This window comes from Veillonella parvula (genome assembly GCF_018366295.1).
Taxonomy (GTDB): domain Bacteria; phylum Bacillota; class Negativicutes; order Veillonellales; family Veillonellaceae; genus Veillonella; species Veillonella parvula_P.
The window spans coordinates 519,043-576,713 of record NZ_JAGZIJ010000001.1; the positions used below are offsets into that span (position 1 = coordinate 519,043).

Consider the following 57,671-nt stretch of genomic DNA (forward strand, 5'->3'; position numbering starts at 1 on the left):
GACATGCGTAGGCTTTGTTCCTCACTATGTGTAATTGCTATGATGGTCATTCCATTTTTATGGAGCTCACCGATTACCTGTTCTACAATAGCCGTATTGACAGCGTCTAATGCAGAGGTTACCTCATCTAAAAGCAATACTTTAGGTTCAAAGATAAGACTGCGAATAAGACAAATCCGTTGCATTTCTCCACCAGATAATTCATCATTACGGCGCTCAAGATATTCGATAGGCATATGAAGTAAATCGAAAAGATATTTGATACGAATCATATCAGGTTCCATACCTCGAATATCATAAGGGAACAAAATATTACGACGCACCGTTTTTGCAAACAAGTAAGGTCTTTGAAAGCAATAACCAACCTCTTTACGATAACTTTCTGGATCTATAGTGGCTAAATCACGCCCATTATAAGTAATAATCCCTGAGGTAGGGCTAATTAAATCACTGCATAATTTTAAAAGTGTACTTTTACCACTACCAGAAGGACCTACAATAGTGAGATACTCTCCTTCATGTACAGATAGAGATACATCACGGATAATAGACTTTTCTTTTACAACATAGGATATATTAGATAACTCTAATAGTGCCATAATGCCTCCGATCATATTTCAAGACTCTATGATATATTTAATAATCACTTTAAACTATATTATATTATACCAATACAACTTACACCATAATAAACAAAAATAAGCAACAAAAAACCCCTAGTGGAAACCACTAGGGATTAATAGTCTTATAAAATTAAGCTTCTACAGGGTATACGCTAACTTTACGGTTATAACGACCAGCACGTTCAAATGCTACTTTACCAGGCACAAGTGCAAATAAAGTGTCATCTTTACCGATACCTACGTTAGTACCAGGGTGGAAGTGAGTACCACGTTGACGAACGATGATGTTACCGCTCTTTACGATGGAACCATCATGGCATTTAACACCAAGACGTTTAGATTCACTGTCACGACCGTTACGAGTACTGGACACACCTTTTTTATGTGCGAACAATTGCAAATCAAAAGTAAACATTAAGTTCACCTCCTATATTTCGTGAATTTGGACAAACTCTGGATATTGACGGCTAATTTCCTCCAAACCGAGAAGCATAGTCCCCAGAATATCCTGTCCACTCTGATTAATCGTACCAGAGAGAACTATATCACATTGACCTTCGCTATTCGTATACTCCCCTTCTTGTCGAGCAATTTGGGTGAGTCCTAACATTGCCGTTGCCGACAAGGCGGACACTGCGGCACATACGATATCGAAGCCATGTTCATCATATCCTGCATGACCGGACATATGACAACCAACTACTTGGCCATCACTATTCCGCTGGATTCCAATGGAAACCATAATTAAGCTTGGATAGATTCAATACGAACTTTTGTGAACGGTTGACGATGGCCTTGACGACGACGGTAGTTGGATTTAGCTTTGTATTTGAATACTAAGATTTTTTTACCTTTACCATGCTCAAGAACTGTACCTGTAACTTTTGCACCGTTTACAAGAGGAGCGCCAACTTTAACGTCGCCGTCATTCACTACAGTCAAAACTTCTTCGAATGTAACGGACTCGTCAGCAGCTGCTTCCAATTTTTCGATAGTAATTACATCGCCTTCAGCAACGCGATATTGTTTACCACCAGTTTTAATAATTGCGTACATGAGAACACCTCCTTGTTATCGAACTCGCTGAATTCGGTATCCCGACCCGAACTTCGGTCGGGCGTTTAAACCTGCTTCACGCGGATTGCAAAGTTCAGTAAACCGAACTAATACTGATATAGTATATCCTATTTACACAGTCATGTCAAACAAAAATCAACAGAATCCGCTCAGTTTCTAACACTTTCACATATATATACCTTAAAATTCTCCAATAATCCCAAGATGTTGTAAAAGTATCTTTGTACCGATGAGGATCAATACACCGCCACCTACTATATCTGCATATTTTCCAACAAATCGGCCCATAAATTTACCTAAGTAAACACCCACTAAAGATATACCAAAGGTAATAACACCAATCATCGTAGATGCTTTCCATACATTAATAGGTAAGAATGCAAAGGTCAGTCCTACAGCCATTGCATCAAAGCTAGTCGCTACGGAGAGCATCATCATTTCCCAGACACCCAAGAATTGCTTATCATCGTCCTCTTCATCATCATCGCTAAGTCCCTCTCTGATCATAGCGATACCTAAATAACCAAGAAGGCCAAAGATAATCCAGTGGTCCCAATCAGCAATCACATCGATAAATTGACGACCGATGAGCCAACCAATAAGAGGCATAAGAAACTGGAACAAACCAAAAAGAAATGCCAAGGTTACCTTGCGACCATTCTCACCTACAGGCATTGTCAGCCCCTTACCGATAGATACACCAAAGGCATCCATCGCTAGGCCTATACTAATTAATATAATTTCAAATACAGACACGGTACTCCTCTATAAACAAACTACATATTATTCAGTGACAGCCATCAGGGAATACCCTTCACGGCTAATTTGTGGATTTACCACAATAGAAATCTTGCGCCCTATAGACTCACCCAAATCCACGAGAACAGCCTTTGTTAAATACTGAGCTACCTCCGGATGAACTTCGAGTTCTAAATCTGTTTTAATACGTCCCGATTTAAATAACTCGCGGATACGACGCACAATCTGCATATATACAGTACGCCCTGACAACATATAGCCCGTACCACCACATTGAGGGCATGTATCAAACATCAAGGTTTGCAAGCCTTGGCGAGCTCGCTTTCGGGTCATCTCTACGAGGCCAAGCGAACTAATGCCGCATACAACAGTTTTCATTTTATCTAACTTAGCTTGTACCCCCAACAATTTTAACAATTCTTGTTGATGCTCTTTATCTTTCATATCGATGAAATCAACCACAATGATACCGCCAATATCGCGCAAGCGCAATTGACGACAGATTTCTTTTGCCGCTTCTTTATTGACTGTGAAAGCTAAATCTTCCAGCTTATTAGATTTACCAGTGTAATGAGCAGAGTTTACATCAAATACTGTGAGGGCCTCCGTATGGTCAATACGGATTGAACCACCAGAAGGAAGATTAATATCGCGAGAGATAAGATCTTCCAATTGAGGTTCAATGTGATTTGCTTTAAAAATCGGTGTGCTATCACGATGACGTGTTACTTTAATTTGTTGTGACGTAGGTCCATGCCCTAAGAGGTCCAGCAATCGGGATTCTCCCATATCGGAATCGACGATGATTTCCTCTACATTGCGATGCGCATAGTCCCGTACAAGGCGGAACCAGAAATCCGCGTCACTATATAAATCAGTACCGCTCTTAGCCACCTTAAAGCGCTTCAACACATGTTGCCAGGTCCGCCACAGATACTCCATATCGCGACCGATTTCATCGGCACTGGCCTTAGCTGCTGCAGTGCGAATGATAAAACCGCAACCTTCTTGTACATAAGGGGCTGCCAATTCTTGTAGTTTACTGCGCATGGTTTCGTCTGTAATTTTCTTGGAAATATGCATGCCTTCAGAATATGGTAATAGTACCATAAAACGACCGGCCAAACTGACGTCTGCAGTCACGCGGGCACCTTTACCAAGCATTTCTTCTTTCACTACTTGAACGAGGATTTGTTGCCCCACAGATAAGCGTGGCAAGATTTTCTGTTCCTTCCCTTGTTGCAGGTTCAAGTACGCATTTTGAGAGCCCCCAATATCAACAAAGGCCGCTTGCATACCATTTAATACGTTCTTTACTGTGCCTTTGTACATATGATTTGCCATATGAGACTCATCGGTACGCTCCAAGACAAAGTCCACTAGCTGTCCTTCTTCGTCTATAACAGCCATACGAATTTCTTCGCGCATAACATTGACCAAAATTTTATGCATCCTATCCCTCCCTTCTTTGTCATCTAAATTATAATTAGTAATTAATCTCTAAAGGCGTATAACGGCCTTCTTCGTTTTCTACTATAATTGCTTTACGATGAATTTCGTAATCTGAAGTAATAGGCCAATTATACTGATTTTTACCAAGATTCCACACTTCGCTAGGTTTAATAGTCCCTTGCGGATAAATGCCGATGCCCATTGTAAGTATCACCATACCGTCTTTAACAGATGCTACGATTGGTTCTTTTACAAACTCTTTTACATCAATGGTACGAGTTTTCTTAGGTGTTACCTTTTCATAAGAAATTTCCGTTGCTTCATTAAAAGGTTTGAGTAACGCATCCCAATCAGCATTTTCATCTGTCACAGGGCCTGTTACCTCATAGATAGCAAAGTTACAGATGGCCATCATCTTTTTCACCTTTTCAGGCATTTCTTTACCATCTAGAACCTCAAGACCAGGAGGCGCTACACGGTTTAAACGGTCTATAATGGACTCTAAACTATCCTCTTCAAGCACATCCATATCAATATATTCAGCCGCTGCGGTTACGCCTAAGGCGAGTGCAGAGGAGAAGCTAATTTTCATGTGAGGGTTAAACCCTTCAGAGTACGCCATTTTAATTTCTGCTCGACGTATCATCCGCTCTACAGCTTGAGCATAATCAAGGTGTGACAGGAATCGTAATTCTTCGCCTTTATTTAAGGCCAAACGTAACTTTTTCAACTCTACCACCCTCCTTATAGTCAATAATAGCTGTATTGAGCTCTGGACATACATTACAGCCCTTACATGGAGCTCGACGACAATCGCCTGTAAGATTAGCTGCTACCGCTTGCTCCCACTCGCGTTTTAAGAAAGCTTTACTTACGGTGCAATCTAAATGATCCCAAGGCAATGGCTCATCGAAATCTCGTGTACGACGTGCAAAATACGCAGGATCCAATCCGCAGTCAGCGAATGCTTTCAACCAAGTTTCATAGTTAAAGAACTCGGTCCAACCATCGAATTTACAACCTGCCTTCCAAGCCTCTACGAGAACTTTGGACAATCTGCGGTCCCCACGAGCAAAAGCGGCTTCCATGTAGCCAGTATAGCCATCATGGTAGTGGTAGGAAATGTTACGATTATTGATGAGGGACTTCAAGTAACGTTGTTTGCGATGAATTTCCTCTACATCTTGTTGACCATACCATTGGTATGGAGAATGTGTTTTTGGCACGAAGAAGGATACGCTGACCGTTACAGAACCATTTCGCTTCCCTGTAATTTCACGGTGTAAATCGAGCACCTTGTACGCAAGATCCGCAATACCAGCCAAATCTTCGTCTGTTTCTGTAGGAAGGCCCATCATAAAATATAATTTAACTGTATTCCAACCAGATTTGAAAGCATTAGAACAGGCCGCCAATAAGTCTTCTTCACTAACGCCTTTATTGATAACGTCACGCATTCGTTGCGTACCTGCTTCAGGAGCAAAGGTAAGACCACTCTTGCGCACTTGCTGTACCTTTTTCGCAATATCGATAGAGAAACTGTCGATACGCAAGGACGGTAAGCTAACGCTAACTTGTTTATCTTTAAACTCTTCCATGAGCATATCTACAAGCTCAGGTAATTTGGAGTAGTCTGCAGAGCTTAAACTCATCAAGGATATTTCATTATACCCCGTATTGGCAATCGTATCTTTAGCAATTTGCAACAAACGTTCTGGTGTCTTTTCACGAACTGGACGATAGAGCATACCTGCCTGACAGAAACGACAGCCACGCGTACAGCCACGGAATAGCTCCAATACAGCGCGGTCATGCACTATATCAAGGAACGGTACAACAGGCTTTGTTGGATAGAATACATTCTCTACATCCTCTATAATACGTTTCTCAACGGTTGCAGGTACGTCTTCGAAACGCGGCGTAATCGATTTAAAATCGCCTTGTTCAGTGTATTCTACATCGTATAAAGCCGGGCAATATGTGCCAGGAATTTGGGCTACTTTACGCAAAAAGCCTTCTTTGCCACCTGGGAAGCCTTTGGCTTTTTCTGCTTTAAATAAGTCGATGAATTCATCGCCCCACTCTTCGGATTCACCGAGGGATACGATATCAAAGAAATCAGCAATAGGCTCTACATTATACGCACAAGGGCCACCGCATACAAGCAGTGGAAAATCTAAATCACGCTCCTTAGCATACATAGGAATGCCTGCTAAATCGAGCATATTTAAAATGTTAGTAAAACTCATTTCATATTGAAGCGTAAATGCTAACACATCAAAGTCTTTAATAGGCGTACGTGTTTCTAAGGAAAATAATGGAATATTACGCTTGCGCATTTCCTCTTCCATATCGTGCCACGGTGCAAATACGCGCTCGGCTACCGCATCTTCACGACGGTTTACGAGACCATACAAAATCTTGATGCCCAAATGACTCATGGCCACTTCGTACACATCGGGAAAACCTAAAGCCATAGTTACATCAACAGTACTGTGATCTTTCACGATACTATTGTATTCGCCGCCCATGTAGCGAGCGGGCTTTTGGACATGTTGTAACCATGACGTATCTAATTGAATCATACATCCTCCGTCTTTAATGAAAGACTTCTTTCACAATCAATCCTATGAAAGGATATTAAAATATATATTTTGTCCGCTGTCTAGCAATATTTAATAAAATGCCAATGCTCAGCATATTAGTTGTTAGCGCACTAACACCATAGCTAAGGAATGGCAACGGAATCCCCGTTACAGGCATGATACCAATCGTCATGCCTACGTTTACGAGCACTTCAAAGGCAAACATCGTACCAATACCCGTTGCTAATAACATACCGAAATTATCATTGCAGGTATATGCTACTTGAATGCTGCGATAAATAAGCATAAACAATAATAGCAATACTACAATGCATCCTACAAAGCCAAATTCTTCGCCGATTACAGAAAAGATAAAGTCCGTATGATTTTCTGGTAAAAAGTTCAACTGACTTTGAGTACCATTAAAGATACCTTTACCAAAAATCATACCCGACCCGATGGCAATCTTAGATTGAATAATATGATAGCCAGAACCGAAGGGATCAATATCTGGATTTAAAAATACTAGAATACGTTGCTTTTGGTATTCTTTCAGTACAAACCAGCCCAAAGGCATCAAGAGTAAAGCCACGCTCGCAATGATTTTTATAAGCTTAGTTTTGATACCAGATATAAAGAGCATCCCTACAAATATAGCAATATATACGAGGGATGTCCCCAAGTCAGGTTGTAAAAATACGAGAAGGATAGGAATCCCTACATATAACACTGGCATCAATAGGGATTTAAAAGTATCTAACTTGCCAATGCGCGGTTCTAACATTTTAGCCATACAGATAATCATCAATAGTTTAGAAAACTCTGAAGGCTGGATAGTAATTGGCCCCAGTTGAATCCAACGCTGTGCACCTAGTGCGGAGGTACCAACTACCATAACTGCAATTAACATAAGCATGGTAATCACATAAATCATATTCCCCCACCCTTTAAGGCGATGGTAATCTAGAAATTGCATGCCTATAACGACAGCTATATTTGCTAAAAAGAATACGAGTTGTTTTACCACTAAACTACCAAAACCGATAGCTTCATGATTCACATGGGTAGCACTACCAATAGCTGTAAGACCAATTCCGACAAGTAATATAGTACATATGATGATAGTCCAATCGCTATCTGTCCATATTTTACGCCACATCATATCACCTATTTCAACTTGCTACGGCGCCACAAGCTTTGTTTCCCTTGCACCAATAAGCGTTGCGTGGTCCAACCGCCACGATTAATGTAATGAACATTGTTAGAATCCTCAAAAATAGACTCACCTACTGTTGCAAGACTTGGTGTACTATCTTGCTCCTTCGATGTTTTTTTCTTAGTTACATAAGCATCGAAGTGCTTTTGTACATCGTAGTCTTCCCAACACTCACCGGTAGTTACATAATCAACAAGAGGTGCTAACATAGCTTTTAGTTCACTAGAAACAAATTCTAACAAACGACCATCTTGTGTATAGGTCAAAATATCCTCATCATAAGGAATTATAGCCCCTACATATTCAGCACGAAGGACTTCTAACATATCATATAAATGGATATCCTCTCCATCGATAGGTACTGCATTAAAAGCAATAGCATAATCACGAATATTATGTTCTTGACATACTTGAATCATGCGTGCCCCATTACGCAAGGACACCCATAAAGGATGCGTCACCACGATGCAACGATTTACTAATTCTAAAATAGACTCTATGCCCTTACCGATACCAGCAGGAGCATCAATTAAAATATAGTCATATGTCTCAGAGAGGCGACGGACTAATTTTTTATATTTTTTACGACCTATATCTTCCCAACGAGCACTTTGGCTAGCTGGTAGGAAATCTAAGTTTTCAGCAATTGATACAATGGCATCATCCATATAGTCTTTATCTTCGCTCGCATCTAATGCGTCGTAAATAATTTCATTTGCCACTCCTAACACAAGGTCTAAATCGCGCAATCCAAAATCTCCATCACAGAGCAATACGCGATGCCCTGCATTGCTTAAGGCTGAACCCAAGCAAGCGGTAATCGTAGTCTTACCTACGCCTCCCTTACCGGATACAACGCCGATTATCTCGCCCATACTAATCCTTTCTTGGTTGTCCACTAGTTACCGCATTCTGAGGTTTTTGCCCTTTATTAATACTTGTCCCCGTAGCAGTTTCCTTATTGCCCTTACTATTTGTATCATTAGATTTCTTATTCACTGGTACATTGAAGTACGCAGCCAATATATCTCTTACGATAGGCCCTGCAGAGCCCGCACCAAAGCTACCTTGCTCAACAAGTGCAACCACTACAATTTGTGGCTTATCATATGGTGCATAGGCTACAAACCAGCCGTGATCTCTGCCATGTGCATTCTCTGAAGTACCTGTTTTACCAGCTACATCAATAGGGAATCCTTTAAACAACTCCCCTGCTGTACCACCTTCATTAGTAACATCACGCAAGCCTTCGCGAACAAGATCCATAATATTTTTTGGTACAGGTAAGATACCGAGCTTGTCTGGGCCAAAGATTTCTTTTGGCGTGCCATCCTTATTATCAATACGGCTCACTACATATGGGCGGTATTTAATGCCACCATTTGCTACTTCACTAAGCATAACAGCCATTTGTAATGGTGTCACCAAAGTAAAAGACTGACCTATGGCCGCATCAAAGGTTTCACCTAAATACCAATCTTCATCATACACTTTGCGTTTATAAGCAGGACTTGCCATATTACCAGAGGCCTCACCAACAAGATTGATGCCTGTCTTTTCGCCAATACCAAAGTAGCCAGCATATTTTACAAGTCCTTCTATGCCAACGCGATTGCCCATTTCATAGAAGTAAACATTATCTGATTTTGCAAGAGCTTTATTAAAGTTAAGCCACCCTAATGCTTCACCTTCTGCATTTCGTTTATCGATAAGCCAATGTTTACCACTATCAAAAATCATTTCTTCAGGGGTAACCTTTTTAAGATCTAAAGCCGCCGTACCTGTAATAATCTTGAACGGAGAACCTGGTGGATATTCACCAGAAATAACCTTATTATCAAATGGATGATTCTTATCGTTATTCAATTGATTCCACCGTGCCGTTGTAATCCCCTTCGCAAACCAATTAGGGTTAAACTCAGGGGCGCTGACCATGGCCAAAATGGCACCCGTATTTGGATCCATTGCTACTACAGCAGCTCCTTGAGCTGGAATGCCTTGGGCACGCAACTGTTCTAATTGGTTCTTAACAGCTTCTTCAGCAGCCTTTTGTAGATTTGCATCTATTGTCAAATGGATATTAGATCCAGGCACTGTATGCTTTCTATCTACCTCCGCAACCGGTCGGCCTGTAGCATCAACCTCTACCTGTTTACCACCATCAGTGCCACGCAAGATGGAATCATATAGTTTTTCAAGACCAGAACGGCCTAAAATAGTACCACCACTAATAAGGGTATTTGGATCTTGCTGTTTTAGCTCTTCTAATTCTTCTTCGCTCACTTCACCCACATACCCAAAGAGCTGAGAAGCCATCGTTTCATATGGATAATAGCGAAGTGGTTCTACATCTATGGTAACACCTGGTAATTCATGACGATGCTCTTCGATGCTTGTAACTACATCCATAGAAATATCATTAGCAATACGAATTGGCTCATAACCATATTTATGATCATTTACCTTTTTTGTAATATCTTCTGGTTTAATTTTCAGCAAAGTTGCCAACTTAGCAACTTCACCTTCGTCTAGAGCCTTCCCCGTAGGCAAAATGGAGATAGTGTATGCCGGTCTAGAACCTACTAAGATCTGACCATTTCGATCGTACATAATACCACGAGCAGCTGTCATGGATACCATGCGCAAACGGTTGCCTTCTGCCTTAGCTTGGTAATAACCACCAGACAAGATTTGCAACGTCATCAGGCGTAATGCCAAGACTATAAATATGCCGGCTACAATGTAAAAGAGTACATCAAAGCGATTCGTTTTTCTTCGTTTATAGAGGCCTTCAAGCACTCTTTCACCCCCTTAATCCTTACCAAATATAACCTTGTTGTTCATCATCTTTACGCCATAACAAACCATGCACAATAGCGCCTAACAAGCCATTCCAGAACATCACGGGTAATACCATATGCCACAAGTATAGTCCAAAGTGCAAATCGCCACCACTAGCTAATATCATAAAGCTACGAATAACGCCATCTAGCAGCGTACAAATAGCTACTATACCACTAGACCAATACCAGCGTTCTTCATAGATACGATGCTTTACGGCAGATAGTAGGTATACCACAATTACGTAAGGGAATAGATGGAGCCCAAAAAAGTTAGATATCAATACATCATGTACGATACCCCCAATAACAGCGGATATCAGCCCCATACGACGACCTTTAAATAAAGTAATCATAACAATTATCGTCAAAATTAAGTTTGGTAACCAATTTGTATGGAAAATAGTAGGCAATAATTGCGCTTGTATAAAATATATTAAAAATCCAGAGAGAGCTAAAGCTAGACGCATCATTGTTTAACGGCCCCCTTTGCACCCTCTACTTGATCTCGTTGTGTTTGAGGCACAAGTTTAGGCTCAAGTTCTGGTTTTTGTGGTGCGCTTAGAGAAGACGAGGTAAGCACAAAAACTTCTTCTAAACGATGAAAATCTACACTCGGTGTGACTACCGCATTTTTAACAAATCCTTCCGAATCATTTTCGATAGATTGCACGTTGCCAACAGGTAGACCTTTCGGATAAATGCCTCCATATCCAGAGGTAATCAACTTATCACCTACCAATACATCACCATCGCGAGCAATATTTACCATAGATGGTGTACGAGGTGTATTGCCATTACCTTTTACAACGCCAGACAAACGAGATTCAGGTCGTTGTACAAGGATACCTATTGCGCTACGCGGATCAAGAATGGTTTGAACGCGAGCAGAATGCGGATATACATCTGTAATAAAACCAACGACACCACTAGGTACAACAACAGCCATATTAACTGCCATACCTTCTTCACTCCCTTTATCAATGGTGAAAGTATTTGTCCAAGTACCGTAATCCTTTGTAATGATACCTGCTAAGGTCATGGAGAATTCTGGATGGCTACTCTTATAGTTTAAAAGCTGACGAAGGCGAATATTCTCTGCCACTACTTCATCGTAGTTAACTACCTTTTGTTCCAATGTAGCTTTACGAGATGCTTCCTCTTCGCGTTCGATAGTAGAGAAAATAGCATTATTAAGTACTGTAAAGCTAGTTTGGACGCCCTCTAATAAACGAGCTGACCCATAAGAGAAAGGCGTTGTAATTCCTTCAAGGGTAACCGTAACAAAGGGAATACTAGTCCGTTGCTTCCACGCAAAGCCGAGCAATGACATTAGGATACAACCAATGACAACGATGATAATTAACTTTTTATCTGACTGTATCATGCTAGTCTCGGCCCTTTCTATTCTTAGAATTTACAATAAAACGCGATAAGCTCACCAAATCAGATGAGGCCCCATTAAGGCCTACCACAACTTTTGTTTCAGGTGCTTCAGGAACGTGAACAGGTACACCTACTTCAGTACCAATCCGATCCGCTAATCCAGATAGTCTTGCTGTACCGCCAGTAAGCCATATGCCATGTTGCATAATATCAGCCACGATTTCTGGTGCCGTAGCACGAATCATTTGCTTAACCTCATCCAAGAGTCCTATCAAACATTCATTTACAACTTGGTACACTTCAGATTGATGAATCACACAACGTCTACCTAAGCCGTTCATCATATCGCGCCCTTGAAAGGCATACTCTGCATCCTCTAAAGGAGCGACAGCTGTTCCTAATGTATGCTTAATATCTATTATAGTTTCATCAGATACGATAATGCCAAAACACTCACGCACATAGCGTAATAAGGCATTATTAATATCAGAACCACCAAAACGAATTGTTTTGCTATCTACGATACCACCTAAAGAAACAATCCCCATATCAATAGTGCCACCGCCGATATCAATAATCATAGATCCTTGTGCTTCAAAGATAGGCACACCACAACCAATAGCAGCCGCCACAGGTCGTTCGATAAGAAATACCTCTCGAGCACCAGCTTGAATAACAGCATCCATCATGGCTCGTTGCTCAACATCGGTCATCCCACAAGGAACCCCTACGACAACGCGGGCTCGACGCAATGCATTAGACACCTTATTAAGAAAGTAGCTAAGCATAGTATGCATAACGCGATAGTCAACTATAAATCCATCCTTTAAAGGCGTTAACGGACGCCATATATCGGGCATGCGCAATACGAGGCGCGCCGCTTCATCACCAACGGCTACTACTTTTTCTTGTTTTGTATCAGTTGCTATAATCGATGGTTCGCTTATAACAGTCCCTCGCGTCCCCCCCATGAGGCGCGTTTGTATGGAACCAATATCTATACTTACATCTTTTCCTAGAGTAGGTAAAATGGAACTCATAGTAATTTCTCCTTCATTACATCATCATTCCATTTTACCATATATAACGCGACTTTTTCCATTGATATCAGTACCTTTCCTTTTGTTAAAAGCACAGATAACGCATAATCCCTGTACTCATAAGTCATACATAAAAATTACATAACTTCATACATACAATCTCATACACAATAAGGAAAAGCACTCATTTATAGGAACTTACCCATGCGTCAAAATTAGGTATAGTTCAAAATGAATGCTTTTAATAATCTTACTTGGCTTTGTTCAGTTTATTTAGGCTCAGCTCAATTTACCAATTTCGCTGAGGCTCGTAAATTCATTATCCCCTATAACAATATGATCGAGTACAGGAATCCCCATAAATTGACCAGCACTAACAAACATTTTCGTTAGCCGTATATCTTCATCACTTGGTCTACTATCACCTGACGGGTGGTTATGGATTAGGATAATAGCCGCTGCATTGCATGCTATAGCTTTTTTAAATACTGCTCTTTGCTCTACAAGACTTGATACCAATCCACCATTAGAGATATGTTCCAACTGAATAAGCTTATTTCGAGATGTTAACATGGCAGCCCACACATGTTCCACATCTTCGTGACGCAGTCGCTCCATCACATATTGAGCTATTACAAAAGGTTGCGAAAAATCTTCATAAGTCTCTTTAATCTTAAGCTCCCCTAGACGCCTACCCATTTCAAGTGCTGCGCATAGCGTCACTGCTTTATCTCTACCAATACCCTTGATTTTGATTAGATTATCTACGGTCATTCGGTTAAGACCATATACGCCATCATCAAAGGATTGTAGGATATCACTTGCCAAAGAAATCGCAGATTGCCCCTTTACCCCTGTGCGCAATAAAATAGCCAACAACTCCTCCATTGCCATATGTGAAGGGCCTAAGGCGAGAAATTTTTCTCGAGGGCGCTGGAATGGTAGCATATCTTTTACACTTACTGTTGGTACTTCCATAGAATCTCTCCATTCAAATAGATAACACCATTTGTAAATCAAACAATAAACACATCTACTCTCTTAAAAATTATTTAGCACAGCACAGCACAGCACAGCACAGCACAGCACAGCACAGCACAGCACAGCACAGCACAGCACAGCCAATTATATCACTATCTGTCTAATACGCTAGTACTATTTTGCCCCTAACGCCTTGCACAGTTCCTCGTATACATGTTCAACTGGTAACCCTACCACATTAGTATAAGAGCCCTCTATTTTATCTACCCATAATGCACCTTTTCCTTGGATGCCATAAGCTCCAGCCTTATCCATCGGTTCCCCACTAGCAATATAAGACTCGATTTCAAAGGGTGCTAATTGTTTAAAATATACTTTTGTTTCATTGTGAAAAACTATCTCCTCCCCTTTGATGAGTAACGCGACTCCAGTGATTACAGAATGTGCTCTACCCGATAAATGCTCCAACATATGGCGTGCATCGGATTCATCATGTGGCTTTCCTAATACTTTATTATCAAGGACAACAATAGTATCTGCGCCTAACACAATACTTCCGTCTGGAACACCTACAGCACAACGAGCCTTACCTAATGCTTGGGCTTTCACCATTTCAATAGGGTTGTCGTAACCCTCATTAGATTCCTCATAAGTACTGGATACAACAGTATGATCAATCCCAACCTGTGTTAATAATTCAGTTCTACGTGGTGATTGACTCGCCAAATATAATCCAGCCATATACGCTCCTTCGTATTAAAAAACTTGTACATAAAATTCTTGGTATAACTAAACTATCCTGCCTATCCCCCAGAACTTACCATCCCTTACATAGTTGTTCCTTTATCTTCTTCTGAAGAAATTAATCTTTCATAATATTCTTGTACATCTTCCCCATGTTTTACCGCATCAGCTCGCACCGCTGCATAAAATACAATATCCGCTTGAGGCACACGAATACGGCCAGGCACATGCTCTTCTAATATTTCAAAGAATCTATCGTCGGCTTTCAACAACAAACGGCCATTTTTAACTTTATTTCCATCTACAATAGAATACACAAGAGACCAAATCGGGCGCGGGTCAGAGGTAGAACATTTTCTATATTTATAGCGGTATTTAATATTTGTCAACAACTCACGTTCAAACTTGAACACCCCATCAATCATGTTATAATCTACTTCAAAATGACGATTTCTAAAGATAGAGTTCTCTTCAATCACAAGCTTTGTATCTGTCAAAATATATGTATATCGACTAACAGCCTGTTTAACCATAACAATGATGGCCATGATTTCAATAAAATACTCAGCTAATAAAACCGTATGTAATTGAATACTGCGATACGTTGTATAAGCTGCTGCACACAACAATAAAATCACAAAAAATACTACCAATAACTCTGCACTTCTGGTGCGCTGAGATTTTTCTTCATATAATACTGTCATGCTTTACCCCTTTTAAAGAAATCACTAATTAATAACTATACATCCTATTATAAGATATTCTATGCATAAAAACTACAAAAACCCCGTCTATATCCAAGATATAGACGGGGTTTTATGACTCTATTAGTCACTCAGTTCAGATGCGAACTATATTATTTTTTCAACGCTGCTGTAATACGTTGAGTATCACGAGCAATCATGATTTCTTCGTTTGTAGGAATTACGAAGATTTTAACCTTAGAGCCTTCAACACTGATTTCTTGTTCTTTACCACGAACATTATTGCGTTCAGAATCAATACGAGTACCTAAGTATTCCAAACCATTACAAATTGCATCGCGGTTACCGATACCGTTTTCACCGATACCTGCAGTAAAGATAATAGCATCTACACCGCCCATAACAGCCGCAAAGGCACCGATTACACGGCGAACTTTGTAATGGAACATATTCAATGCCAATTGTGCGCGTTTATTGCCGTTAGCAGCAGCTTCTTCAATCACACGGAAGTCATTGGATACACCAGAAATCCCTAATACACCGGATTCTTTATTCATAACTCTATCGATTTCTTCATAGGTCATACCTGTTTTTTCCATCAAGAATGGAACGATAGCAGGGTCAATATCACCTGTACGCGTACCCATGATCAAACCGGACAATGGAGTAAAGCCCATTGTAGTATCGATGGAGCGACCACCTTTAATAGCAGCCACAGAGGAACCATTACCCAAGTGGCATGTGATGATACGAAGATCAGTCATATGTTTACCCATTAATTCTGCACAACGTTGCGCTACATATTTATGGGATGTACCATGGAAGCCGTAACGACGAATACCATAATCTTCATAATAAGAGTAAGGAAGCGCATACATATATGCTTCTTTTGGCATAGTTTGATGGAATGCAGTATCAAATACAGCAACTTGAGGTACATTTGGCATAATAGCTTCACAAGCTTCAATACCTTGAATGTTTGGTGGGTTATGCAATGGTGCAAGAGAAGCACATTCTTCCAATGCTTCCATAACTGCTGGAGTAATCAATACGGAATCAGCAAATTTTTCACCGCCGTGTACTACACGGTGACCTACAGCATCGATTTCATCCATGGAAGAAATAACACCAAATTCAGCATCAACTAAAATATCTAGCAAAATGCGAAGCGCTTCTTTATGGTTCAAAATTGGTTCAATGCGTTCTAATTTATCTGCATTAGGACGTTTGTGAGTGAAGATAGCATCTTGATCACCAATCTTTTCAAAAAGACCTTTTGCCAATTCTGTTTCAGTTGTCATATCAAGTAATTGATATTTCAAAGAAGAACTACCGCAGTTAACTACTAATACGTTCATCGATTAACCCTCTTTCTGTTGTGTAACTTGAATCTTGTTTTGAATTTCTTTGCTGATATCAGCACCTACCTGATCCTTTTCAGGATATTGGTAGACTATATTCCACAATACGCCATGATCTAAGAATACGTATTGAGAAATTCTAAATATTTGTCCTTGCGATGTAACAGTAACATCAAGCTTTTTAGCAGATGCACCTTCTAATGCTACGGACTCTTCTTTGATGGTCGCGCCTACTTTAGCAAATTCAGACTTACTGTGATTAATATACTCATCTACCGTAGGTAACGGTTTATTTTCACCAGGCCGTAAAGCCTCAACCTCAATTACCATATGTTCTGTAACAGATCCATAAATATCGATTGGATACCCCTTATCAGACATATTTTTTGTACTTTTACCCATTTCATAAGGCAAAGCAATGGTAATTTCAGATTGACCAGCACGGATAACTTGATGGCCAAAACTATATGTATCCATTACATTTGTAGAGCCACATCCCGCCATTGCTAGCAGCACAGCACCGAGCAGAGTCCCTTGTAATGTACGTTTCCAATTTTGTTTCATCATATACCTCACATCAATTCAGCATTTACAGTTAATTATAGCCTATAGTGTCAAGAAAATCTATACTAAACTTAATATTTACACATAACATCATTTCTATAAACAAGCCTTTTTTATAGATATCATGAAATGTAGTTTACAGCATTTCTTCGCTTTGTTACACTAACAATAATGAAAGGAGTCACTATGAAAACAATCGGTATTATCTGTGAATACAATCCATTTCACAATGGACATGCTCATCAATTACATACCTTAGCACAAGAGCATCCTGAAGCGCTGCGCATTTGTATCATGAGTGGTTCCTTTGTACAACGAGGAGAACCTGCTATTTTTTCTAAATATGACCGTGCTCGTTGGGCTATTCTCGGTGGTGCAGACATCGTTATCGAGCTACCTACACTCTATTCTTTGGGTAGTGCACAACTGTTTGGAACAGGTGCTATTCGCATGGTAAAAGCTTTACATATCGATGCACTCTCCTTTGGTTCTGAAACGGCTGATTTAGATACATTCGTAGATATAGCTAAACGTATGGATTGTGAAAGTACTCAAATAGTATTACGGACCTATATTAACGAAGGCATGTCCTATGGCTCTGCCTTCCGTAAAGCCCTTAATACAGAGATGCTCAACACCCCTAATGCACTGTTAGGACTTGAATATATTCGGGCAGGACTTACCTATTATCCTTCCTTAAAATATATACCAATCTTACGCACATCAGATCATCACGACGCGAATATTACAAAAGATTTTCCTTCTGGTACAGCATTGCGTAAACTCATAACAGAAATGGCTACAAGTAGTAACAATTGTAATAAAAATAGTATCTACACTTCTACAGATATAGATACAACGACAAGTACAAATTCAAATTCAACTGCAACTGCAACTGCAACTACATTAACAAAATTAAATGCACTAAATAGTAAAATAAAATTACAACTTCAGTCAATCGTTCCTAAAACTATTGCAGACGATATGACTAATATAATTTCTAATGGTGCTTATGTAAACTATAACCGCTACTATGATATGGTCCATACCTTAAGTCGTCGTACTTCAACTAAGGAGCTAGAAAGCTTTGGAGAGTTCAACGAAGGCATTGAACACTTATGGTCCAAAGCGGCCCAACAACCTACGTGGAACTTGGCTATGAAGCAAATAAAATCAAAGCGCTATACCTATGCCCGTTTACAACGAATGGGAGCCTATCTCACCTTAGGAATACAAAAAGATTTACTACAAAGTGCTATACAGGAAGCGCCACAATATGCTCGCTTGCTAGCCTTCAACGATAGAGGTCGTCAATGGCTTCGAAATGATTTTGAAATACCACTTATTCAAAAATGGGCCAAAGCACCTAATGAATTAAATACGTTGGGACAAACGATGCATCAAATCGATACATTAGCTACAGATATACAGGCCTTATGCTTACATAATGAAGTTAAACGAATAGGTCATATGGACTACACCTATACGCCACAATACATAAAATAAGCAAAACTACGATCTGGTAGAAACATTCTGCACATAAATATAAGAGTCAAATAATTTAATTTTATTAAGATAATCATCTTATTATATGGTAATACTCAAAAAAAAGAAGGGGTTACAATACAGATTATTCCTGTATTGTAACCCCTTCTTCACCATCCAGATCAGCGACGGCAACGCGTACACTTTCAAGATGTGAAGTAGGAATATTTTTACCTACATAGTCCGCTCGTATAGGCAATTCACGATGACCACGATCGACGAGGACGGCCAATTGAATAGATCTTGGTCTGCCAGCCGTCATTAATGCATTTAAAGCAGCACGGATGGTACGGCCAGTATACAAAACATCATCTACAAGAATAATTGTCTTTTCCGTTGTATCAATCGTACACGGTTCCCCCTCTTTAGGACGAGCATCACGATCATCACGATACACTGCAACATTCAAAGACTCACAATCAATATGAATACCTTCTATACGCTCAATTTCCGCTTGTAAACGTTTTGCCAAAATGACACCACGCCGTTCAATACCTACAATTAACGCATTAGATAAACCTTTATTGCGTTCTAAAATTTCATGACTAATACGACGAATCGCACGCATTATAGCGTCTTGATCCATTAGTAAGCGTTTCTTTTCCATATATACGCCCTTATAGCATAGGATTGTTCTATGCCCCTATATCCAAATAAGTAGTAAAAATAAGTACTTAAACAATCAATGTAAACATTTAGACTATTTTCGTTTATCTTCACGGTAGGTCTTAGCAAATTCTAAGCACGCCTCAAAGTCAGCTGGTACCGGTGCTTCAAAGTGCATTTCTTCACCTGTAATAGGGTGTTTAACATCTAACGATTTAGAATGTAATGCTTGCCCTTCAATCGGAAAATCCATGCGGCGGTACCCATAAAATGGATCATTAACGACAGGATGCCCTATATGAGCAAAGTGAACCCGAATTTGATGGGTTCTACCAGTCTCCAAATTACATTCTACCAATGTTTGGTGACCATATCGTTCAAGAACCTTAAAATGAGTTACTGCATCTTTACTGTTTTCAAAGACTACAGCCATTTTCATACGGTCTTTAGGATGGCGTCCAATAGGCGCCTTAATAGTCCCCTTTTCTTCTACAATATTACCTTGTACTAGCGCCCAGTACGTACGTCTTGCAGAATGTGCTTTTACTTGCTCTGCTAGACCAATGTGTGCTGCATCATTTTTTGCCACCATCATAACACCAGACGTATCTTTATCTAAGCGATGCACAATACCTGGCCTAATTTCACCATTAATACCTGATAGGTCCTTACAATGGAATAATAGAGCATTTACAAGGGTTCCAGAATAATTCCCTACTGCAGGATGTACCACCATGCCACGAGGTTTATTAACAATAACAATATCGTGATCTTCGTATAAATAATCTATAGGGATATCCTCAGGTTTAACCTCAATCGATTCGGGCTCTGGGATTTCTACATGAATGATAGTATCAGGTGTAAGCCGAAGATTAGCCTTTCCTACTTTATCACCTACTGTAACATGACCACCTTTAATTAAACTTTGAATATAGCTACGAGATCCTTCCATCTGTTCAGTTAAAAATACATCTAGTCTCATGCCTTCTTGCTCAGCACTTACAATATATTCATTCATCCTCTATTCCTCTTTGAGTCAAGTATAAGATATATATTTATTGACGAATCAAGTCAATGATCTATAAAGGACCCTAATAATGAAAGCTATTCATGGTCCTCTTTCAATGAAAACAAATAAAATACAACAAAAGCTACACCTATGCAAATACCAATATCTGCCACATTAAAAATAGGCCATACACGAAAATCAAAAAAGTCCACTACCCCATGAATCATGTATCGGTCAATGCCATTACCAATTGCACCTGCGACTAATAAGGCGGATCCGATTTGCAAAGTCCAATGGCCCTTAGCTAATCGCTTCCAATAAAAAGCACAAACAGCTAATAGAACAAAAGCCACTAGTAAGAAAAACCATCGTTGATTCGCTAACATGCCAAAGGCTGCACCGCGATTAATAATATAGGTAAGATGAAATACATTAGGAATAACAGGTAAAGATTCACCTAACAAAAAATGATTCATTACATAATATTTAGTTAATTGGTCCAATAATAACCAAATGATAAGTACTGTATAAAACAAGATTAACTCCCTTACTATAATATAATTCTTAATAGTCCTATTATACTAAGTTACGCAAATTTAGGCAAAATAAAAAGCCCCTCAATGAGGGGCGTGTTTTATTTGTGATTACTCAGCGGAAATTATTCAAAAGTGCCATCTATACACGTCATTACTGGATTTTATGTATTTTAGGTTGAGCAACGGTTAAGCAACCGTTCTAGATTTAAACGACTTAATTCAATCCGAATAGCTCAGTTTTAACAGATTCTTTATATTTCTCAGATGGATTCCAAATTTCCATAAATTTATCGAATTCAAGTTCACTCCTAAATGTTGCTACCTGGTCATCCCAACCACTTATATGGCCCTCTGGAGGTAATACAGGAATGTTATTCCAGTCTAACGCACGTCTTAATCGCTTATATCCATCCTCTTGTAAATCTGATATATCTACAACGTCCGAGATATTATTATGCTCACAAATATGTTTATATAAATCTTTTACTGTCATTCTAACTTTAGCCATTCCGTACACCCTTTCCATTCCTTGTCTAGTTACTAACCATGATTTACCGGATTTCCGGCATTCGGTATCCTTAAACTGTTTATTTGCGTATCGCTTTAAGCAGCATTGCTTAATCGAGTCGGCGGGTACACCCCATATCTCGCCCGCTTCTTGAGTTGTCATTACATCGTCTAACTTCACAATACCCCCGTCGCTTTCAGTAAATTATAGATTGATAGGATTAGCGCTATCACGCTGATTATTAATGTTAACCTTGCCATCATTATACCTCAGTTGATATAATGAAAGAGAGATGGTAGGAGCCCTTTCGGGCTCCTGTGGTTACTCCTTGTTAATCGCTGTTATCACCGCCGTGATTAGCTGGATGATTGCGATTACTAAAGGCGGTAACCACTTTAACCACTTCTTTTTCATTTTCAACTTTTCACCTCCTTTCTATGGTTTTATTATAACACGATACCGTGTTATTTGCAAGTGTTTTTTTTTAATTTTTACACAAAAAAAAGACCTTACCAGGACATATTCCCGGTAAGGTCTTTTACATTATTATAGTCAATCCATGAGTCCGCCTGCTCATGCTCAGGAGATGTGTGGATCACCTCGCTATCCGCGTATCGCAATTCCGATTGTCGCACCCGCTCCCAGTATTTGGGATAGGTTGCGTTGCATCTTGAGTCGATGGATTGTTTTCTTGTCGTTCTCTACTTTGTTCTTCAATTCGTCTATAGAGTTCGACATTTCTGACAAGGTAACTTCTTGCTTCACTAAGTCCGCTTTGGCTTTGTCCAATTCGGTCGTTAATTTGTCGATTGTATTCCTTGCTTCTATCAATTCTTGTTGCTGCTTCATGACTAAGCTCTGTGCTTCGGTCAATGGAATACTGGATGCTTCGATTAAGCTCAAGGCTTTCTCGTTGTTGCTTTTCAATTCGTTCCACTGACTCACGGGCACGCTGATAGTCGGTTCCGCTTGGTTGGTAGAAGATGTATCCGAGGCAAAGACAGATGACGAGCCCAATACCACCGATAACAATATAGCGGTAAGTAGGGTTATTAAATAAAATTTTGATTTTGTCATACATCATACCCCTCCTGTTGCATAATCCGTAATGCCCCTTGCGATAGCACGCACAATAGTATCAAGGTCATTATTAAGTAGTTCTAAATCATCATCATTGTCTATGAATGCCATTTCAACTAACACGGCTGTTGCATCCGTGCCGTTTAGCACCCATAAATCTTGCCGTTCTTTTACACCACGATCAACCGTATTAATACTACGGATGATTTGCGATTGGATGGCCTTCGCTAGCCGTTGCCCATTAAAGGACTTATAAAGTGTTTCTGTACCCCTAGCTTGAGTGTTAAAAGCATTGCAGTGCAGAGACACAAATATATCCGCTCCCCATTCATTAGAAGTTTCACATACAAGACCTAGGTCATCATTCTGTAAAGTTCTAACTTCGCATCCTGCTGTTTGTAAATAACAAGCCAATAACTTACCCGCATCACGAGCAACGTCGCATTCACGACGTCCTGTGTTAGGATTTACTGCTCCAGAGTCCAGGTCAATATCATGACCTGGATTTATAAATATTTTCGTCATTACTACTACCTCCTTCTAATTTATCAGGGACACCATTATTGTTTCTATCCAACCAAAGGCCTAGGAAGCCTACTACGGCCGTCAATACGCTAGGAATGAATATGTGGTCAATAATATTGAGCCCAACATCAATCAACTTATTAGTTTCACTTGATACATAACCCCTAGCAAATGCCATAACATACTCTGTTATGACTAACCAAATAGGAATTAGCATAACAAGCACTAGAATCCGTGTCGCTAGTACTCCAGTAGGTCTAATGTTAGCAACACGAATAGAACTATATACAGATTTCAGTCGGTTCATGATTTGATATTTCATTATCAGTCACCTCCTATATCGTCCGTGTTAAGTGTGATACTTCTTCCTATCGGCATATTATTTAGAACTTGGACATGCATCAGTTCAGTACTCAGGCTCTGAACTGTGGTTTCAAGGTTATTGAGCCGGTGAAATTTCGCTGCATCTCGTTCTTCCAACTTGACCAATTGCTTTAGTATTTCCTGATTACTTTTTGTCAAATCCGCGATACTGTTGATAGCATCAGATAACTTATCATCATAGTCCTTACGCTGCTTATCCATGCGTCGAGCCAAATGGTCATCTAACTCTTGCTTAACTGCGACTAGCGAGGTATGTTCTAAGAACCACACCATAGCACGAAACGAACCCCTAAGGGCGGCCCAGATGACCCCCAAGAGGGTCACCCAAAATCCAATATCTGCAAAGTAGGCCGGAATTCCGAAGTCCATTAGCAATAATCTAATTTCGTCCATTTAGGCCTCCGCTTTCTCCCATTTCTCGTTATAAAGATTCCATTTTTTAGTATGGTCCGGATTGTAGACCTCTAATGAAATTTTTTGCATCATAACATTTCGTGGCGGATGAGATTCCTCACTAACAGTCATTTTATTAACCCTAATGAGGTCATAAGATTTTAAATCAAGGTTATCATCTGCCCATACAAATGCGGGGGTATTGATTACGGCAAGAGAACTGTTAGCGAAAGCATCCCTATCAATATCAGTGGCCTTAGGTAAATTGATAATATTGTGCTTGGTTCCAACGAATGCTAATGCACCAACTTTAACAACATTCGGACAAGTGAGTTCACCTTCCAAATCGCTACGGCCATAGAACTGCTTAGGCAAGATCTCTGTGGCCGTTTCCGGATTGAATTCAAAAAGACCTTTGATTTTAACAGTATCAACGACGTGCTCAATTAAGTTAAGATATTCAACATAAATATCATCTGCGCCATAAGGCTGAATTTTAATAGTTGCACTCCCAGATTGGATTTCAACAGCTTCTTCCTCACCGCGCACTCGAACTTTAAAGCCATCTTGTCCAGATACTCGAACTTCCGTATCCCCTTTTCTTGGCTCGTTAAAAGTAAGTGGTGCATAAGGTTGCTCAGCCAATGCATGGACAATAGCAGATAATATCGCTTCAAGGGTACCACTATTAATAAGGATATTCTTACCTTGAAGTGCTGAAACAACGCCTGATAAGTTAGGCATCTTCACTTTTAAGGATTCCAACCACTCCGCCTCGGTTCCTACGAATCCATGTGCTAAAGCAATTTCATAAGCACTTTTCCCGTTATTGCCTACCATGGTTGCTTTTACTTCCGCCTCTACTTTAATCGGACCTTCAAATCTTACTGGTAACGCTTCGTTTTGCATAATACATTCCTCCTCTAATCATGCATGGCCACATCCTGAATTATGTTGACTACCCCCATGCCCAGCTTGTAATATCGGCTAGGCTCCGATTCCTTATATGCAAAAGCATCATACACATGCTCACCAAAGGACTTGATTTCTAGGGTATCCTTTCCGGAAATATTGAATGTCGCAATCTTCCCAGATGCTACCCCTTGCACTTTAATAACAAGCGGACCACTTGCTCGCTTTCGTATGGCGAATACCGACTTGAATCCAGTCAAATCCACATTGTCATCTTGGACTGCGTAAACTATCCCGAAATCCTCGCCAATATTGAGGTCTATATCCTTTACATTCATTACTTATCATCTCCCTTAATTGAATGGAATCATACCTTGTTTGTCGTACCCGGTCACATCGACTACCAAATACTGAGATGTAGTCTTACCCGAGCAACCTACAGGATACGTGGTGACTGTATTCCAATCAATGAACTGATACGATTTCAGCGATACGGTACTCTCATCGTGAAATCTGAACGTTTGCCACACTCGCCCCGTGTGTGACTTTTTATCTCCGTTATTGATATTGGGCCCCCAAACGGATACATCGATTACAGACATGGGTATAATCGCAACCTTGACGCCATAAGTCTTTGGATCACGGGCCATGTTTGTAAAAGTATCCGGAACGTAGTTTGATAACTGGTTATACCAATCATGCGCATAGTGATCGATTATGCGTAGGTACCTGATGCGGCTATCATATATCACATCGTTCTGCAGATTGTAATCTGTTGCCCAAGACGCTTTATAATATTTGTGACGACCAAGAACTTGCAATGCTGTATTAGGCTTACTACTTCCTACCTTATCAACAAATCGAATACGAGGCGTGTCTGCATTAGCCGTAACATCCTCGAAATAACCGAAGCAGTAGAACTTGATGCCAGCTTTTACTTCATCAACCATTGCTTGCGTTACCTTTTCGCCTGGCTTAATTACATCCACTATCAGTACCATTAATTGCTCACGACGTTTATGGACCCACTGAGCTGCGAATTCATATCCTTGCGGAACCGATACTGCGATAAGAGGTGCATCGCCATGATATATGCGATTAGTAATATAAAAGACCTGGATTACATTAGCTTCCCCTGCAATATATCCGTATTGGAATTTACTCGTAGGCACCAACATAGGTGCGTAAGTTACAGGCTTGAGCGGGATTTGAACCGTTGGCGTTATCCCCCTCATTGTCCCGGTGTAGAGAACTGCCTCTTTTTGTTTAGGAAAACTAAGATATACTAGATTGTCATAGGTATCGTTTATAATCGTGACGCCTTCTTTATTTTGGATGTTAATAAATTCCATACGCCAGCCACCCTTCATACGTAAGATCCTTAAATTGACGATTAATATTATATTCATCCTGGGACACGGCAAAGTAATATGTTATGATATTGCCCCTAACCTCTGCCACCAAGTACTGTCCCATGGCTGCAGCCCAGACATGTTGCCCAGGCTGCAATCCATTCACAGTAATTTGTTGACGTCGATTAGGGATGTCAGATACATACATCCGTCCCTCGATACGTGTAAGCCTTTCCTTGAGATTTAGTATGATATTGCCGTTAGCATCATAAGCTAATACATGCGGTTCCATAATACCTCCTACCAGCACCCAAGTTTAATCCGAGGGTTATTGTCATCATCAAAACCTGTAATAATATTATCTTGAATCTCAACACGAGCACCGGTCTCTCTCGAACGAAGTAACCCAATTGTACTGGACACCGCCGCTAAATTTTCAACATGTAATTTATCGGCGGTGACTGCGTTAGCCTGAATCATCTTATTAACAATGACGTTATCATCGAACTTAGTCGCTCCAGTGATGTGAATCAATTTCCCCGCAATGTATACTCCGGACTGACTGAGGTTAATGCGAGATACCAACTCGCCACCATCAATCTCGCCAATACTTTTTTTAACTTGTAAATCGATGCTACCAGCTAACTCAGTAATGCGAGATTCCGTATGTGACGCCAAATTCGTAATTCTTCTAGTGGTCTCTTCAGAATTCTTATTGAATTTCTTATCAAGTTCCTTAATTCGTTCATCAACTTTATTCAGCCCGAGAGACTCAAGGTCTAGCAAGCTAGCATCAATTTGTGTCTTAATCACGACTTGCTTCTCGTTAACGAGTCCATCTCCGAACACATCCACAAACGAGCAACGTATCCGATATATTCCGGCTGAGTTCGAATACGTCAGCATGGTGCTAGTAGTTTCAAAATCATCAGTACGTTCATCTCCGATCACGTGGCATCTGATTGCGTATGCTTGTGCTGGCTTAGTTGAGAAATAAAGATTAAATCCCCCTAACTGGCTTTTTACTACAAGCTCAGGCGCGGCCAACTGCGGAACGTTATACTCGTATGTTGCTGCAGTCGAGTATTTGCCCAACGTGCTGCGAGCATATAAATAAACAGTATCCGCTCGTTTAGATAAGGTAAGTACAGCAGATGTACCTTTAACTCTTGCCAATAAAGTATTCGTATCTTTACCAGGATTATTATCGGTACGTAATTCGTAATAGTCGACGTCAGCATTCAGTACCTCATCCCATGATGCGGTGGCATTTCTGCTGAAAGTAATACCGAAATTACTAGGCATATCGGGTACCGCATCCATTGGTTTGACTATCACATCAACCATTTGAGCTGTTTCTGCCCTGTTGCCAAATCGATCAACCGAAATTGCTTTGATTCGATATTCCTCACCAGGGCCTAATGATTTGATAATAACCTGACTATTACTACTGCCAGCATACTGCCATTCTTGCCCCGCTACAGGCTTTCCGCTCTTCGACTTTAAGAGATACCAAATCTCCGCCACATCGAAATTGGCAGGATTACTAGGCGGGTCAAATAGCACTTGTAAGTCATAGTAAACACTTTTATCGGCAGTCTGATTATATCGACTGAGTACGTGCAAATTTTGCACATCCTCAGGTGCTTGCATCTTAGGTATGGCTATAGATTTTGTTACGCCAGTAGTTAACTGTCCTAACTCATTAATTGCCTGCACGCGTACTTCATAGTTCGCGCCTAGCAGCACATCGGATATTGTGGTAGTATTTGTGGACGCTGGGTCGTTTCCGATATATGTCCACGTATCGCTTTTTACGTTTCGGTAATTCACGACTACGTTTGAGACTTTTCCATCGCGAGGTAACTGCCACGTTACACCTATACGTGAATACATGATGCCATTAGTACCATAGACATCGCTCACTAACCCTACTGATTGAATATCAGATGCACCATGATTCGTATAATCAATACTTGGCACCGTGCCATCATCTGATACATAGAGTTCTGGATAATATTCCATGCATTGGATCTTACGGGTCATTTCTGATAGTGTCTTTGTAATAGCCAACACACGAAATGGCTTAGCCGATTTAGAGACCTCTCCGAATGCATATACCGCATCAGGCTGCACCGGTATAGCCTCTTTAACAATCACATTGAGACCTGATACATTTACTACGTTAAACGTAGAGACGATATCCGTAGAGTTGCTACGAATTAGTAACTGATAATTCTTCCCTGGTTGTACCGACACTTCCTTGTCAAGTGTAATCGTCTGGCCACTTACCGCAACCACACGACCGCCCTCGCCCCATTCAGGTATGTCATGCTGGATTAATATTATGTCCCCTACCGTGCATGCTATGGCATCCGTAAACGCCTCTATTGTCACAGTACGTATTTCATATTTATTGCATCGCAAGAAATGCTTACCGTGTTTATATGCCTGCTCAAGACTAGTACACCCCATGAGTTCAACTTGTGCCGGATTTGTTAGCGTATCCGACTCGTCGTAAGTATCCCCATATACTGGAATGACGTCTCGCTCATAATCCTTATCCTTATTAAGGAACGATATTTCAACAGAGTTAGCCCTAGCCTCCACACCTTGAAACTCTTCAGTAAAACTGCCGTGCTTTATATTGGCTACAGTAAACAACTGTACCGGTGTAGATTGATAATCACTAACACATGTGAACCTGGTTCCTACAGGAATTACTTTCCCTCGACCTACTGCCTCTGGATACTTTAACGCATCCCATAATCGCATAGCGGTGTCGTATATATAGTTGAATGTAAACCCATTTGTTTTGCACTTATCTGCCCATGCCTTAAATGCGTTATAGTCAAGGCGCATATGGGGCTGTCCAAATACAATATATTCACCGCCAATCTTACGACAGATGTGGATTAAATCATAAGCAGCCCAAGCCGGGTTATCAGCTGGTTGTGCTTCATACTTATTGATGTACGGATTGAATGCATATACCTCTGAGCGCTCTTGAATCCATGTCACTTTTGGATCGGTGCCGCTTAACTGGGATGTAGCCAAGGCCTTAATTCCAATGAGGGCTTTTCCCGGATGCACGAAATCGTCATAAATAATTTGGGTTAGCTGCACCCAGTAGACCTTATTGACATGGCGCAGGCTTTTCCCATCTTTCGCACTGCAGCGCATGCGGATTTCATAACGCGCCTTTTCGAGATTGTCAAAGCGAAATACACGATAAAACGCATTATTTGTCGCCTCTTCAATTCGTCCTGCATAATCGGATGTATTCGTCACGCTATTATCCGACTTGATAAAGTTCCACGCATCGCGGCGCTTAATATGACCAGCCATACCTTTTTGATTTGCTAAAGGTAATGCCTGCCAGGACTCATCGCCTACCTTACGAATTTCTGCTTTCAAAGTGACAGACGTACGGTCAGCGCCGCCGCTATCATTTGAATAATATAATCCGTTTGGGAATCCAACGGTTAACTCTATCGCGTCACACGCATCGCCTTGTACCTGTTGTGTATTCCATGATTCAGTCAATTCATAGTTTAGGGATTGATCCGCAAAGTTATCATTGAAATTTGGGATAACTGTTTGTTCATTTGTGCCTTTTCTGATATCCACCTGCACATCCTTATAATTACTGATTGGGTTAGCGTTTATACGAATATCTTCTATTTTTGATAATTCGCCCTCACCTGCACAATATAAAAGGTTAAGATATTGCTTTTCACCATCACTAATTACATGGCGGGATAATAATAACCCAGCGCTTTTCATCCGGCCATACGTCACGGCTAAAGGGTAGCCCTGTCCAGTAACAGTTTCGGTACCTCCCCAGCCATATGTATTTGACTGTTCGGAATTCGAACGGTCAACCTTAGGAGCAGTTAACTTTGAAATGATAGCATTACCTATCATCCCTACCGCCATAGCGATGACTGACCGCCAAATCAAGCTTTGGATACCAAAGATAGCACCCGAAGCAATACCACCGGTAAATACGGCCATCCCTATTGATAGAAGAACACCAAAGAATTTGCCCTCAACTCGAGGCATTACTACAATGTAGTCTTCATCGTTCACAACTGTATCCGGCGCCGCCTCATGCCCATTTACTGAATACGCCCATTCCCCAGGTGCGCTGAAGTAATAGCTGATAGGCTTGCCCTTTTTAAATGGCAAATATTTTGTATCCCGTTGCTCTGGCTTGAACGGATTATTTACAATAACTACGTTAACCATCTGCTACTCCTTCCTTTCATAAATGTGCTTCAATCGAGGCACGTATTTTGATATATGCTCTATACAGGTGCCACTGTGTTCAGTAGCGTGTATAAATTTACCTTCACCAAGATAAACCCCTACATGATCGAGATTTTTACCATATAGAGCAAATACCAAAACGCTCCCTGGCATTGGCTCACGAACCTCGCGCCATTCATCCATTTGGATTTGGGTATATTCGGGTAGTGATATTCCACTACGCCGATATACCTCAACAACTACATCCCAGCATTTCATTTCTGAGAATGGGATTCCTATCATATCAGTCAAGTCACTTATTGGATGCATATAGTCCTCCTTGCGGAATAGTAGGTTCTCCTCCAAATCGAGTACTGTTCCCCAATTCACGACATCGCGCTAGGGTTTTATTGCATTGATTTTCGTGACCCTTATATCCACATTGAACCCCTTTAAATTTGAACGGACAAAAATCCTTCATCACACGGATTAATGGGAATCGTCGAGTAAAGCTAAAGTCAGTACCCAGTGTAAACTCCATCCATTCAGCATTTGCATGAGTTCCTGTAATTACGAAATGCTCCTCTTGCTCGCACACATCAGCTATGTTCGTATTCACTACACGAATGATGACATTGGCTCCAGTGAATCCATTATTAGACTCTGCCATACGCTGGATTGTCCGAGTAACGTTAGATACAGATAACTTAATATTAGGCAAATCCGTTGCGTTCTCGGTGACATCTTGAATGGTAAATGGAAATGCGATATAGGTACTACCTTGAAATTGGATATTCTCCGTATTGTATACCAATCGAATCGTATCCCCTTTATAGGATATTTCTAACAGCATTAACCATACACCTGTGGCTGATATTTGGTTTTTCTCTAAAATCGATGCCGTTGAGAGCGGTAACATATTATACCTCCTGTAATTTCACGGTTCCCATCCACACTCCGTAGTCATTCGCCGCAAAGTCTAACTGATCAGCAAATCGCACTTTTAGTGTTTCCCGTGTTTCTGGATGTACCCAGTCGAATACACCCGAACAGTTGACTTCATCGAAGAATGCCCGAAGCTTATAGTACTCAGTTGTTGGCAACTTGTACCCTACAGAATATGTCCGTCGGGTCTTTGTCGTCTTTTTCCTAGTGATTAGCGTCATGTTTTCAACTTGACCTTTATACGAAATATCTGGAGTAGTCTCCTGAATTGGATATATTGGCCATCGAATATCTGGAAATACTGCCATATAGTTATACTGCGGATGCCTTGATGGCGTCACGCATACCTCCTTTGTTTGATTCCATAGCGCGAACTACTACATCAATAACATAATTTTCGCCATCGAACCGAGAGTTCTGTTGTTTGCTTTCGAGTTCTTGGCCAGACTGATTGATGATATTAACAACTACATTGTTGCTTGTAGCGCCACCTACCAATCTACGAGTTTCGCTTGCTGTGTAAATACGATGGGATCCAGAGGACTGTAATAGTTCTGGTCCGTTTTCACCAACCAACATAAGCCCTGGATTCGTTTTTCCTCCGGCGGCAAATCGATTTCCGGTGAATGCCGAACTAAACGAACCGCCACTTGCAAAGGACGATGTCCCTTTTGCAGCACCTAGGGAACCAATACCACTAACGGCGCCGCCAAATAATCCTTGTAACTTAGGCATAACATATTGTTGGAACGTTAACTGAATCATCATCTTAATAATGGCGTTTGTCATATCCTTGAATATGTCCTTAATGCCTTTACTAAATGATTTCGTTCCTGTTGCCATAGCCTCGAGATTATTTGTCCACGCCGAGTTGATAGAACTCATCGTACTATCAAAAGTCGATTTAGCTAAATCTGCATAATTGGTAGTCTCTTGCTTATACTGGCGAGCGGCTTCTTGTAGGCTCGTTTTCAGACTGCGACCGGCAAGTTCCCATAGCTTCTGCTGGGACTCTAACAGGTTCTTTTCAATCTGCAGCCTTTGAGTAGCCGTTAACTGGGCCTCATTCACTTCACTCCGTGCATAGTCAATATAGGTCTTTAACTCTTCAGCAAGTAGTGCGTCCGCATCACTACGAGACAATCGACCAAGCGCAACCATATTGGTTAAGTGGTCAACGGTTTCACTCGTTTGCGTGTACGCCAACTCTCTGATTTTCTGCTCAGTATCAGACGCCACTTTTAGTCGCTCTGCTTGAGCTTTCTTTTCAGCGAGTTCCTTATCGCCTACGGCTTTTGTATACTCACGAACGTTATCGTCAATCTGCGCCTTTTGTGCTTCAGCTTCCGCTTTGAGTAATTGCAATCGGTCGCCGGTGCGTTCAAGATCGAGTTTCTTAATATCCTCGTTCATCTTGCGAACGCGGATAGTCTGATTTCGTTGTGCTTCAGCTAATCGCTTTTGGTACAACTCTTCATTCTTAGCACGAACGGAAGCAGTTAGGTCAGACTCAGCTAGTTTCTTAGCATTTTCTGCACTGCCGACAGAATCAGCAGTGGCGCTTGATGCAGCACCTGCATACTTAGCTGTGTCAATATATCCAGTGATAGCACCGAAATCTGCGGTAACAGATGGCTTAGCGACCACTCCATTTGTATTAGCACCAGTATAGCCTCCGTTCCCGTCACTAATAACAATGTGTTCATCACCAAGTACAACCACACCATCGCCGGCTTTAGGAATGTATCCGTCACCTTCTGGGTGCCAAGCCCCTACAGCAGCAGCCGCTTGCCATAGCTTATCGACTCGACGAGGTACGTCCGCCCCGAGTGACTGCTTAACTGCATCAGAAAATAACTTGCCGCAATCCGTAGCCCAGGTACCATCTGCTCCTAACTTGTACGCCTTACCGAGTTGCTCATTAGCTGCTTCTAGTACACCCGCAGCTTGTCCTGTAGCACCGCTATTCAAGCTTGAAACGGAACGGATAATATCACGAATATTTTTTTCGTTTGACTCATACTGGTTCTTAGCAGTTAACTTATCGATTTCGTATTGACTGCCGTCAATTTGTAAGCTCTGCAAAGTAAGAGACCGATACAACTCAGACATACGCTCTACGGCGCTTGCTAACTTCTCGGCTGCTTGCTGTGCTTTCTTCGCAGCCTGTTCTTGGGCTTTGGCTGCTTTTGCTGCTTCCTCATTCGCCTTATTAATAGCCTCGGTATTGGTTAGGCCTCCACCGTTAGCAAGGTCCTCTTTTGCTTTTGCGAGTTCCTCATCGAGTTTCGCTTTTGCAGCATCAGCTTCTTCTTTTTGCTTTAAAGCCGCATCGATTCTAGCGCCCTCTTCTTTTGTAGCTAAGCGGTCATTCTTTACAAGTCCAAGCCACGCACTATCCTCAATCCAATATCGAGTATCATGTGATTCCCTAAACTTGTCAGACAGGCCTGTTGTTGAGTTCGTATTCTTGTGAATACGCTTCCCATCAATATCTACACCCATATAAGAGCCAGATGTTTTTTCATCGTAACGAAAATCGAGTAATGCTTTCCCAGCAAGCCCAATTACTGTAGCTAATGTTACCCAAGGACCTGCAGCGGCAAGTGTGGCCAATCGCATAAATCCGAGTGCGCTAGTCAGTGATCTCATAACTATAATTACTGCGCCGGCTTCTGCACCGAATTTAACAATTCCGCCGATAGCTTCTTTCTGCTCGGCAGTCATTGACTCAAATTCTTTAGCTACATCTAATACGCCTTTTGCGTAGTCATTAAACACAGGAACTAACTCATGGCCGATAGATACTGCAAGCCTTTTCCCTGTATTTTCTAAATCTTTTAATTCCCGATTTAGCTTTGCAGATTTAGCTGCAGTCTCGTCGTCAATGATAAGCCCCATTGCTTTGGCACGTTCAGCCACTTTGTCCATCTGCTCAGCGGACATGTTAAGCATGGCGTGCATTTGATACCCGGTACGTCCAAAGAGTTCCATTTCGACACGAGTCTTTTCAGCGCCATCTTTCATGCCCCTTAGACGTTCCTGTATCATCTTAAACACTTCAACGGTATTCTTACCTTGAATCTGTTCAAGCGTGTAGCCTAATTTACTAAATATATCAGTACCGAGTTTTCCCTCTGCCCGAGCGACTTCCATTTTCTCTTTGGCCGCCCCAACATTCTTTGAAAACTTAGCGAATGCCCCAGCACTATCCTCCATAGCAATACCCATGTAATTGGCTACTGCTAATAGCTCACTGGTTTCTTTTGCTGTTGCCCCTGTGATACCGGATAACTTCTTAACGGCTACATCCCACTGAATAGCTTCCTTTGCGAGTTTGGCACCGATGCCTACAACACCAACACCGGCACCTATCGCCATGAGGTCATTCTTCATTTTGCCAAGAGCGGATTTGGCGCCTTCGGCACTTGCAGTAATTTTCTTGAGTCCGGCTTCCGTATTTTTATCTGTCAGCTGAACGACAATATCAATTAAATTATTGGCCATTCTTGTGCGCCACCTCCAACTCTTTAGCTTCCAATATTACAAGCAAATCGATAAGGTGCGGTAGTGGCTCGATGCCGTAAGCCCTCGCCACTTCTAACACCGCCGGCATATCAAATCCAGCAATACCGCCTGAATGCCAACGTCGCTGCATCCGGCTAGCGTTGTATACTCGCATAGCTTGTCTAGTTCCATCTAATTGATGCGGGGAATTAAACTCACACTCCGTACAGTCAAAATGCTGCTTAGTCTCGCGTTGCATCTTGATACAATCAGAGCAGTATTTTGGTTTGTCGGAGTTGAGCCAACTCCACGCATCAATTAGTTTTTTTCAATTTCAGCCTTTTTTTCGTGAGTAAACCGCATGGTATCAAGCGCAATTTCCATAAGATCATTGTCAGGTGCTGCGTTGATTTCATCTTCGGTCAAGCCGTAGATGCGCTGCATAATCCATTGTGCAAGGTCACGAGAACGCAATAAGCGCTCTGTGTCCGGTGCTTCCTCCGGAACTGGAGTATACAATGGGTCTAACCCGGATTTAATTAATTCGCCACGTTCAGCGAATGTTAAGCCTCTTACTTTGATATCTTCAAATGCCATATTGGCACCTCCTAGTATTGTTCTTGATTATTAACTAAAGTAATGATGGATGCGGATTTGCCAGCATCTGCGCGATAGTACGCCTTAAATGGTAATTCAATATTGACGCCACGCGGACCATCGATGCCTGGAGATTGTCGTTCATATACAAGTTCAGGCAACTTGAATGTAAGCGACCAGTCGTCTTGTTCAAGTCGTAATTCCAAACTGGATTCCGTACCGTTAACCGCTTTGTTTAAAAGGTCTTTGTTTTGGAAGAACGCTTTAATCGTCCCAGAAATTGACACAATACCTGGGTCGATGTATGTTCTAAATCCTTTACCGCCGATAGCGTAAGAATCGCCATCCAAGCCAAAATCAAAATTGATATCGCAACTTAGAATATTGGCCACAGTAACGCCACCCTCTTTGATAGTTGCATTAAGATTTTGGAATGGTAAGAAATTTACAGCCTTAGCTGCAGCATCAAATGTAGTGGCCGCTAATGTTTCCTTACAGCCCATCACGTCAACGGATGCAGTTAATTCGGCATCACCGCCAAATTTAAAGCCTAATTTACTAACTCGCGCACCTGCGAATTGTTGGAATACGTTAACATCAGGATAGCCCTGTTCAATAGTTAACGACGGCATTGTGTTTCCGATTTTAAACACATGCTCAGACTTCTTATTTGGCGCTTGGCCCGTTGTATTAGAAGTCGGTTGACCAAATGCAGCTTTTAGCCAGTAGCCGATGTCGACTACACCAACAGGCACGACCAAACTACCGGACGTGTCAATGTTGCCACGGAATGGAGCTGCGGGATTACGATCACCACGGATTACTGTGGAGTCATTTAAATTTTGGCTAGCTTTTACGGAGCTAGAAATAATCGGAGTGATAACACCGCCAGTGGTTGGCGTTGTACCAAAGTCCGACTCAAACGCAATCGCCACATGGGACTGAGAGCCCTGCGCACGTTTTGCTGTTGCCATATGCATTTCCTCCTTTAATATTCAATATTCCCACCGATTACATGCGGGATTTCTATAGTAGCTGTTAAACGTCCAGTGAATACTGGGCGCCAATTCATTGAGTCTAATTCATAATCAATGCCGATTACCGGAAACGCTGGATTCACCTTACAAATGCATTCAATTATTAGCTGCCCTAGGTTATCCGACTCTAGTGCTCCGTCGTATCGAATAATATTCTTAACGCGAGTTGCACCTTTATGGACGATACCCCATACAATCATTAACGAGTATGTGTAGGTATCCGCAAGCCCTTCGTTCTTATTACTCGGTAGTAATATGATGCACGGGCAATCTTCTTCAAGCGGTGCATCGACATCGTCGTAGCCGACATACAGTTGCGCTGGCTTTCCGTATTTGTCATTGCAAAATTTAGTCAACGCCTCATCGTTCGCTAGAGCCTCAGCCCAGCGTTCAACGATGCGCGACAGTGGAATTGTTTGTTGCATCAAATCACCTTACCCTGTAATTACGTCGAGAAGCGGATTGTGCCGCTGGTCCATGTATAGCGTAGTCACCTATCTTATCCTCAATATAAGGTTTAAGCTTAGGCTGTAATGCAGCTTTCATAGGGCCATAAGTATGACGTGGCTGAATTTTGAACATCGATTTTCCTTTTGGTAATGGTACACCGGCAGCAAATAACTTCTTACGCATAGGCTCTGTAATTTGCTTAGTGTACCCTTCTTCGATTCGTTCACCCAATCGTTTTGCCGAATTGGATAACCACCCAACTCGGACGGATTGTTTGCCCTTGTCATATTGATATCCGACTGCATTCGACAACTTACCAAGTGGACTATATCCGATTGTCCTGGCGCTAATGCCCATATCAAGTAAGGCATTTCGCGATTTCGAGCCCCAGGCTTCTCGTTCTGCACGTCCTCCGCTTTGATAAGCTTTTCTAAGTTTCGCACCGAATGCTGACTCAAATGCGGCTCGACGAGCTGGCGCCATGAAGTTAGGATATTTACGTCCACCAGGTGCACCCGACCGAATGCCCTGCTTAATTTCCTTTTGCATCATCCAACCTGTCGACTTTAATGCTTTACGCATCCAGTCCGGTTTAGTTTCTGCAATGAAATTCAGATAAGGCGTGGCTGTGTCTGTAATTGTAATCGGTTCATTACTCATTACGGTCTCACCGCCCTCACGTTATGGACAACTTCCAAACAATACATCGTACCGTCAAAGTTGGAAATGTGATCAACGTACCATTTCTCGCCATTGATATACACCTCGTCTTTTGAACGCGGATTAGGAACATCCTTAGCACGCACCCAAATTTGAGCTTTATCGGCTAGTGCTTTGTCGACGAACCCAGACCCCTTGCCGTCATATTCGCCAATCTCCACGCTAGCTTTGATATCTTGGCCTTTATAGGTAATTCGTTCACCGAATACAGAAAGCAGTGCATTAGGCTTGTATCCTAATTTCATAGTGCATTACCTCCTATGGAGTAGGCGGGCATATGCCCGCCTTACATTACTTTACTTTTCTACATTAGGCACAAGAGCGACTTCCAACACTGTGGTACCTGGGCGTTTTTCTGTAAGAGCCACGCCTAATACTGGATTAGTGTCCGTCTTAGATGCTCGCTTTTGATCTTTGTCGAAATACACGGTATCACCTACTGCAAAAGAATCAGATGTTAATGCCGTTACTTCAAAACAGCCAGTTACCTTAACTGCACCGATTGTATTAGGGCCGATATTTGTAATTGCCACACCGTGCATTTTACCAATAGGCACAATGTCCCCTACTTCAATCATTTCGGATGTTGTATTCTTAAAATCGACGCGGTCTAGTTCTTGAATGAATTTAGCCATATCTATTTACCTCCTAATCAATTACTAATTATTTACCAGGGTTCTTGTACAAGCCGCGGAAGTCGATTGCTGTTGCGTTGCAATCGATTGCTACTTTGTACTCGATGCCGTCAACCTTGAAGCCTGTTTGCGTTTCTAAACGAGGTGTTTCAACACCGTTTAAATACGTCACTTCGATAGTTTGAACATCTGTAGGGCGGGATGCCAAATACCAAGCATGCGGATCCGTTAATGCTGCATCTACAACGATAGTGAATCGACCACTGAATGGGTTGACTGTATCATTGCTACGAGCAGGGTCTACCACAGATTTAACTACTTGATATGCTAATGCTTCGAGCTCAGGTGGAACAATCAAATATGTAGGTGAGATATTCAAATTGCGATTTTCACCAATGTGTTTCTGACGACGCATAGCCGCTACACCTGCAGCTAAAGATACAACACTTAACTCAGAGCCTGTAGTTGCCAAGTTCTTACGGTCTGCACTAAACAAGGCCTTTCCGTCTTCTAACACAGTATTGCCGCTTAAAAGGTCATATACCATGTTATTGATTTTATTTTTTGCTGCACGACCGAATTTAGAAGAAATATCGTTAAATACACCCAAATCGTCATTAATAATAGCTTGTCGTGTTAAGCTGAACGTACGTCCGAATGTCAATACGCTAACATTCGTACCTGCTTCGCTCATTTGGGAATCCTTGAATTGTCCGCCCTCAGGGACAAGTTTCAATTCAGCTGCTTCGGAAAGTAAAAAACGTTTTGCTGGTTTGAAGTCACGATTACTACCTTTCCCCGCCCAAGTTGCAAATGTAGATGGTGCTGTTTCATAACCTTGCATCAAGGCTTTATTTGCTACATTAGACAACGCGATTGGGAAAGAGGATGTGGAGTTGATAGCTTCACGAGCTAATTCCAATCGATCGGAGTAATTAACAGTTAGACCTTCACGAACTATAGACTCACGTGCTAATTCCATCAAGGACATAGAACGGAGTTCATCTGCACCTGGTGCAGGATTTGCGACTGGGATACCCACAGACATCATCAAAGCATCCTGCATAGCCATGCGGAACTTATCAGAATCTGCTTCACCAACTTTAACGGATACTGGTTTATTGCGTTCACGCAATGCATCCATTACTACCTCACGAACTTCAGATACAGATTTGCCGGATTTGATGAATTCATCTACACCATCAACTTCGAAATCACGACATAGACTTGTGATTGTGGATACACGTTCACGTTCTGCCGCAATCAACTTTTTAACATCATCTGCATTAAAACCTTTAACTCCGGACTCTGGTACTTCCGGTACTACTTGTGGCACGTTTTGCTCAGTGTCTTTTGCTTTTGCATCACCTTTCATAGGTTCCTCCTCATTATCATCTACACTTCTGCCTACCCCTACACTTGGATCCGCAGGGACGGACACAATACTAATTTCCAACGGCTCCCAGTCTGTGATTACATACGCTGGGCCAGTAAACCGACCATTGGAGCTTTTAGAATCGGAATCGATTAATTCCTCGTATCGACTTATGGAATATCCGACACTCACGCCCTGTAGCGTGCCTTTTAACACCTTTTGATAAATCTTTTCGGATTCATCGTCTTCATCAAATCGAACAATCGCTTTGCCACGATTGTCTTCAATCCACACATTCTCGATGTGTCCGACTACGGCATCACGATCATGATTAAATAACACTGTGCCTAAACCGTTATTAAATCGGTCTAGGTTAATGCATCCGTCGTCATGACACAATATCTCTGTTCCGAACCATCTTTCATATGGCTCTTCAGAGGAAAAGGACAATTCGACGGTACGATCATCGTTCGCTTCGATATTTGTAATTTGCGCCTCTCGGGCATATTTACCTAAGAGCTGCTTCTTTGCAAATTTTCCCACTAGCTATCATCTCCTTTCATATCAGTGGTGGTATCATCCGCTAGATTCGTTATGTCCCCATTCATATCAAGGGCGACACCCAATTCCTTAATGCGGTCTTGTTCCAGCTTCCGCTGTTCAAGTACTTCTTCCCAGTCTTTACCAGATGCACTGCATACGTCCTCGAGCGTTGTGAGTCCTGCCTTAATAGCTTCCTTGTTAGCATTAACTTCCTTAACAGGGTCAATCCAAGACCAGCCTGGAGCTAACCACGCTACTTTCTTATAAAGTTTTGGGTTTGCTGCATAGTCATTGGCCGGGATAATTCCCTTTAGGTAGCATGCTTCAATGAAAGCCCGCCATACAGGCATGCAAAAATGCTCAATTATAAAACGCTGCATCTGCTTGAATGATTGCTGGTCCTCCAGCATATTCTGTCGAGCTGCGGAGAAGTTACCACTAATATTGCGCGTCACTATGTCCGCGCTTAGACCCATGCCTGACGCTATGCGTCTTGTTTGGGTCGCCGAATATTCTGATGCGGTTCCTGCGTTTCGTTTAGGTTCCGCAAATGAAATTGATTCACCTGCACGTAGATGTTGGATAATCCCTGGCGCCATTGAACGAACTTTCTTGCCTTTACTATCAAGCTTATTCGCAACCATCGGGTTACCCCCAGTATTACTTGTTACGAACGCGCCGAAACATGCAGCTACACGAGCCGCTATAAGGTCAGCATCCATGTATTCATCTACGTCATGAATACGCTTTAATACGAGGGCTAGCATACTAACCCCGCGCAGTTCACTAGGTCTGCGAGGCTTATGTAATAGAAAAGCCCTATTACTTGGCAGCCTTGCCTCGTTAAACGACCGTATTCCTAATGGATCTGTTTGGAATACGTGATATGCTATTGGTCTTCCGTATTTATTAACTTCCACGCCATTAACAATACTGTTGCCATTCTCGCTTACCGATACGGCTCCGATATTCTCGCCCTCGATAAGCTGTAATGATAGTGGTATATCTGCGCCTTCGGAGGTCATATTAACTAGGATTTCCCCGTCATATACCATTCGGCGCAGAGCCATTTCTTGCAACTCGTAGAACGTAGATATTCCTCGGATATCCGCGTTTTCCTTATCCACCCAGTCCGCCCAAGCTTCCTCAATTTTCTTATTGAGTCTTTCATTCAGCTTTCCTGCGCGGGTCTTAATTTTGCACTGTGGCTTTATTCCGGTACCTACTACATTCCGTAATAACGCCAAAACGACACTCTCAGCAAGATCACTATTAAGTTCTGCTGCACGTGCACGACCTCGAATCAAATCACGTTGACCAGATGCCACCTGTTCAGCTGTGCCAAATACAGGCATCCAGTCGCCGCTTAATCGGTCTGTTGACGCCGCATCATATCCACGTTCAAGCGAACTACGGAAATATGCTCTACGGGCAGCTCGTTCTGGATTGAAATATGCTATTACCTTATCGAGTATGCTCATCGTCGCTCCCATGACACGTAGGATGTCGTGCTATTACATTCCTCATCATCAACGCGAGCCATTAACTCACGCTCACGGGCGTATAATGTCGGCAGGTCATGCGTCTTAAATCGCTTACCACCTACAGACATCTCGGCGTATCCATTCGTCTCGATTTCCTCGATTATCGTTCGAATACGCTCCAAGTCTTCTCTTGCGCTCATGGTCTCACCTCCTTCTTAACTAAACCAACCTCGGCTATCTGCATTAAAGTCTTCATCATCCGTATCTTCGTCCTCCTCATCGGTATCCAGATTATATTCGGGTAAGTATTTAACACCTACCGAGTCCGCCACCATGGCGTTGTATACACACGTATCCAACAAGTGATTTGTTGGATGACTGGTTAATGGTTTCCATTGCACTGTAACTGCTCCGGTCTTTACATTTCGGATTTCTTGCTTTTCCTCCGACCGGAGGTGCTCCGAATATTCCTCTGGGCAATCCTTAAATAAATGGATTGTGCCAGGCTCATTAGCCGGACGTACCATACGTGCAAATATAAAGTCCTTCCAGTAATCGGTATTCACTACGTACAGCTTCATGCCTCCGATGACGCCCTTCTCGATGCTACTCATCTTATATGGCGGAGCTAGAGGACTGTGTGATGAATCACCTTTAACTGGCACGCATACTTCTGGGTACTGCGCACAGTACTGATATACTTCATCTGTTCGGTAGCCACTATCGATACCGGCCCTCACAATCTTACGGGCCTCACCATACTCTGATGGATATTCTCTATCGATGAGTATCTCGGTTAAGTCTGCCCAACTACTTGCTTGACCATAATCGACTAAGTAACTTGATACACCATGAGCGTAGGCTCTAACCTCCCACCAGAAATGATCTTGCTGCACATCGACAGATGCGATAAGTAGTGGTGCATGCTGTGGCACAACACCGCGAGGAACTTCTGATTGTGTAAACACGAGATTTTGTGTGCTTTTAGTTTTCGCAGATTTCCAAGGCTCCGCTAGCCACGAGCAGATTTCCAAGGCTCCGCTAGCCACGAGTTGATAAAGTTCATCAACTCGCTTGGCTTATCCTTTGATTTAACAAACTCATACGCTACATCCCCGAATGTGACCCATGGAGAATAAAGGGATGACAGATGATAGGCTACCGACCGGACGACTCGGACTTGCGATTCATTCACAGTCCGCCATTCGCCTTGCCGGAGCATATCCATCTTGTGTTTATCATCAATACGGTGCTTACAATGTTCGCACTCATAATATGCGGTATCACGTATCATATCCGCATTGCCATGGTGTTCCTCCGGCCATTTTATCTGTTTGAATTTGAGGGTCTGCGACACCCCGCAATGCGGACATGGCACGTAATACTGCTTACGTTCATTTGCGTCCATATATGACTGCCAAATATTGCCACTTTCAATCGTAGGAGTTGACACCCTTACAATCTTCTTATCAACGAATGTCTTGGTACGTTCCTCAGCCAACTTAATCGGATTCGCTTCCTTACCGGAGAAAGCTGGATACTTATCAATTTCATCAAAGAATAAGTACTTAATTGACCGACTTGATAAGCTGCTTGGTGAGTTCGCCCCAACAAGCACCATGTAGTTCCCATTAACGAAGTCTAACTCCAGCAGCTTACTGCCTTCGTCATATATATTCGCAAGCGGCTCTACGCTCCTAATCATCGGTTGCACACGTTTATCACTAGCGAATTTCGCGATAGTATCCGTTGGATAAACCATCATGACTGGTGATGCAGTTTGATGTAACGCATATCCGATCATATTGAGTTCGGCTTCCGTCTTACCTATCTGCGCCCCGAAACATAACGAGATGCTTTCAATAAGAGGGTCCGTAAATTTGTCCATAAGTTCCTTGAGATAAGGTGTCCGCGCTGTACGCCATCGTCCAGGTTCAGCAGATATATTAGTCAGTACCCTGTACTTATCTGCCCATTCCGAAACGGTGTATCTTTCAGGTGGCTTGAATGCTTCCAGTTCCTCGGGGAACCAGTCAACCTTTGGTCTTTGCTTTTCCCGCGGCTTTGACTTTCGGCGTGTACTCGCCTTCGCGTGCGTAGCTTTCAAGGTATTCTTCGACAAGGCCATTCACCACCTTTTCTACACAAGCACGTTCCTCAGGATCCGTGAATTCACTTCCGATACGCTTACCTAATTTGGTAAACGATGTTTTTAATTCCAATATTCGGTTAGCCCATGCCTGCGCCACATCAGCACGAGGGACATATTCGCCATTTAGCACATCTAGCATTTTCTTTTCACGCGCAGCCTTTGCTTCCTTATAATCAGCTTCGGCTTCTAGCTTACGAGTTGATGCGGATTTGCTTTTAGCGTTATCGCCTTTAGCCTGTCCTAAATACACGAGGACTTCCCGGAGATTCCACCAACCTACAGAGGCTTTAGGCATCCCTGCTTTATGATGTCGAGAAATAATTTCCGGAGTGACCCGCAAGAGGTCACATAGTTGAGTGCTTGATACGAGCAGATTGCCTGCAGCATCAAATTTCACTCTTGGTTTTGTGTCCGCCATAGGTGTACTCCTTTCTTAAATCGTCTTTCTACATTCAACAGGAAAATTTTTCTCACAGAGAGAGGACCATCGCGCCGGGGCGACCAGCGGCCATTTTTCTCCCGCGGAGTACCTTTTCCAAATTTTCATTTTCTCAATTAGGAGTTATCATTGATACTCAATAAGAAAAAGGGTAGACCTCAACTAAGTAAGGTCTACCCCGGGGCAGTGCAGCAGGCAGACATATTGTGCGGGCCAGACACTGCCTGCTATCTACTACATTTACATTATATTAAATTAAGAGTGTGCCATTCTATGCCATCTTTTCAAATTCAGCTATTGCTTTCTTGTGAAGTCTGTGAACTTGTCGCCACGAATACCCTAGCTCAACAGCTATCTGCTCCCATGGCAATGCATTAATGTATCTGAGATTCAGTACATCCCTGTATTGTCCGTCAGTTATTTGGTTGATGACTTGCTTGACCTTGTTTCGAGAATCAATCAATTCATCCCATTCTCTGTTCAGTTCCTCCCTACATTCTTGTAAGTGCTTACTAATTCGTGGCATAGCATCTCCCGATTCACATATCTGTATAGCTTCTGAATGTAAATCTCGGTTAATCGCACCTAGCTGAATCTCTAACGCACGCATTCGCTGCTCAGTATGGCGGACAGCTTGTAGTTCTTCCTTAGCCATCATACTCGATAATCTCCATATTTACTGACAATCATCTGTGCTCGTAGTAATCCGTCAATGTATCCGCTTTCACGAATTCTATCATCTAGCATAGGTGATCTCAGTTGCCTATTACGGGCTTGTATGATGGCAAGACTTAAATCTGACTGTATGGCACCTACAATCACATCTGCCCTACTCCTACGCTTTTGCATCCTTTACCTCCATACGTTCGACAATATCCTCAATGGCTTCTACCATGTCTGCTTTGCATTGCTCGACAGCAGTGAACATCTCCTCACACATGGCGTATGCATCATCACTCAGGTCATCATCTAATCTCTCGGCAACATTATCTTTGAGATTATCTACAACCTTAACTATATCCATGACAAGTTGATACGTGTCATCTAGATAGTGCCCTTTGTTAATTAGTAGACGCTCGACTTTTGTCATGCTCTTCCCTCTTTGCAATTTCCCGATTTAAATACCAACGGGCTTTTTTCAAATCCTTAATAGCATCATCCTTATGCCCAGCTCTGGATACATACTTCACAACATTACCTAATCGATATCCTAGTTTCTTGTCTTCGATATAATCGATAACCTCGATATCGCCTTGTGTATAATGACTAGGATGGTTGATATCATCACATTGCTTATCTATGCGTCTAGGAGGTTCAGGAGGTCTGGAAGGTCTATGAGGTCTATCTAGTATATTTCTTCCCATATTTATACCAAATCGATTCGTTGCTTCTCCGAAACGTCTCAATTCTTCATTCGCTATGTAACGACTTAGCTCTTCACTAGCTGATAGCCTAGTAGGTGGCGGCGGGGGATTATTTGGTTGCTCATACAATCTACCTGGGGTTAACCCGTACACAGTCTTGTATTTTCGTTTATCAACAATATCTATAACTTGAATAGTCGTGTAACACACTATTATTACAATAGCTCCGAATAATCCCGCCATTATAAAATGATCCATATTAATCATCCTTTCTGTATTTATCAATTCTTGCTTTTAGGCTTTGTAGCACATATTCCTGTGCTCGGTCTTTTTGGGCTAGTGCATCCATCATATCCTCATCACGAGTTCCCTCACATATTAGATGATGGATAATTACCTTCTCCATTTGACCTTGGCGATGTAACCGCTTATTAGCTTGTTGATATAATTCAAGACTCCAGTTTAACCCGAACCATATTACGTGGTTACCGCCGTCCTGTAAGTTAAGCCCGTATGCCGTACTAGCCGGATGTGCTAATAGAATATCAATCTCTCCAGCATTCCACGCTATCTCATCATCGGCACCCTTTAACTCACAGACTCGTAATTTAGTCTTAGCTAATGCTGCTTTTAACCGTTCACAGTCATGTTTAAAGTTGTAAAACACTAATGCAGGCTTTCCGTTTAACTGTTCTACAAGTTCCATAAAAGCCTCAATCTTACAGCCGTGTATCTCGTGAACGTTTCTGTCGCCATCATATACAGCACCATTCGCTAACTGTTGTAGCTTTGTGGATAATGCTGCTGCACTCAAAGCTGTGATATCTTCGCCGGCTTCAATCAACTCTAATACAGATGTGCGCTCCATATCTTCGTATGCCTTTTTAGCTTTTGAATCTAACTGCACATATTTAATATCGTTGATTACTGGAGGTAGCTCCAAATAGTCACTGGCTTTCATGGATATACATAACCCAGATATTGCCGCCATGATACTGTCATTTGAATCGGATTTAGGTTTATAGGAGTACACCATTTCGCGTGACCTCTGATCGGGCTCGAAATAGTAATCCCTAAATCCTGTGTACGTTTTTCCTAACGACTCACCTCTGTCTAATAAATACACTTGTGCCCATAGGTCGATTAATCCGTTAGGGGCTGGCGTACCTGTTAACAGCACCATGCGCTTGATGTGGTTATGCATATAGACTAATGACTTAAAACGCTTAGCTGTGTGATTCTTAAAAGAACTAGATTCATCCACAACTACCATGTCAAATGGCCATGCATTCTTGTAGTAATCAACTAGCCACGTTACATTCTCGCGATTAATAATGTAGATATCTGCAGGTGTGTTTAACGCCTTAATGCGCTTTGTCAGACTACCTAATACCGTAGATATCCTTAATATACCTACGCCGTCCCATTTTCGTGCTTCACGTTGCCATGTAGCCTCCGCCACTTTCTTAGGCGCTATGATTAGCACTTTACGAATGGCGAATCGGGAGTACTTCAATTCGTATATAGCGGATAATGTGATAATCGTTTTTCCTAAACCCATATCCAGGAATAGCCCTATTTTATTTTGATTAACGGTCTTGTCGATACAATATCGCTGATACGCATGCGGAATAAACTGCATATCACATACCTCCGTATAAAGTATGGAAACATAGAATATGTTTTCCAATTTCTTCAACCACATTTACCGTAACCGCGTTACCAGCCTGTTTATAAAGCTGACTATTGCTATTTACTGCGGCTGCTTTCTCAAACTGTTCATCTGTAAAACCTTGTAGACGCCAGCATTCTTTAGGAGTTAATTTTCTAATTCTGATAGGTTCACCATTTACAAGAACACCCAGATTATCACTTGTTGTTAATGTATTAAATCGTTGTGGCTGCACTCGACCTCTTCGTGTTTCGCTTTCTGGATATGCAATATCTGTGCCGTCGCCGACTGCTGCCATTGAATACCCTTGTTTTGTTGCATTTTTAATAGCTACTTTTGGAACGTGTTTATAATCGCTTGCCATTAACGTGCGTGCTACACCGCTTGCGTGTACTGTGTAATCATTTTTATAGGCAGTAACATTCCCTAGATTATGAATACCACTTTCCGTAATAGTGTACAATCCAGTTTTTGCACCCATTCCACCACCTTGTGCTGACAAAGTACAACTTGTTCCTTCTGGATCGTATACCCTCATTCCTTGTGAACCACCAACGATTTGTTTAAGAGTTTTTGCGTTTTCTCTGGGGTTAGGTAATAACTTTCTGGAACACATTCTTCCAGAATATCCAACAATATACACGCGTTCTCGATTTTGAGGGACTCCGTAGTCTTTGGAATTATACACTTTCCACTCACAACTGTACCCTCTTTCGGCCATTTCACTGATAACATTAAGGAATCCTCTTCCGTTATCGATTGACAACAAATTCTTAACGTTTTCACACACAAGCCACTGGGGTCTATTTTCTTCACATTCATCTAGCAACCTCATAACTTCATAAAACAATCCGCTTCGCGTTCCCTTTTTTATACCCTTTTGTTTTCCTGCAACGCTTACATCTTGGCAAGGAAATCCAAATGTCCATAAATCGGCTTTCGGTAGTTCGTGGCCTTTAACTTTTTGAATATCATCACCAAACCATAAATCTGCTGTATCATACATCGCCCTATACGATGCTTGCGCAAATTTATCAAATTCACACCATCCAACACATTGCATACCTGCTTTCTCTAAGCCACTATGGAAACCTCCAATCCCGGAGAAGAAATCAATAAACTGCATTACGCTTTCACCCCAAATTCTTCTATGAATTGATCCAGATAACCAGCCAGCGCATCTGCACCTTTTAACACAAATACTTTTTGATTTAGCTTTTGAAGTTCACGGGCTTGGACTCCCTGCAATCTCGAAAGTACACCTTTGGATGTCTTCAATTCTACGAAATGAATAACGCCGTTCGGCCATATGACGATACGATCAGGCACACCGATATTACCAGGGGATACAAACTTATACGCTTTACCTCCCGCGTGTTTGACGCCTGCAACTAATTTTCTCTCGATATCCTTTTCTAACATTTCTCACCTCTGAAATTTTTAAACGTTAACATGTTTACATACGTATATATGAGGGTTCAAATTAAGGCTGTAAAGGGCGTATTTTTTCTTAAAACTCTTTGTTTTGGTATTTACCAGTATATAATGTTAACATTGTTAACAAACATATATAAATATAGATAAATACTGACTTTATGCGTTAACAAGGTACGTTAACATTCTCCGAATTTGTTAACATTCTAATGTTAACAAAAATACTGAGAATGTTAACGCTTAATTGAGAATGTTAACGTTATAAAGTCAGTTTTGACTCGTTGATTCTGAACCCTCTTTGATGTCCATATTCACCAAATCTCATCAACTGACTTCCGCCCAATGTATATGGGGAGTCCGCCAGTATTTGATTAATTTCCCTGGTCTCGATTTTCTTCATGCGACTTGGGTCGTTACCGAAACACTCCCACCATACCTCTGCCGCACAAATACGGTCACGATATACTAACTCTTGACCCTCGGCAGGTTTAGCATTCATGCTAAGATACGTCCTCCTGGCGCTCCGACTCATCACATTCCAATTTAAAGGCACTTTGATTAATAAAAACTCATTAATCAGTCCTGCTTTGGTATTTGATTCCATGTGCGCCTCTCTAGCCGCATCAGCCAGTTTTAGTACGTTCGGGTCATCCTCGATAATGAGGCTTTCCCCGCTTTTATACCGATACAAGGCCTCCGCCCATAACTGGTCTACTTCCCCTGGAAGATTAACGAATATGTTCTTTCGCGGAGTCGTCATTTCAAGATCAATAGGCCAAAATCGGCGATTGCCTGTGATATCTTTTAGGAACTCATACTGATTCGTACTGCCAAAGAACACACACTGCCGTGGATACTCTTGTGTACGTCGGCCATAGGCTTGACGAAATACATCTACTTGACGACTTAAAAATTGCTTAGATGCATTTTCTTCAGCCCTCGAATACCCCGCCATTTCACCAGCTTCTATAATCCATTTACCTTGAATGCCTTCTGCAGCTTCCTTACCCTCAAAGGTATTTAAGCCATCAGCATACCACTTCTTACCCATCGTTCGGATAAGAGTACTTTTACCAATACCCTGACCTCCAATAAGAATTGGCATCGTATCATACTTGCACCCAGGCTCAAACGCTCGCGCTACTGCTGCCGTAAATGACTTTCTAGCGGCTGCACGGGTATATACATTATCCTCAGCCCCTAAGTAGTCGATGAATATGGTATCTAATCGGGCAATGCCATCCCAGGATAACCCGTTAAGGTAATCTAGTACTTCATTAAATCCATTTTGCTCAGCGCACATAATGAGGGCATCCATGATTTTATCTTTGCCGGTGATATCATATTTATTTTCCAGGTACCACCGTAAGCCCGCATCATCTGCATCGGTCCATATGCGAAGTCCTGGCGTTGGGTTCCATGGTAGGGCCCCTTTTGCCACGTATCTCGAACCAAATCTATCATAGGCAAGTCTACCGACAAGCGCCGGATCATGGTGCATGATTTTAAGCATGTTATCTAATGTGTTCTTAGGTCGACCATTCTCGTCGTACTTCAAAGTCGAGCTTTTCATCCAGTCGACGTTCGTTAACGCATTAGGGTCGAGGTCGGATGTCTCAGCGTGAGCCGATACATCCGTGATAATATCAGCAAATACATTTGATGCTGATTCTCGGGCACGGGCCATGTTGAGTTCGTTAACGACTACTGTATCTTGCATAGCTAGTTTAGACATAGCCATGTAAGATGGCAGCTTATGCCCAGGTGTCCCATCCTTAGCAGTCTCGTCTAAGCTGTGGAACTTATGCAGCCGGATAAGGTCAAAGGCATTAACCAGTTGACCACTGCACGGGTCAGTATTATGGTGACTGAACAGGAATGTATCGTCATCATAGATAACCGCCCCGGCTACCGTTGAGCCAGTAACGAACGTTAAGCGGTCCTCGCTGCCCTCAACATCAACATATGCATGAGGTATGAATTTATCAATCGCCTCACGGATACCATATATTCGACAAAAGGCACCTACAATACCTGGTTTTTCTCTCGGATCAGCTTGCTTTGCAAGTAGCTGCTTTTCATGCTGCGATGCTTCCTTACCTGGTACTTGTGGCCAAGAACGCACATCTCGCCAATCAGTATATTGGCTGAGCATACCGTCAGCAGATAAGAATGCCTTATCGCCTACGTAATATACATATTGCGCATCATTCGGGCATGATGGCCAATACATGAGCCGAGAAGCTTCGAACGTAGTTCCATCCATCATACCAATGCCGATGAGCTCTGCCAGCTTACGAGCAATAGGCTCATACTCATCAGGTGTCATCGTTCTATCAGTAGGGACGATAACACGTAACCGTGGACGATGCACCGTATGAGAACGGGTTGAGTAGATGACATAAGCCATGCCTAGGCTGTCAATCGTGCGAGCGACGTTCTCGGTTTCCCCAGGCGATATGGCATCCATATCAAGGGTAATTAGATCACGCCCAGACACGTTAATAGCTTTACGTTGTAGACCGCTTAAAGTACCACCAACAAAGCCGCCTATGTCCTTTAGCTTGCTTTTCTCAGATTTTGGCAATCTGTGGTATTCGTCCACGGTTTCTGTTGTACGAACGGGGATTTTGAGGCGTTCACAAAACTCGGACCACAACATCTCCGTACGGGTCCATTGCTTTGATGTGCGACTCGCACCGATACTGATGGTAATCAGTTTATCGTTTTGCAAGTGTATCCCCTCCTAATCTTTCATATAATAGTCGTTAGTAAATCCTGCGGATGATAATAGCAGCCCGTCTGCCCAAGGTATGGCGATTGAGAATATAGCATTAACATCATTTAACGTAGATTCTGCATTCTCCTTGTTGATTTCAAGTACAGCTTCATCATGGATGTGCATGATAATTTGATATCCTACATCCTCCAATCGGCGTAACGTTAACGCTAAACAATCGCGAGCGACTGCTTGTGTGATGTTTTCGACTAATTTGCCTCCATAGGTACTTTCAGTAACCCATGCAGCATTTACTTTAGTCTTAAAATGTACAGCATCCTTACCGAACGCATTCTGCTTAATGCTTGGGTTAGGATAAAATAGCTTACGTCCGCTAGGTAGTTCAATCGTCATATAACGGTAACCGTATATTGGATCAATTTCCAAACGGAACATAATGCCGTGGTCAAGGCCTATAGGATTCCCGGTAGTAACGGTGTACACGGCCGCATTCTCAACGGCATACCACAAATCTCGTATTCTAGGCGATGCGTTGCGCCATAAATTTACGATTTCAGGTAATTCCTCCTCATGGAGTCCCATATCAAGAGCTCCCATGGCTTTTAATGCATTTACTCCGCCTTGATATCCGAGTGCCAATTCAGCGACTTTACCTTTTTGTCTAAGATGCCCATTCTCGCCATGTTTAACAACGGGAACACCAAACATCGATGATGCGGAAGCACAGTATATGTCTCCGCCCTCAGCGAATACTCGCTGCCGCCAATGTTCTCCCGATAACCATGCAATAACACGAGCCTCAATGGCTGAGAAGTCGGCCACACATAATGTATTGTCCTTTTCAGCAATAATTGAGGTACGAATTAATTGAGATAGCGTATCCGATACATCGCCGTATAGAAGTTCTAACCCTTGACGGTTTTTGGTTTTAACGAGATGCCGAGCCGTGTCGAGGTTTTCGATGTAATTTCTTGGTAGGTTTTGCACCTGGATAAGACGACCAGCCCAGCGTCCGGTACGGTTGGCACCATAGAACTGTAATGTTCCTCTGAGACGAAGATCAGCGCCCATAGCGCCATCCATCATGGTGTATTTAGATACTGATGACTTCGCGAGTTTCTTTCGAATCGTAAGCACTTTTGCGGCAACGTCATCAGCATCCAACAGAGCATCGGCCACAGTGTCCTTAGTTAACTTCTCAAGACTGACATTAGTATTATTGTTTAGCCAATCAAGTAATTGATTCCGGCTGTTAGGGTTACTAAGTCCCGTGATTTGGTAAGCCTCATTCATCAACATTTCTCGATTTTCCTCATCAATGTATAAGGCACCCTCAACCAATTCATGGTCAATGCGTACCCCTCTACTATTGATTTGGATATCAAGATACCAATCTTTCCACGTATCATCAGGTACGGGGAATGAGGCTAATCTGTGATAACATTCCATCTCAGTGATAACGTCCTGGCGGTTGTACTCGACAAAAGCATTCCATTTATCCATATCGTGCCTAGGTAGATTACGGGTACGGCCCCCATTACGTTTAGTAGGCTTGCATGGTGTACAAAAGTACTTGATAAGTGCTTTGCCTGATGTGTCCTTTTTCTTATCCTGAGGTAACCCCAGGGCCTTGCCGAGTAAGGCTAGGCCCATAGGGTATCCTAAGTAGGCACCGTGAATCATCGTGCACTGCCACTGATCAACAGATGTGAGTAAACCTGCACGATTTAGACACGTAATTTCAAATTGTGCATTGTAAGCGTGCTTGATTACATCTGGGTTCAATAAATCACGAATTACATAGTAAGGAATTACCCCTCCCTGCGCTAAATCTACGACTTCAACAGGGCCAAAGTCGTAGGAATACGCAAATAGTAATATGTCGAAATCAGGTGATTCAGTATATTTGTACACTCCGAATGAGATATCAGTCGATGAATATGTTTCTATATCAATACTTAGATGCCTCATATCAGGCACCTATTAGTAAGGTTGACCAGTTACAGGGTTAATCCCTACAGGAGCTTGTTGTACAGATTGCTGAGGTGTCGTAGTATATGCCTGTTGTACATAACCCTGTTGAGCTGCTTGTTGTTGCACAGGTTGACCTGCTGCTACTGGAGCACCGGTATAAACATTAGCCGCACTACCTTGAGGTGCACCAAATACAGAGGATGCTGCAACAGGCATGCTACCCAACGCTTCACCGTCGCGTACTTTTTGAACAGGCCCCAAACCACATCCGATACCAGTGGATTGATTAGAATAGAAAAAGAATCGAACGAGTACATTGACATACATGCCGGAATATACTTGCGTAGGATTTGTGAGAGGATTACCTTGAAGATCTACTACTTCAACTTTATAGCTAGCATCTTGCGCTGCTGTAAATACCCAATGACCTTTACATTCAGGACCAAACTCCTTACCAGATTGTGTGTATCCATCGCCATCATGAATTGGTACTTTTGGCTGTGCTGGAACACGTGCGCCGAATTTAGTACGAGCTGATTGGATAGCAGCTTCGATAGCATTCATGAGAGCTTGGTGTTGAGCTACATCAGTTTTAGGTAAAAGAATAGTAGCTGAATATCTAGGTTTAGCACCAGGCTGTGTGGAATTAGCCCAAGGTTCTAATAGATGGCAGTAGGATACGCGAACATTTTGCAATAATACTTCAGTTGGTTGTGGAACGAATGACATAATTAATTACCTCCATTATTATCATTAGATACATTAAATATTTGCGCCGCAGTAGGTTGATTGGTAATCCGAGGGCGCTTATCGGATTCCTCAACTAGGGTAGGTTTGCCTGCTTTCTTAACTATCATGTCGCCTACCATATCATTAAATTGGGTTTTACCGATGGTCTTTTCCATCTGTGCCAATGTTAATGTCTTACGTTCATATAGAATGCTTTCATCGATGCCAGCTTTGATTAAAGTATCTATAGCAGCATCGGTGTCTTGAAAGGCTCGACTACCACGACCCTCTACTGCTTTCCAGCCAGGGACTGTCACTCCGTTAAGGGATTCGGTGAGTGCGTAGTCTTTCATATCCTCGAGCCAAGCAGCGACGTCTTTACCTCGACGAAGATATTCGCCGAGTTCTGTCATCGAGATAAGTCGAGGATCATGATTAGCAACTAGCGCACTGTGCAATGAGTCGTTTGCCTCATATCGGGCTTTGCACTGTTGTTTCGCCCTGCAGAATCTGCACCAGTCGCCGGGTTCAAATTTACCGTTGCCAGACATAGCCTCGTCTGCACGAGGTTTGACGAATGTATTACCCCACTCCAGTAGTTCTGCCGTAGGGATTTCCCATTCGCTGATATTATTAACACGGGGCTGCACGATAGTCATTTTGACCGTATTGAACATATAGAGTAATCTATACGCATCAATCGCACCAAGAGCGTATAACATCATTTGCGGATTGTGTTCCGCATCAACGACTACCCCTTTTCCGTGCTTGTAATCAACGATGTGCAAGGTGTCGCCGGATAGAATAATACAGTCAGCCGTGCCGAATCCATCGGGTACATAACGACTAAAATCAACGCGTTTTTCAATGGCTACTACTGGAGTTGCTGTGCAACCCAACATAACACCTTTGACATATTCAAGGTATGTTTCCGAGGTATCGTCCATTTCTGGTTGCCACAACTCATCCTTTTTGATTTTGTTGAACTTGCGAGTGTATGTGGATTTAGCCATGGCCGTGGTATACTTCTGTAGTTTTAACTCACACAGTTCGTGTGCCAGGGTTCCTTCCTTTGCATACACAGATGTACTATCGGGAAAGATCTCCTCTAGAAGAGGGGCGGCTGTACAATGCAGCCACCGGTGCGACCCCGATGCGTTTAATAATGCATGTGATCGAGGTGCCATTAGATTCTTGCCCCCAATCCTCTAATTGCATTTACTAATTCAGGGTATCTGTCCTCAGGTACTTCACCCAAGTATTGAACACCGAATTGTGCCATTAATTGTTGCAATTCTACAGCTTTCCCTGCGTCAAGTAATGGTGCAAGCGCCGCTTGAATTTCAGGCAATGTATACTTTTTAACTTCTTGAGATACCGGAGCAGTAACAGGTGTTTGCACAGGTGCGGTAACTGTTTGTACCGGGGTATCAGTTGCCACGCTGACAGTTGGTGCCGTAACAGCTACTTGAGTAGGAGTAACTTGTACAGCTGCATTAGGTACCGTCATGGATATGGAGTTTGGTTGCACAGCTACTGTTGTAGTAGGTACACCTTGATTTGTATCTTGTGGTGTAAGATTAGATACGCACACGGACGGTGCTGCTACTGTAGATACCACTGTATCTACCATGCCAGGGGCTTTATCATCCATTGCTCTATCGCTATCTACAAAACTTTTGAATTGATTTAACACAGCTTTTAGCTGATTATATACATCTAGTACATTAACTCCTTGAACTTCAACTTTAATCATTGTTTAACTCCTCCTGAATATTAATAATTGATTGGTTATAATACGATTCTTTTAGCTCGAACCCTAAAGCCCTACGACCCATACGAAGTGCCATAACTGGTACAGTACCGATACCGGCAAACGGATCAAGTACGATATCATTCGGATTACTCCACAATTCGATGCATCGAGCTACAGTATCTAGCTGCAGCGGGCATATGTGACGTTCGTCCTTATTGTCACGAGCTGCTTTATAATTCAGCGTATGCGTTTGACGGATGTCAGCCCATACAGGATTAGCGTATCGTCGCCATACTTGATGGCTATACATAGGCTCCGTATTGTATTTCTGCTTTTTATCAAACAACTCTGGATCAGGCGCAGGACGTTCAATTCCTTTGATGCCCTCAGGTTCCTCCTGCCCGAAAAACTGGGTAAACCCTTCTGGATGCGCGATGGGCTCCGGATTGTCACCAGGTTTACGCAACGTCACGATGTAATCGGGCGCCCCCATTCTACACATGGCAGAATCTTTTACAATTTGCTTGTGTAAAAGCCCTAGCGCCTTTGTCCGAGTAGCCTCAATGAGAGGGTCTTTCCAAATCGTGACTCGGGAATGCATCACGAATCCAGCATCCTGAAAGGCTCGAATAATGTCACCAGGAAAGTCTTTCATTCCGATAACACCGTCCCTGGATTTCGTGAGTGGTAAATCCATACAATGAACTGATACTAATCGCCCAGGCATTATTACACGATATAATTCAGTAATTAAATACTTGAAGTGCTGCCAAAACTCGCTATCAGTAGATGAGTTGCCCATATCCCTATCAGAATTAGAGTAGACATACAAACTACTAAATGGCGGGCTAAATATAGAGTAATGAACACTATCATCAGGTAGCCCTTTCAGCACTTCTACTGAGTCGCCATTATATATTGCAAATCGGGACTCAATTAACTGATTTAGCACGTTCACGTTGTAGGTCCTCCTTTGCTTTCTTATTTAGCGCTTGCAGCATTGCAAATCCAGCTAGGGCAGCTATAGCTTTATCCATACCTGCATCAACAGATAATCTAGTTAATCTGGCTGCTTTTAATTCATTGATATGGATGACTCTTATGTTATGATCCTTAGCATAAGCTAGCTCCAAATTGCACCCGGTTGAGTTCTCCCAGCCGTTGCACATTATGATTGCATCGCAACCACTTAGAAGGTCAATACACCAGCCTATGCCAGTATCATAATCAACCTTGTTATATAAATGCCCAAACATATGTATAGGTGATAGGAATATGTTATGCGTATCACTGCCAAAAGGTTCCTTTATCGGAAATACACCCATATCGTCCTGCAGCCACTTTAATACAGAGTCAGCATTCTTTTTATTTTTAGCCAATCCTCCGAATGGATGGCTGACGTAAATTTTAGTCATATAATAGCCCTCATTTCTGCCCAGTTAGGTAACACCATCGGCACACACGGATTGTATTCCGTTGCTTCCCGTCTAGTTTTAGATAATTCAGTACGAACAGCGTCACGAGTAAGCGCAATCATAGCGTCCCTCATTTTTATAGCATCCGCTTCCTTACGTTCGATATTCGCTTTAACCGCGCCTTCCTTTTCGGAAATTACAATATAGGCGTTCACCTCATGCTTCTGGCCAAATCGCCAGCATCGACGAAGCGCTTGATAATACTGTTCA

At 42.1% G+C, this 57,671-nt stretch carries 63 protein-coding genes and 1 pseudogene (2 of these 64 only partly in view); 1 reads left to right on the forward strand and 63 read right to left on the reverse strand.

The window, feature by feature from the left end; all coding sequences use genetic code 11:
- The 19 genes from KHY58_RS02495 to KHY58_RS02585 all read right to left on the reverse strand — a co-directional run.
- A protein-coding gene (locus KHY58_RS02495; protein WP_060919192.1) for an ABC transporter ATP-binding protein crosses the window boundary here: on the reverse strand, nt 1–599 show its 5' portion. 58 nt of this gene lie to the left of the window's left edge; only the first 599 of its 657 coding nucleotides appear in the window; it begins with the start codon at nt 597–599; its stop codon lies off the left edge, out of view.
- Between the two features lie 154 nt (nt 600–753).
- Nucleotides 754–1,038, reverse strand: coding sequence for a 50S ribosomal protein L27 (gene rpmA / locus KHY58_RS02500; protein WP_004696430.1), 285 nt, complete (start codon nt 1,036–1,038; stop codon nt 754–756).
- Between the two features lie 12 nt (nt 1,039–1,050).
- On the reverse strand, nt 1,051–1,365 hold the full coding sequence (locus KHY58_RS02505; RefSeq protein ID WP_008601403.1) for a ribosomal-processing cysteine protease Prp: 315 nt from the start codon (nt 1,363–1,365) through the stop codon (nt 1,051–1,053).
- A 2-nt stretch (nt 1,366–1,367) separates the two neighbouring features.
- Entirely contained in the window at nt 1,368–1,679 is a 312-nt protein-coding gene (gene rplU / locus KHY58_RS02510; protein ID WP_004696434.1) for a 50S ribosomal protein L21, read from the reverse strand.
- Nucleotides 1,680–1,880: 201 nt separating this feature from the next.
- Entirely contained in the window at nt 1,881–2,456 is a 576-nt protein-coding gene (locus KHY58_RS02515) for a manganese efflux pump MntP family protein (protein WP_278457614.1), read from the reverse strand.
- Between the two features lie 27 nt (nt 2,457–2,483).
- Nucleotides 2,484–3,911, reverse strand: a complete 1,428-nt coding sequence (locus KHY58_RS02520) for an Rne/Rng family ribonuclease (RefSeq protein WP_004696438.1) — start codon at nt 3,909–3,911, stop codon at nt 2,484–2,486.
- 34 nt (nt 3,912–3,945) lie between these two features.
- Nucleotides 3,946–4,641: a TIGR03936 family radical SAM-associated protein gene (locus tag KHY58_RS02525; RefSeq protein ID WP_316591821.1), complete on the reverse strand. Its 696-nt coding sequence runs from the start codon at nt 4,639–4,641 to the stop codon at nt 3,946–3,948.
- Nucleotides 4,613–6,496 carry a TIGR03960 family B12-binding radical SAM protein gene (locus KHY58_RS02530; RefSeq protein ID WP_278471786.1) on the reverse strand — a complete coding sequence of 628 codons (1,884 nt, stop codon included), beginning with the start codon at nt 6,494–6,496 and terminating at the stop codon, nt 4,613–4,615. The genes KHY58_RS02525 and KHY58_RS02530 overlap by 29 nt, the downstream gene beginning before the upstream one ends.
- A gap of 55 nt (nt 6,497–6,551) precedes the next feature.
- Nucleotides 6,552–7,655, reverse strand: coding sequence for a rod shape-determining protein RodA (rodA, locus tag KHY58_RS02535; protein WP_083791376.1), 1,104 nt, complete (start codon nt 7,653–7,655; stop codon nt 6,552–6,554).
- A gap of 8 nt (nt 7,656–7,663) precedes the next feature.
- The gene (locus KHY58_RS02540) at nt 7,664–8,587 is read right to left on the reverse strand and encodes an AAA family ATPase (RefSeq protein ID WP_278457617.1); all 924 of its coding nucleotides are present in this window, start codon (nt 8,585–8,587) and stop codon (nt 7,664–7,666) included.
- Nucleotide 8,588: 1 nt separating this feature from the next.
- Nucleotides 8,589–10,511 carry a penicillin-binding protein 2 gene (gene mrdA / locus KHY58_RS02545; protein ID WP_278471789.1) on the reverse strand — a complete coding sequence of 641 codons (1,923 nt, stop codon included), beginning with the start codon at nt 10,509–10,511 and terminating at the stop codon, nt 8,589–8,591.
- A gap of 19 nt (nt 10,512–10,530) precedes the next feature.
- Complete coding sequence (gene mreD, locus KHY58_RS02550; protein ID WP_024061988.1) at nt 10,531–11,025, reverse strand: rod shape-determining protein MreD; 495 nt, start codon at nt 11,023–11,025, stop codon at nt 10,531–10,533.
- Entirely contained in the window at nt 11,022–11,939 is a 918-nt protein-coding gene (mreC, locus tag KHY58_RS02555) for a rod shape-determining protein MreC (protein ID WP_024061989.1), read from the reverse strand. Before mreC ends, mreD begins: the two co-directional genes overlap by 4 nt.
- A 1-nt stretch (nt 11,940) precedes the next feature.
- On the reverse strand, nt 11,941–12,978 hold the full coding sequence (locus KHY58_RS02560) for a rod shape-determining protein (RefSeq protein ID WP_195394641.1): 1,038 nt from the start codon (nt 12,976–12,978) through the stop codon (nt 11,941–11,943).
- Between the two features lie 279 nt (nt 12,979–13,257).
- Nucleotides 13,258–13,956 (reverse strand): RadC family protein, encoded by a 699-nt coding sequence (gene radC, locus KHY58_RS02565; protein WP_024061991.1) that lies wholly within the window; start codon nt 13,954–13,956, stop codon nt 13,258–13,260.
- Nucleotides 13,957–14,133: 177 nt separating this feature from the next.
- Nucleotides 14,134–14,700, reverse strand: coding sequence for a Maf family protein (locus tag KHY58_RS02570; protein WP_004698546.1), 567 nt, complete (start codon nt 14,698–14,700; stop codon nt 14,134–14,136).
- Between the two features lie 86 nt (nt 14,701–14,786).
- On the reverse strand, nt 14,787–15,407 hold the full coding sequence (locus KHY58_RS02575; protein ID WP_024061992.1) for a hypothetical protein: 621 nt from the start codon (nt 15,405–15,407) through the stop codon (nt 14,787–14,789).
- 152 nt (nt 15,408–15,559) lie between these two features.
- Complete coding sequence (locus KHY58_RS02580) at nt 15,560–16,765, reverse strand: acetate/propionate family kinase (protein ID WP_004698711.1); 1,206 nt, start codon at nt 16,763–16,765, stop codon at nt 15,560–15,562.
- A gap of 3 nt (nt 16,766–16,768) precedes the next feature.
- The gene (locus KHY58_RS02585) at nt 16,769–17,332 is read right to left on the reverse strand and encodes a hypothetical protein (protein WP_024061993.1); all 564 of its coding nucleotides are present in this window, start codon (nt 17,330–17,332) and stop codon (nt 16,769–16,771) included.
- 186 nt (nt 17,333–17,518) lie between these two features.
- Between KHY58_RS02585 and KHY58_RS02590 the strand changes: the two genes are divergently transcribed.
- Nucleotides 17,519–18,838, forward strand: coding sequence for a tRNA(Met) cytidine acetate ligase (locus KHY58_RS02590; protein ID WP_024061994.1), 1,320 nt, complete (start codon nt 17,519–17,521; stop codon nt 18,836–18,838).
- Nucleotides 18,839–18,962: 124 nt separating this feature from the next.
- Here KHY58_RS02590 and pyrR read toward each other — a convergent pair whose 3' ends face one another.
- The 44 genes and pseudogenes from pyrR to KHY58_RS02810 form a co-directional block, all read right to left on the reverse strand.
- Nucleotides 18,963–19,484, reverse strand: a complete 522-nt coding sequence (gene pyrR / locus KHY58_RS02595; RefSeq protein ID WP_004696466.1) for a bifunctional pyr operon transcriptional regulator/uracil phosphoribosyltransferase PyrR — start codon at nt 19,482–19,484, stop codon at nt 18,963–18,965.
- Between the two features lie 93 nt (nt 19,485–19,577).
- Nucleotides 19,578–20,501, reverse strand: a complete 924-nt coding sequence (locus tag KHY58_RS02600; protein WP_024061995.1) for an RluA family pseudouridine synthase — start codon at nt 20,499–20,501, stop codon at nt 19,578–19,580.
- A gap of 86 nt (nt 20,502–20,587) precedes the next feature.
- Nucleotides 20,588–21,031: a signal peptidase II gene (lspA, locus tag KHY58_RS02605; RefSeq protein ID WP_287507655.1), complete on the reverse strand. Its 444-nt coding sequence runs from the start codon at nt 21,029–21,031 to the stop codon at nt 20,588–20,590.
- Between the two features lie 211 nt (nt 21,032–21,242).
- Nucleotides 21,243–21,536, reverse strand: a complete 294-nt coding sequence (locus KHY58_RS02610) for a hypothetical protein (RefSeq protein ID WP_278471933.1) — start codon at nt 21,534–21,536, stop codon at nt 21,243–21,245.
- Nucleotides 21,537–21,716: pseudogene (locus KHY58_RS02615) on the reverse strand (helix-turn-helix domain-containing protein); the annotation flags it as partial.
- Between the two features lie 423 nt (nt 21,717–22,139).
- A complete protein-coding gene (locus KHY58_RS02620) occupies nt 22,140–22,613 on the reverse strand; it encodes a hypothetical protein (RefSeq protein WP_278471792.1) in 474 nt (157 codons plus the stop codon).
- Between the two features lie 3 nt (nt 22,614–22,616).
- On the reverse strand, nt 22,617–23,141 hold the full coding sequence (locus KHY58_RS02625) for an N-acetylmuramoyl-L-alanine amidase family protein (RefSeq protein ID WP_278471794.1): 525 nt from the start codon (nt 23,139–23,141) through the stop codon (nt 22,617–22,619).
- On the reverse strand, nt 23,110–23,463 hold the full coding sequence (locus KHY58_RS02630) for a hypothetical protein (protein WP_278471797.1): 354 nt from the start codon (nt 23,461–23,463) through the stop codon (nt 23,110–23,112). Before KHY58_RS02630 ends, KHY58_RS02625 begins: the two co-directional genes overlap by 32 nt.
- 2 nt (nt 23,464–23,465) lie before the next feature.
- Nucleotides 23,466–23,918, reverse strand: coding sequence for a hypothetical protein (locus KHY58_RS02635; protein WP_278471800.1), 453 nt, complete (start codon nt 23,916–23,918; stop codon nt 23,466–23,468).
- Nucleotides 23,919–24,827 (reverse strand): lysyl-tRNA synthetase, encoded by a 909-nt coding sequence (locus KHY58_RS02640; protein ID WP_278471802.1) that lies wholly within the window; start codon nt 24,825–24,827, stop codon nt 23,919–23,921.
- Nucleotides 24,828–24,841: 14 nt separating this feature from the next.
- The gene (locus KHY58_RS02645) at nt 24,842–25,168 is read right to left on the reverse strand and encodes a hypothetical protein (RefSeq protein ID WP_278469880.1); all 327 of its coding nucleotides are present in this window, start codon (nt 25,166–25,168) and stop codon (nt 24,842–24,844) included.
- Nucleotides 25,169–25,183: 15 nt separating this feature from the next.
- Nucleotides 25,184–26,182 carry a hypothetical protein gene (locus KHY58_RS02650; RefSeq protein WP_278471805.1) on the reverse strand — a complete coding sequence of 333 codons (999 nt, stop codon included), beginning with the start codon at nt 26,180–26,182 and terminating at the stop codon, nt 25,184–25,186.
- On the reverse strand, nt 26,169–26,474 hold the full coding sequence (locus KHY58_RS02655; RefSeq protein ID WP_004697572.1) for a hypothetical protein: 306 nt from the start codon (nt 26,472–26,474) through the stop codon (nt 26,169–26,171). Before KHY58_RS02655 ends, KHY58_RS02650 begins: the two co-directional genes overlap by 14 nt.
- 8 nt (nt 26,475–26,482) lie before the next feature.
- Nucleotides 26,483–30,433, reverse strand: coding sequence for a host specificity factor TipJ family phage tail protein (locus KHY58_RS02660; protein WP_278471810.1), 3,951 nt, complete (start codon nt 30,431–30,433; stop codon nt 26,483–26,485).
- A gap of 3 nt (nt 30,434–30,436) precedes the next feature.
- A complete protein-coding gene (locus tag KHY58_RS02665) occupies nt 30,437–30,763 on the reverse strand; it encodes a C40 family peptidase (RefSeq protein WP_278471813.1) in 327 nt (108 codons plus the stop codon).
- Nucleotides 30,747–31,352 (reverse strand): DUF1833 family protein, encoded by a 606-nt coding sequence (locus tag KHY58_RS02670; RefSeq protein WP_278471815.1) that lies wholly within the window; start codon nt 31,350–31,352, stop codon nt 30,747–30,749. Before KHY58_RS02670 ends, KHY58_RS02665 begins: the two co-directional genes overlap by 17 nt.
- A 1-nt stretch (nt 31,353) precedes the next feature.
- On the reverse strand, nt 31,354–31,719 hold the full coding sequence (locus KHY58_RS02675; RefSeq protein WP_278471817.1) for a hypothetical protein: 366 nt from the start codon (nt 31,717–31,719) through the stop codon (nt 31,354–31,356).
- Complete coding sequence (locus tag KHY58_RS02680; RefSeq protein WP_278471820.1) at nt 31,691–34,885, reverse strand: phage tail tape measure C-terminal domain-containing protein; 3,195 nt, start codon at nt 34,883–34,885, stop codon at nt 31,691–31,693. The genes KHY58_RS02675 and KHY58_RS02680 overlap by 29 nt, the downstream gene beginning before the upstream one ends.
- A gap of 318 nt (nt 34,886–35,203) precedes the next feature.
- Entirely contained in the window at nt 35,204–35,482 is a 279-nt protein-coding gene (locus tag KHY58_RS02685) for a hypothetical protein (protein WP_278469864.1), read from the reverse strand.
- Nucleotides 35,483–35,493: 11 nt separating this feature from the next.
- The gene (locus KHY58_RS02690; protein WP_278471822.1) at nt 35,494–36,456 is read right to left on the reverse strand and encodes a phage tail tube protein; all 963 of its coding nucleotides are present in this window, start codon (nt 36,454–36,456) and stop codon (nt 35,494–35,496) included.
- Between the two features lie 14 nt (nt 36,457–36,470).
- Nucleotides 36,471–36,944: a hypothetical protein gene (locus tag KHY58_RS02695; protein WP_278471827.1), complete on the reverse strand. Its 474-nt coding sequence runs from the start codon at nt 36,942–36,944 to the stop codon at nt 36,471–36,473.
- A gap of 4 nt (nt 36,945–36,948) precedes the next feature.
- Nucleotides 36,949–37,629, reverse strand: coding sequence for a hypothetical protein (locus tag KHY58_RS02700; protein WP_278471830.1), 681 nt, complete (start codon nt 37,627–37,629; stop codon nt 36,949–36,951).
- On the reverse strand, nt 37,629–37,934 hold the full coding sequence (locus KHY58_RS02705) for a hypothetical protein (protein WP_278471831.1): 306 nt from the start codon (nt 37,932–37,934) through the stop codon (nt 37,629–37,631). Before KHY58_RS02705 ends, KHY58_RS02700 begins: the two co-directional genes overlap by 1 nt.
- A 51-nt stretch (nt 37,935–37,985) precedes the next feature.
- Complete coding sequence (locus KHY58_RS02710) at nt 37,986–38,324, reverse strand: DUF2190 family protein (RefSeq protein ID WP_278471832.1); 339 nt, start codon at nt 38,322–38,324, stop codon at nt 37,986–37,988.
- Between the two features lie 28 nt (nt 38,325–38,352).
- Nucleotides 38,353–40,242 (reverse strand): prohead protease/major capsid protein fusion protein, encoded by a 1,890-nt coding sequence (locus KHY58_RS02715; RefSeq protein WP_278471834.1) that lies wholly within the window; start codon nt 40,240–40,242, stop codon nt 38,353–38,355.
- Nucleotides 40,242–41,723, reverse strand: a complete 1,482-nt coding sequence (locus KHY58_RS02720; protein WP_278471835.1) for a phage portal protein — start codon at nt 41,721–41,723, stop codon at nt 40,242–40,244. Before KHY58_RS02720 ends, KHY58_RS02715 begins: the two co-directional genes overlap by 1 nt.
- Nucleotides 41,720–41,854, reverse strand: coding sequence for a hypothetical protein (locus KHY58_RS02725; RefSeq protein WP_278471837.1), 135 nt, complete (start codon nt 41,852–41,854; stop codon nt 41,720–41,722). Before KHY58_RS02725 ends, KHY58_RS02720 begins: the two co-directional genes overlap by 4 nt.
- A gap of 87 nt (nt 41,855–41,941) precedes the next feature.
- Complete coding sequence (locus tag KHY58_RS02730; RefSeq protein WP_278471838.1) at nt 41,942–42,775, reverse strand: terminase gpA endonuclease subunit; 834 nt, start codon at nt 42,773–42,775, stop codon at nt 41,942–41,944.
- Nucleotides 42,739–43,614 carry a terminase gpA endonuclease subunit gene (locus tag KHY58_RS02735; protein WP_278471839.1) on the reverse strand — a complete coding sequence of 292 codons (876 nt, stop codon included), beginning with the start codon at nt 43,612–43,614 and terminating at the stop codon, nt 42,739–42,741. The genes KHY58_RS02730 and KHY58_RS02735 overlap by 37 nt, the downstream gene beginning before the upstream one ends.
- Before the next feature lie 145 nt (nt 43,615–43,759).
- Entirely contained in the window at nt 43,760–44,218 is a 459-nt protein-coding gene (locus tag KHY58_RS02740) for a hypothetical protein (RefSeq protein ID WP_278471840.1), read from the reverse strand.
- 370 nt (nt 44,219–44,588) lie between these two features.
- On the reverse strand, nt 44,589–44,975 hold the full coding sequence (locus KHY58_RS02745; protein ID WP_278469838.1) for a DUF1492 domain-containing protein: 387 nt from the start codon (nt 44,973–44,975) through the stop codon (nt 44,589–44,591).
- 177 nt (nt 44,976–45,152) lie between these two features.
- Nucleotides 45,153–45,407, reverse strand: coding sequence for a hypothetical protein (locus KHY58_RS02750; protein ID WP_278471841.1), 255 nt, complete (start codon nt 45,405–45,407; stop codon nt 45,153–45,155).
- Nucleotides 45,379–45,924, reverse strand: a complete 546-nt coding sequence (locus KHY58_RS02755; protein WP_278471842.1) for a DUF3310 domain-containing protein — start codon at nt 45,922–45,924, stop codon at nt 45,379–45,381. The genes KHY58_RS02750 and KHY58_RS02755 overlap by 29 nt, the downstream gene beginning before the upstream one ends.
- A 16-nt stretch (nt 45,925–45,940) precedes the next feature.
- Entirely contained in the window at nt 45,941–47,323 is a 1,383-nt protein-coding gene (locus KHY58_RS02760) for a DEAD/DEAH box helicase (RefSeq protein WP_278471843.1), read from the reverse strand.
- 1 nt (nt 47,324) lies between these two features.
- Nucleotides 47,325–48,479 (reverse strand): DNA cytosine methyltransferase, encoded by a 1,155-nt coding sequence (locus KHY58_RS02765; RefSeq protein ID WP_278471845.1) that lies wholly within the window; start codon nt 48,477–48,479, stop codon nt 47,325–47,327.
- Nucleotides 48,479–48,775, reverse strand: a complete 297-nt coding sequence (locus KHY58_RS02770) for a VRR-NUC domain-containing protein (RefSeq protein WP_278471847.1) — start codon at nt 48,773–48,775, stop codon at nt 48,479–48,481. Before KHY58_RS02770 ends, KHY58_RS02765 begins: the two co-directional genes overlap by 1 nt.
- A gap of 271 nt (nt 48,776–49,046) precedes the next feature.
- Nucleotides 49,047–51,197: a virulence-associated E family protein gene (locus KHY58_RS02775; RefSeq protein ID WP_278471848.1), complete on the reverse strand. Its 2,151-nt coding sequence runs from the start codon at nt 51,195–51,197 to the stop codon at nt 49,047–49,049.
- Nucleotides 51,198–51,533: 336 nt separating this feature from the next.
- Nucleotides 51,534–53,498 (reverse strand): DNA polymerase, encoded by a 1,965-nt coding sequence (locus KHY58_RS02780; RefSeq protein WP_341458536.1) that lies wholly within the window; start codon nt 53,496–53,498, stop codon nt 51,534–51,536.
- Nucleotides 53,499–53,510: 12 nt separating this feature from the next.
- Nucleotides 53,511–54,230 carry a DUF2815 family protein gene (locus KHY58_RS02785; protein WP_278471849.1) on the reverse strand — a complete coding sequence of 240 codons (720 nt, stop codon included), beginning with the start codon at nt 54,228–54,230 and terminating at the stop codon, nt 53,511–53,513.
- Nucleotides 54,231–54,232: 2 nt separating this feature from the next.
- Nucleotides 54,233–55,417 (reverse strand): DUF2800 domain-containing protein, encoded by a 1,185-nt coding sequence (locus KHY58_RS02790; protein ID WP_278471850.1) that lies wholly within the window; start codon nt 55,415–55,417, stop codon nt 54,233–54,235.
- On the reverse strand, nt 55,417–55,986 hold the full coding sequence (locus KHY58_RS02795; protein ID WP_278471851.1) for a hypothetical protein: 570 nt from the start codon (nt 55,984–55,986) through the stop codon (nt 55,417–55,419). Before KHY58_RS02795 ends, KHY58_RS02790 begins: the two co-directional genes overlap by 1 nt.
- Nucleotides 55,979–56,944, reverse strand: a complete 966-nt coding sequence (locus KHY58_RS02800; protein ID WP_341458537.1) for a site-specific DNA-methyltransferase — start codon at nt 56,942–56,944, stop codon at nt 55,979–55,981. The genes KHY58_RS02795 and KHY58_RS02800 overlap by 8 nt, the downstream gene beginning before the upstream one ends.
- Nucleotides 56,919–57,401, reverse strand: a complete 483-nt coding sequence (locus tag KHY58_RS02805) for a DUF4406 domain-containing protein (protein WP_278471852.1) — start codon at nt 57,399–57,401, stop codon at nt 56,919–56,921. Before KHY58_RS02805 ends, KHY58_RS02800 begins: the two co-directional genes overlap by 26 nt.
- On the reverse strand, nt 57,398–57,671 hold the end of the coding sequence (locus KHY58_RS02810) for a DEAD/DEAH box helicase (RefSeq protein ID WP_278471853.1). Its footprint extends 1,103 nt past the window's final position; only the last 274 of its 1,377 coding nucleotides appear in the window; its start codon lies beyond the right edge, outside the window — the gene reads right to left on this strand; its stop codon occupies nt 57,398–57,400. The genes KHY58_RS02805 and KHY58_RS02810 overlap by 4 nt, the downstream gene beginning before the upstream one ends.

What these genes read in the sequence shown, in the direction of transcription:
- rpmA (WP_004696430.1), bottom strand. Translation starts at nt 1,038, where the DNA reads ATGTTTACTTTTGATTTGCAATTGTTCGCACATAAAAAAGGTGTGTCC.
- KHY58_RS02505 (WP_008601403.1), bottom strand. Translation starts at nt 1,365, where the DNA reads ATGGTTTCCATTGGAATCCAGCGGAATAGTGATGGCCAAGTAGTTGGT.
- rplU (WP_004696434.1), bottom strand. Translation starts at nt 1,679, where the DNA reads ATGTACGCAATTATTAAAACTGGTGGTAAACAATATCGCGTTGCTGAA.
- KHY58_RS02520 (WP_004696438.1), bottom strand. Translation starts at nt 3,911, where the DNA reads ATGCATAAAATTTTGGTCAATGTTATGCGCGAAGAAATTCGTATGGCT.
- KHY58_RS02530 (WP_278471786.1), bottom strand. Translation starts at nt 6,496, where the DNA reads ATGATTCAATTAGATACGTCATGGTTACAACATGTCCAAAAGCCCGCT.
- rodA (WP_083791376.1), bottom strand. Translation starts at nt 7,655, where the DNA reads ATGTGGCGTAAAATATGGACAGATAGCGATTGGACTATCATCATATGT.
- KHY58_RS02540 (WP_278457617.1), bottom strand. Translation starts at nt 8,587, where the DNA reads ATGGGCGAGATAATCGGCGTTGTATCCGGTAAGGGAGGCGTAGGTAAG.
- mreD (WP_024061988.1), bottom strand. Translation starts at nt 11,025, where the DNA reads ATGATGCGTCTAGCTTTAGCTCTCTCTGGATTTTTAATATATTTTATA.
- mreC (WP_024061989.1), bottom strand. Translation starts at nt 11,939, where the DNA reads ATGATACAGTCAGATAAAAAGTTAATTATCATCGTTGTCATTGGTTGT.
- KHY58_RS02560 (WP_195394641.1), bottom strand. Translation starts at nt 12,978, where the DNA reads ATGAGTTCCATTTTACCTACTCTAGGAAAAGATGTAAGTATAGATATT.
- radC (WP_024061991.1), bottom strand. Translation starts at nt 13,956, where the DNA reads ATGGAAGTACCAACAGTAAGTGTAAAAGATATGCTACCATTCCAGCGC.
- KHY58_RS02570 (WP_004698546.1), bottom strand. Translation starts at nt 14,700, where the DNA reads ATGGCTGGATTATATTTGGCGAGTCAATCACCACGTAGAACTGAATTA.
- KHY58_RS02575 (WP_024061992.1), bottom strand. Translation starts at nt 15,407, where the DNA reads ATGACAGTATTATATGAAGAAAAATCTCAGCGCACCAGAAGTGCAGAG.
- KHY58_RS02580 (WP_004698711.1), bottom strand. Translation starts at nt 16,765, where the DNA reads ATGAACGTATTAGTAGTTAACTGCGGTAGTTCTTCTTTGAAATATCAA.
- KHY58_RS02585 (WP_024061993.1), bottom strand. Translation starts at nt 17,332, where the DNA reads ATGAAACAAAATTGGAAACGTACATTACAAGGGACTCTGCTCGGTGCT.
- KHY58_RS02590 (WP_024061994.1), top strand. Translation starts at nt 17,519, where the DNA reads ATGAAAACAATCGGTATTATCTGTGAATACAATCCATTTCACAATGGA.
- pyrR (WP_004696466.1), bottom strand. Translation starts at nt 19,484, where the DNA reads ATGGAAAAGAAACGCTTACTAATGGATCAAGACGCTATAATGCGTGCG.
- KHY58_RS02600 (WP_024061995.1), bottom strand. Translation starts at nt 20,501, where the DNA reads ATGAATGAATATATTGTAAGTGCTGAGCAAGAAGGCATGAGACTAGAT.
- KHY58_RS02610 (WP_278471933.1), bottom strand. Translation starts at nt 21,536, where the DNA reads ATGGCTAAAGTTAGAATGACAGTAAAAGATTTATATAAACATATTTGT.
- KHY58_RS02620 (WP_278471792.1), bottom strand. Translation starts at nt 22,613, where the DNA reads ATGACAAAATCAAAATTTTATTTAATAACCCTACTTACCGCTATATTG.
- KHY58_RS02625 (WP_278471794.1), bottom strand. Translation starts at nt 23,141, where the DNA reads ATGACGAAAATATTTATAAATCCAGGTCATGATATTGACCTGGACTCT.
- KHY58_RS02630 (WP_278471797.1), bottom strand. Translation starts at nt 23,463, where the DNA reads ATGAAATATCAAATCATGAACCGACTGAAATCTGTATATAGTTCTATT.
- KHY58_RS02635 (WP_278471800.1), bottom strand. Translation starts at nt 23,918, where the DNA reads ATGGACGAAATTAGATTATTGCTAATGGACTTCGGAATTCCGGCCTAC.
- KHY58_RS02640 (WP_278471802.1), bottom strand. Translation starts at nt 24,827, where the DNA reads ATGCAAAACGAAGCGTTACCAGTAAGATTTGAAGGTCCGATTAAAGTA.
- KHY58_RS02645 (WP_278469880.1), bottom strand. Translation starts at nt 25,168, where the DNA reads ATGAATGTAAAGGATATAGACCTCAATATTGGCGAGGATTTCGGGATA.
- KHY58_RS02650 (WP_278471805.1), bottom strand. Translation starts at nt 26,182, where the DNA reads ATGGAATTTATTAACATCCAAAATAAAGAAGGCGTCACGATTATAAAC.
- KHY58_RS02655 (WP_004697572.1), bottom strand. Translation starts at nt 26,474, where the DNA reads ATGGAACCGCATGTATTAGCTTATGATGCTAACGGCAATATCATACTA.
- KHY58_RS02660 (WP_278471810.1), bottom strand. Translation starts at nt 30,433, where the DNA reads ATGGTTAACGTAGTTATTGTAAATAATCCGTTCAAGCCAGAGCAACGG.
- KHY58_RS02665 (WP_278471813.1), bottom strand. Translation starts at nt 30,763, where the DNA reads ATGCATCCAATAAGTGACTTGACTGATATGATAGGAATCCCATTCTCA.
- KHY58_RS02670 (WP_278471815.1), bottom strand. Translation starts at nt 31,352, where the DNA reads ATGTTACCGCTCTCAACGGCATCGATTTTAGAGAAAAACCAAATATCA.
- KHY58_RS02680 (WP_278471820.1), bottom strand. Translation starts at nt 34,885, where the DNA reads ATGGCCAATAATTTAATTGATATTGTCGTTCAGCTGACAGATAAAAAT.
- KHY58_RS02685 (WP_278469864.1), bottom strand. Translation starts at nt 35,482, where the DNA reads ATGGCATTTGAAGATATCAAAGTAAGAGGCTTAACATTCGCTGAACGT.
- KHY58_RS02690 (WP_278471822.1), bottom strand. Translation starts at nt 36,456, where the DNA reads ATGGCAACAGCAAAACGTGCGCAGGGCTCTCAGTCCCATGTGGCGATT.
- KHY58_RS02695 (WP_278471827.1), bottom strand. Translation starts at nt 36,944, where the DNA reads ATGCAACAAACAATTCCACTGTCGCGCATCGTTGAACGCTGGGCTGAG.
- KHY58_RS02700 (WP_278471830.1), bottom strand. Translation starts at nt 37,629, where the DNA reads ATGAGTAATGAACCGATTACAATTACAGACACAGCCACGCCTTATCTG.
- KHY58_RS02705 (WP_278471831.1), bottom strand. Translation starts at nt 37,934, where the DNA reads ATGAAATTAGGATACAAGCCTAATGCACTGCTTTCTGTATTCGGTGAA.
- KHY58_RS02710 (WP_278471832.1), bottom strand. Translation starts at nt 38,324, where the DNA reads ATGGCTAAATTCATTCAAGAACTAGACCGCGTCGATTTTAAGAATACA.
- KHY58_RS02720 (WP_278471835.1), bottom strand. Translation starts at nt 41,723, where the DNA reads ATGAGCATACTCGATAAGGTAATAGCATATTTCAATCCAGAACGAGCT.
- KHY58_RS02725 (WP_278471837.1), bottom strand. Translation starts at nt 41,854, where the DNA reads ATGTCTGTAGGTGGTAAGCGATTTAAGACGCATGACCTGCCGACATTA.
- KHY58_RS02735 (WP_278471839.1), bottom strand. Translation starts at nt 43,614, where the DNA reads ATGGACAAATTTACGGACCCTCTTATTGAAAGCATCTCGTTATGTTTC.
- KHY58_RS02745 (WP_278469838.1), bottom strand. Translation starts at nt 44,975, where the DNA reads ATGATGGCTAAGGAAGAACTACAAGCTGTCCGCCATACTGAGCAGCGA.
- KHY58_RS02750 (WP_278471841.1), bottom strand. Translation starts at nt 45,407, where the DNA reads ATGACAAAAGTCGAGCGTCTACTAATTAACAAAGGGCACTATCTAGAT.
- KHY58_RS02755 (WP_278471842.1), bottom strand. Translation starts at nt 45,924, where the DNA reads ATGGCGGGATTATTCGGAGCTATTGTAATAATAGTGTGTTACACGACT.
- KHY58_RS02760 (WP_278471843.1), bottom strand. Translation starts at nt 47,323, where the DNA reads ATGCAGTTTATTCCGCATGCGTATCAGCGATATTGTATCGACAAGACC.
- KHY58_RS02765 (WP_278471845.1), bottom strand. Translation starts at nt 48,479, where the DNA reads ATGCAGTTTATTGATTTCTTCTCCGGGATTGGAGGTTTCCATAGTGGC.
- KHY58_RS02770 (WP_278471847.1), bottom strand. Translation starts at nt 48,775, where the DNA reads ATGTTAGAAAAGGATATCGAGAGAAAATTAGTTGCAGGCGTCAAACAC.
- KHY58_RS02775 (WP_278471848.1), bottom strand. Translation starts at nt 51,197, where the DNA reads ATGGCTTATGTCATCTACTCAACCCGTTCTCATACGGTGCATCGTCCA.
- KHY58_RS02780 (WP_341458536.1), bottom strand. Translation starts at nt 53,498, where the DNA reads ATGAGGCATCTAAGTATTGATATAGAAACATATTCATCGACTGATATC.
- KHY58_RS02785 (WP_278471849.1), bottom strand. Translation starts at nt 54,230, where the DNA reads ATGTCATTCGTTCCACAACCAACTGAAGTATTATTGCAAAATGTTCGC.
- KHY58_RS02790 (WP_278471850.1), bottom strand. Translation starts at nt 55,417, where the DNA reads ATGGCACCTCGATCACATGCATTATTAAACGCATCGGGGTCGCACCGG.
- KHY58_RS02795 (WP_278471851.1), bottom strand. Translation starts at nt 55,986, where the DNA reads ATGATTAAAGTTGAAGTTCAAGGAGTTAATGTACTAGATGTATATAAT.
- KHY58_RS02805 (WP_278471852.1), bottom strand. Translation starts at nt 57,401, where the DNA reads ATGACTAAAATTTACGTCAGCCATCCATTCGGAGGATTGGCTAAAAAT.